This window comes from Aquificaceae bacterium (assembly GCA_037481935.1).
Lineage (GTDB): Bacteria > Aquificota > Aquificia > Aquificales > Aquificaceae > Pampinifervens.
Genome location: JBBFKQ010000001.1, coordinates 132,146 through 185,965, shown reverse-complemented (window position 1 = coordinate 185,965; position 53,820 = coordinate 132,146). Strand labels below are relative to the sequence as shown.

The following is a 53,820-nucleotide window of genomic DNA, read 5'->3' as shown; positions in this document are numbered from 1 at the left end:
TACATGGGAAGTAAAATTGAGGAAAAAGTCTTTAAGGACAGGGAATTCAGGAGGAAGTTCAGAAGGGAGGTGGTTCTCCTCTTTCAGAACCCCGATGTCATGCTCTTTAATCCCACAGTTTACGATGAGCTTGCCTTTTCTCTTAGACAGCTGGGGATGGAGGAGGGACTTGTCAGAGAGAGGGTCCTTTACTGGGCTGACAGGTTTGAGCTCACACCCCATTTGAAAAGACCACCCTTTGAGCTGAGCACGGGGCAGAAGCAGAAGCTATGCCTTGCCTGTCTTCTTGTGCTTGAGCCAGAGGTTCTTCTTCTTGATGAGCCAACCGCTCACCTTGACCCAAAGACCACTGGCTGGTTTGTGGACCTGCTGTGGGAGCTTCCCTGCACCACTGTAACCTCCACTCACAACCTCAGCCTTGCCGGCGAGCTGGGTAGCAGGCTTGTGGTGCTCGGTGAAGACCACGGAATTGTATACGACGGGGGCGTAGAAGAATTCCTCAGGGACAGGGAAAGGCTTTTAAGGGCTGGGCTTTTGCACAGACACAGGGGTAAAGGCGACTGGCATCTTCACAGCTTCTGATAAAATCTTCTGAAGATGGAAAAGACAACCCGCTTCTGCGTATCTCTTCCTGAGGGGCTTCTTGAGGAGCTGGACAGAAGAGTCATAAGGAAGGGCTACGCTTCAAGGTCTGAGCTGGTCAGAGACCTCATAAGAGACCTTTTGTCTCAGGAAAAATGGGAAGAGAACGAAGAGGTCATAGGTGTTCTCAGCCTTGTCTACGACCATCACGACAGGGAGCTGACCCACAGACTTCTGGAGCTTCAGCACGAGCATCATGTAAATGTGCTGTGCTCCACCCATGTTCACATAGACCACTACAACTGCCTTGAGGTTATCATCCTCAGAGGAAGGGCGGGAGAGCTTGAGCTTCTGGCTACAAAAATAGGAGGTCTAAGAGGTGTAAAGCTCTCAAAGCTTAGCAGAATTGCCCTGCCTGAGCTGTAGGCTCTGAAGGCAGTCCCACACCCTTTCCTCTATCTCATCCCTGACTTTTCTGAAAAACTCCAGCTTTTCCTCTTCAGAGCCTCTGTATGCGGCAGGGTCAGGAAGGTCCCAGTGAATCATCTGGGCTCCAGGAACGACTGGACAGGTCTGTCTTGCACTGTTGCAGAGGGTTATAACAAGGTCCAGCTCCTGATAGGGTATGGCTTCAAGCCCCTTGGGTCTTTGGGAGGATATGTCTATGCCCTTCTCCTTCATTACCTGAACAGCAAAGGGGTTTATTTCCTCTGCCGGGTCTGAACCTGCGGAGTATACCTGAAAGTTCATTCCAAGAGTTTCTACCAGCCTTCTGGCAAAGCCCTCCGCCATCTGGCTCCTTGCGGAATTGCCCGTGCATACGAAGGCTATCCTCATGTTTTCCATTCTATACCTCAGGTGTTAAGATTTTATTAAGATGCGGGGATACAGAGGAAAATACTACGCAATCCTGAAAAGGATAAAGGAAAGATTAATCAGATGCTTTGGGGAAAACCTCCTTTCCCTTGTAGTGTTCGGCTCTGTGGCAAGGGGAACCTTCTCTCCAGAATCCGATATAGACATCCTTGTTATAGTTGAGGACTACGAAAGCAGTAGAAGGGAGTATGTGAGGTTTTTTGAATGTGTGGATGAGGCAGTGGAGATAAATCCTGTAATCATAAAAAGGACTCAGCTAAGAGAATCTCTGTGGTTTCTCTGGGATTGTGAATTTATAGTTCTGTATGACAGGGAAGGATTTTTTGAAAAATTTGCAGAAGGATTGAGGAAGGTTATGGAAAGCAGGGTTATAAGGAGAAAGGGGAAAATGCCATACTATGAGGTTTTGTGATGGTAAATCCTGAGCTTGCGGAAGATTATATCAGACGAGCAGAAATAAGACTGAAAACCCTGGACCTTTTTATGAAAGAAAAAGATTATGCGGACGTTATAAGGGAGGCTCAGGAAATAGTTGAGCTTGTTCAGAAAGCCATGCTAATCAGGTCTGGTATAACACCCCCAAAGTGGCATGATGTAATAGACATTATTCTTGAAAACAGCCACAGGTTTCCAGAAGACCTCATAAAGACCCTTAGGGAGTTAAGAGCACTTACAAAATGGCTGAGAAGTCAGAGGGAAATCGCCTTCTATGGACAACCAGACTTTATACCAACGGAAGATTACACGGAGGAAGACGCCAGGGAAGCCTACCAGTTGGCTTCTAGATATATACAGCTATACCATAAACTGTTATGATTTAATTTTTAGAACAATGAAAAGGCAGAGCCTGAAGGAGCAGAAAAGGCTTGAGATAATAAGGACTGCCTGCAGGCTGTTTTCTGAAAAGGGATATTACAACACCACCATGCCAGACATAGCCCAGGCGGTGGGTATGAGCGTTGGAAACCTGTATAACTACTTTGAATCAAAGGAAGAGCTTGCAAAGGAAATTATGATGACGGTATCCGACTGGGTGGGGGAAAGACTCAGGAGGGTAAACGAGGCGGAGGTAAGCTTTCGGGAAAAGCTGGAGCTTCTTGTGAGAAGTTTTTTTGAAATAGCCCTTGAGGAGCCCGAGCTCATAAACTACTTTCTCAGGGTCTTCCTTGTAAACAGGGAGGTTTTCAGCGGGGGATGTGAGGGCTTTGCCTGTGTGGCAAGCGTCATTACGGAGATAATGGTCTTTCTGAGCGATGGCGTGGAGAGGGGGGAACTCAGAAACCAGAGCTTCTATCCTGCCTTTACCACCATAATGGGACCCCTCGGGGGCATGGTCTTCCTACATACGGAGGGACTTCTTAACAGACCGCTTATGGACTATGTGGATGAGGTTTCAGAAAACCTGTGGAGGGCTCTGAAAGCTTAGTCTTCTGTGCACCGCAAGGTAGGGAGGCGTTCTGAAGGGCAGAAACCTTCTGACAAAGTAATACCGTGCTATGTGGTAGCTTGTGTCAAAACCGTAGAAGTTGAGCCTCATCCTTTCCAGCTCCTCTTCCCTGTATGTCTTGAGTGGCTTTTTGCTCCAATCTGAAAGTCTCTTTTCTCTTTTCTCCTTTAGAAACCTGTCAAAGTCTTTAGAGTTCACAAAGCTCTTTAAAAAGCCCTTCAGCCCCTGGGTAAAGTCCTCAGGCGTCCTTCCGAACACGCCATCAATGAGACCTATCCCCATAGCCCTTTCAGAGCTTATGGGCATGCGGTTTTCCATTATCTCCCTTCCCCTTTCCCAGCCAACTCTCTTTGGAAGCGTATAGGTCCAGAACTCAGAGCCGTAAAGATTACCTATGTTCTTGTAGTGAGGGTTGAGCACAACTCCCTTTCTTGCAAACACAAGGTCGCAGGTGAGAGCAAGAAACACACCACCCGCTCCAGCATTGCCCCTTATGCCCGCCACTGTCAACCTGTCAAGCGTTGTGAGTATCTCCTCGCACAGGTCATCCATGGCGTTTATGTTCCTCCAGGATTCCTCTGCAGGGCTCTCTGAGGCTTCTATGGTGTTGAGGTTCATGCCGTTGGAGAAAAAGTCCTCACCACCCAGAAGCACAACAGCCTTTACGGGCCTTATTTTTGCGTATCTTACCACCTCCAGAAGCCTGTTGCACTGTTCTGTAGACATGGCACCGTTGTAAAAATTGAATTCAACGCAAGCTATACCCTCTTCCTCTCTATAGGTTATTTCCCTGTATGTGGGAAAATCCACCTCCTCCCAAGGTCTTATCTCCTCCTCCCTCAGTCTCTCAAGGGTGTTCTCTGGAAGAACCCTTGTCGCCGGCAGTTTTATACTCTGCCTTTCCCTTCTTCTCAGATAGCCAACCCATACTGCCCCATCCAGAGTCCCTATACATACTGCCTCATCCCTCCTTGCTATAAGCTCGCCAGGCTTTCCTTTGAGATAGCCTTCAGGATGTGCGTCAAAGAGGTAGTATTCCTCTCCCTCTATAAGGGCTTTGGCACCGGGCTGACCATCTCCCGAGTAAACCTTTTTAAGAACTTCCGCCGTGCTATCCCTATTCCAGTCCACCATCCTGAGGCTTCTCTCAGGGGCAGGTCTGAAATGCCCACCTCCCTGTGGTTTCCTTCTTACCATTCCACTCTCAAGGCTTTCCACCACCTCCCACAGACATTCTACGGCACCCTCCGTTACTTCCCTCCTATACAGGCTTGACTTCCTTGCCATCCTCATGGGAAAGCTTCTGAAAGCCCACAGGTCTCCCGCATCGTATTCCTCAACCGCCGAAAGCATACATACGCCCCATTCTTTCTCTCCCGTTAGGATTGCCCAGTCAAGGGCACTGGGTCCCCTGTCTCCCGGGGGTCCGGGGTGAACTATTAGAGTGGTGTAATTCTGCCAGATTTCTTCCGGTATTTTCCTCTTCAGAAAGGGGGCAATTATAAGGTCTGGCCTAAAGAGCTCAACCGCTTCTATCATGAGCTCTGGATGCACATCAAGCTCCACAGATACCTCATGTCCTGCCTCGGAAAGCTCGCAGTAGAACCGCTGAGAAAGGGAGTTAAAGCGATGACACAGAAGTAATACCCTCATACTATTCCTCTATATCTATAGTAGGCGTTGCATGCACCTTCTGAGGATACCATACAGGAGCCGAGAGGGTTTGAGGGAGTGCATACACTTCCAAAGAGCTTGCAATCTGTAGGCTCTGCTACGCCTCTTATAACCTTTCCGCATATACAGGCGGGATGTTCCCTGGGCTCTGGAAGCTCAACCTCAAACCTTTTTTCCGCATCAAAATCCTCGTATCGGGAGTTTATCCTCAGGGCGCTGTAGGGAACCTTTCCAAGACCTCTCCACTCAAACTCCTTTCTCAATTCAAAAACCTCAGCCACGAGCAACTGAGCCTTCAGGTTTCCTTCCCTGCTTACCGCTCTGGTATACTGGTTTTCCACCTGAGCCCTTCTTTCCCCCATCTGCCTTACCAGCATGTAAACCGCCTGCATAAGGTCAAGGGGCTCAAAGCCCGATATGACCACAGGCTTTAAAAATTCCTCTGCAAAGTATTCGTAGGGCTTTGTTCCAATTATGACGCTTACATGACCTGGTCCCACAAAGCCGTCTAATTCCACCTTCCCGTATTCTCTCACCTCAGGTGCATTCAGAATGTGCTGTATTGCAGCCGGTGTTATCACGTGGTTTGAGACCACGGAAAGGTTCCTCAGTCCCAGCTCCTTAGCCTTTTTTATGAGCACTGCGGTCTGGGGGGTGGTGGTTTCAAAGCCTATGGCAAAGAAGACGACCTCCTTCTGGGGATTTTCTTGTGCTATCCTGAGAGCATCAAGACAGGAATAGACCATCCTCACATCTTTCCCCTCCGCCCTCAGGTCAAGGAGGCTTTTTCTCTTGGAGCCCGGGACCCTGAGCACATCTCCATAAGTGCAGAGTATGAGGTTCTCTCTGCGTGCCAACTCAAGGGCGAGGTCCACCCTCTGCATGGGCAGAACGCACACAGGACAGCCCGGACCGTGGATGAACTTTACGTAGCCTTCCAGAAGCTGGTCTATACCATGCTTTACTATGGTATGCGTGTGCCCCCCGCAAAACTCCATGATTCTTACAGTCTTTCCAAGCCTTTCCACCGCACTCTTTATGCTCTTTTCAAGCTTCCTTACCGCCTCAGCTTCCCTGAAGTTCGCCAAGAGCTTCATCTTCCTCCTCCAGCAACTGCTCAAAGAGCTTCAGGCTCTCAAGGGCGTATTCCTCATCCAGCTTCTGTATGGCAAAGCCCACATGCACAAGAACCCAGTCGCCCACGGAAACCCCTTCCTGGAGAAGGTCAAGGGATACCACCCTTCTTGCTCCAAAGGTTTCAACCACCGCGGTGTTGTCTTCTTTCAGCTCCACCACCTTTGAGGGGATAGAAAGGCACATGTTCGCCTCCTGAATGCTCGTTCATCCTTAATATAGCCATACTCACCCTGCAGGCAACTTTTTATTACATTTTTATCAAAAGTAATAAAGATTAGAAGCGCTTATAGACCCTATAAGTATTTTTTCCTTGACTGTTTATGTGATACAGGTTATATTTTTGAATGAATATTCAGTTAGGAGGTGTAGCATGGAAACCTTCTGGGAAACCTTTAAAAGGCACGGCGTAAACAGAAGGGACTTTTTCAAATTTGCCACCACCATAACGGGACTTATGGGATTATCGCCTTCCATGATTCCGGAAGTAGTCAGAGCTTTGGAGACAAAGCCGAGAGTCCCCGTCATATGGATACATGGGCTTGAGTGCACCTGTTGCTCTGAGTCCTTTATTAGGTCCGCCACCCCTCTGGCTTCTGATGTGGTTCTGAGCATGATATCCCTTGAATACGATGACACACTTTCGGCAGCCGCAGGAGAAGACCTTGAGAGACACAGGAAGGAGATAATCAAGAAATACTGGGGCAACTACATACTGGCCGTGGAGGGCAACCCACCCCTGGGTGAAGACGGCATGTACTGTATCGTGAACGGTGAGCCTTTCCTGAAGCATCTGAAGGAGTCCGCAGAGGGTGCAAAGGCCGTGATAGCCTGGGGCTCCTGTGCCAGCTGGGGCTGTGTGCAGGCGGCAAAGCCCAACCCAACCACCGCAGTCCCCATACACAAGGTTATAACAGGCAAGCCAATAATAAAGGTGCCCGGCTGTCCACCTATCGCAGAGGTGATGACAGGGGTCATCATGCACCTTGTGCTCTTTGACTCTATTCCGCCCCTTGACTCTCAGGGAAGACCCAAACAGTTTTACGGCAACAGGATTCACGATACCTGCTATAGAAGAGCCTTCTTCAACGCAGGGCAGTTTGTGGAAAGGTTTGACGACGAAGGGGCGAAAAAGGGCTGGTGTCTTTACAAGGTGGGATGCAGGGGACCTACCACCTACAACTCCTGCGGAAACATACGCTGGTATAATGGGCTTTCCTATCCCATACAGGCAGGACACGGTTGCATAGGTTGTTCTGAGGATAACTTCTGGGACAACGGACCCTTCTACCATAGGCTCACCACCATACCAGTCCCCAGCGTAGAAGCCAACGCCGACAAGGTGGGTATGGCCGTTGCGGCGGCTGCGGCGGCCGGTGCAGTTGTCCACGGAGTCATATCAAAACTAAGGTCAAAACCTAACAGAGGAGGTGAATAACCATGGCAAGGGTAGTTGTAGACCCAGTAACAAGGATTGAAGGACACCTGAGGATTGAGCTTATCGTGGATGAAAAATCTGGCAAAGTTGTTGATGCAGTTTCCTCCGGCACCATGTGGAGGGGCATTGAGCTCATCCTCAGAGGAAGAGACCCGAGAGACGCGTGGGCTTTTGCCCAGAGAATATGCGGTGTATGCACTTCCATACATGCTCACGCATCAGTAAGGGCCGTGGAAGATGCCCTTGAAATAAAGATACCGAAGAACGCCAACTACATAAGAAACATCATGTATGGAACACTTCAGGTGCATGACCATGTGGTGCACTTTTATCATCTCCATGCCCTTGACTGGGTCTCACCCATAGAGGCTCTCAAGGCAGACCCCGTGCAGACTGCGGTCTTGCAGAACCAGCTTCTTGAAAAGTATGGAGCCGTGGCGGAGCTCATGCCTGACCCTATTGGAAGGAGGGCATACCCGAGGAAGTTTCCAAAGGCAACGCCCGGCTACTTCAGAGCCTTTCAGGAGAAGATAAAGAAGGTAGTGGAGAGCGGACAGCTTGGCATATTCGCCGCCCACTGGTGGGACCACCCCGACTACAAACTCCTTCCTCCAGAGGTTCATCTGATGGCGGTTGCTCACTATCTGAACATGCTGGATGTGCAGAGGGAGATATTTATCCCTCAGGTGGTCTTCGGTGGAAAGAACCCACACCCACATTACATAGTGGGAGGTATGAGCTGCTCCATATCTCTGAACGATATGAATGCACCCGTGAACACTGAAAGGCTTGCGGTTGTGGAGGATGCTATTTACACGCAGGCAGAGGCCGTAAACCTCTTCTATCTCGTGGACCTTCTGGCAATAGGACATATATACGTTCAGAAGGGGCAGACCTATGGGGGTGGTCTTGCCAAGAGGAGGGTTATAGGCTACGGTGAGTTTCCCGATGAGCCCTACGGCGGAATAAAGAACGGAGACTATCACAGGCAGGTTATCTACCACTGCAACGGCGTGGTGGAAGACTTTGCTGAAGGTGTGGAAAGGGCCAAGTTCTATCCACTTGCAGGTAAGGACTTTGCAGACCCAGAGGTCATTCAGGAATACGTGGCACACTCCTGGTATAAGTATCCTGACGAAAAGAAGGGGCTTCACCCGTGGGATGGTATAACGGAGCCCAACTACACGGGACCCAAGGAAGGCACAAAGACCCACTGGAAGTATCTTGACGAGAAGGGCAAATACTCCTGGATAAAGTCTCCAAGGTGGAGAGGAAAGCCTTGCGAGGTGGGACCTCTCGCCCGGTATATAGTGGTCTACACGGGCGTAAAACAGGGGCATATAAAGCCCAGCTGGATGGATGAAATGATAGTCAAACAGATAGACTTTGTCTCAAAGGTGCTTGACTTGCCTCCCCATGTGTGGCTACCCACTACGGTGGGAAGAACCGCGGCGAGGGGTCTTGAGGCTCAGGTAGGTGTGGCCGCAAACCTTTACTTTATGAAAAAGCTCTACGACAACATAAAGGCCGGGGATACCTCCGTGGCAAACACCGAAAAGTGGGACCCCTCCACATGGCCCAGAGAGGCAAAGGGTATAGGTCTTACCGACGCTCCAAGGGGTGCCCTTGGACACTGGGTTGTCATAAAGGACGGAAAGATAGCCAACTACCAGTGCGTTGTGCCCACCACATGGAACGGTGGAGCAAGGGACCCCATGGGAGGTCAGGGTGCCTTTGAAGAGTGTATGAAGGACACACCCCTGCAGGTGGTCAACAAGCCCCTTGAAGTCCTCAGAGGAATCCATTCCTTTGACCCCTGTCTTGCCTGCTCCACGCACCTGTATGACGCAGAAGGAAGGGAGATAGTGGAGATAAGGGTTCAGGGCTCACAGCCAGTGTGTTTTTAGGAGGTAAGCCATGAAAGAGGAAACGGTAAAGAGGATTTACATCTTCAGCCCCTCGCTGAGGATATGGCACTGGGTAAACTTCCTGTCAATAACCGTCCTCTTCCTCACAGGTCTCTACATAGGAAATCCCTTCTTCATAGGCTCTGTGGGACATGAAGCAACCTACGCCTACGCTCACAACCTGACCATGGACCTTGTGAGATTTGTCCACTTTTCCGCAGGCTATGTGCTTCTCTTTTCCTTCCTTTTCCGCCTTTTTATAGCCTTTTTCTATAAGGGAGACAGGCTCTTTATACCAAGAGTCTGGAGGTCTGATTTCTGGAAAGGTGTTGTAGAGATGCTCCTTCATTACCTCTTTATAAAGCCATGGCACAGAACCTATGTGAGAAATCCCCTTGCAAGGCTTGCCTATTTTCTCCTCTACATAGCCATAGCCTTTATGATAATCACAGGCTTTGCCATGTATGGGCTATCTGACCCCGATGGCTTCTGGGGGAGGCTCTTTGGATGGGTTGTTCCCCTCCTTGGCGGTGAGTTTATGGTTCACATGTGGCACCACTGGGTGGCATGGCTTATAGTTTTCTTTGTGATAGTTCATGTTTACATGGTGGTCAGGTTTGATGTGATAGAGAAGGAGGGCGAAGTGTCGTCAATGTTCAACGGCATGAAAAACTTCAAGGAGACACCTGTGGATGTGGAGGATGTGACATGAAAACTCTCGTGCTTGGCGTTGGCAACATACTGCTTTCCGACGAAGGGCTCGGTGTGAGGGTTGTGGAAGAGCTCAGAAAAAACTACAGGTTTTTCCCAGAGGTGGAGCTTATGGATGGTGGGACACTTGGCATGGACCTTCTTTACTTTATGGAAGGCTTTGAAAGGCTTTTGCTGGTGGATGCTGTCCTTGGGGGCTGTGCCCCCGGCACTCTTTACAGGTTTGAGGGTGAGGAGGTAAAGGCTTATTTCAGAAAAAAGGTCTCTGCCCACGAGCTTGGCGTTCAGGAAGTGCTCGCTCTTGCCCAGATGCTGGGAAGAGCACCAAGGGAGATTGTCCTCCTTGGCATGGAGCCTGAGAGCCTGGACATATCCCTTGAGCTCTCAGAAACTGTAAAGTCAAGGCTCGATGAGCTTGTTTCTGGAGTGCTTAAAGAGCTGGAGAAGTGGGGTGTAAGCTATGAGAGAGTTGAACCTGCAGGAGTTTGAGGAACTAATAAGAGCCGGAAAAACCTTCGTGCTCTACATAAGGTCTGAAGCTAAAAAGAACACCATCAGAGAAATATTTGACACGGATGTGGTGGTGCCGGAGCTCCAGAAGGTCTTCTCCGAGAAGGACTTTTATTCCATAAACGCCGATGAAAACATAGAAATTCTAAGGAAATATAGACTACCCTCTCTTGTGCTCTTTTCTGGTGGCAAAGAGGTGCGGGTCCTTGAGGGCATAAAGTCGTGGAACGAATATATGGAGGCTCTATCATGCTTATGAACGCCCCTGCCATACTCAACGAGCTGCTTCAAGCACTCAAAGACCTTTACGAAAAGGGTGAAGAGCACATCATATACATAAACAAGCTGCCCCTGTCGGAAGAGGACAGGGAGGTTCTGCTTGATGTGCTTGGCGAAGGTCAGGTAAAGATAAGTCTGTCCTCAAATACACAGCCCGTAGAGTGGAGGGAGACGGGCATAAGCGGTGTGTGGATAGGGGTCTTCTACGACAGGGACAACAAGCCCATACTGGAGACCATAGAGGTGTGCTACTTTCCGTCCCTTGCGAAGGCTCAGAGGGAGGATGTGGAGGAATCAATACAGGTGCTCAGGGGGCGGGTTGAGAGTTTTATCAAGCCAACTTCAAGTTAATCAAACCCCCATAAACCGCCTGACCGAGGCTCAGTCCCCCGTCGTTGGGTGGCACTTTCTGATGAGTGTAAACCTTAAAGCCTTCCTTCCCCAAAAGCTCCTTTATCCTGCTTACCAGCGGGTCGTTCTGCATCACACCCCCAGAGAGGCAGACCTTATCCCTTTGAGCCCTGCGGGCAACTTCAAGACAGATTCTGGCAAGGGTGTTTATGAACCTTGAAGGAGCCTTTTCCTTCTCCCTGTCTTCAAGAAGTGCCGTGATTGTGGGTCTCCAATCAACGGAGTTTTCCAGAATTTCAAAGGGGTAAAAGTCTTCCACTTCAGGTCTGAAGAGGTCTTCTAACATCATACTTGCCTGCCCCTCGTAGGATACTTTATGCCTCAGTCCAAGAAGGGACGCAACCCCGTCAAAGAGCCTTCCTGCGGAGCTCGTCAGGGGTGAGTTCACGCCGGACCTCCATGCAGTGTAAAGGTTTTTCAGCTCTCTTTCTTCAAAAGCTTTCAGCGTGGGCAGGTCAAACTCAAAGGCTTTCTCTCCAAAGAGCTCAAAAAGGATTGAAAGGGCAACCCTTCTTGGCTCTTTTATAGCCTTTTCTCCACCGATTAGCCTGAAGGGTCTGAAGTGAAAGAGTCTCCTGTAGGAGCTGTAATTGCAGTGCAGAAACTCACCACCCCAGAGGGTTCCATCCTCTCCGTATCCTGTGCCATCCCATGCTATGCCAAGCACTTCTCCTTCCAGAGCGTTCTCCGCCATACAGGAAAGAATGTGGGCAAAGTGATGCTGTAGCTTCAGAAGGGGTATGCCCCTGCCCCTGGCAAAATCCTCCGCCCATCTTGTGGTCTCATACCTCGGGTGGAGGTCGCACACAACCACCTCTGGCTCAAAGTCGTAGAGCCCCATCATATCATAGACCATCTCCTCAAAGGACATAAGGGTCTCAAGGTTTTCCACGTCTCCCACGTGCTGACTCAGAATTACCCTGTCTGCAAAGCCCAGAGCAAAGGTGTTTTTCAGCATTCCACCTACTGCGAGGACTCTTCTTTTGAGCTCAGCGGGCAGTGTTATGGGCATGGGTGCATAGCCACGTGAACGCCTTATGGGTGTGGGCAGTCCACCTATGACCTTTACCACCGAATCGTCACACCTTCTCCTTATGTCCCTGTTGTGAAGAAGCAGAAAGTCCGCAAGGCTGGACAGCCTCTCAAGGGCTTCCTGGTTCTCCTTGACTATGGGTTCGTCCGAAAGGTTGCCCGAGGTGGCAACTACCGGAAAGTCAAGCCCTCTGAGTATCAGGTAATGAAGGGGCGTGTATGGTAGAAAGGCTCCAACCCTCCTGAGACCCGGTGCCACGGAGGGGGCAAGCCCACCTCTGCAGTTTATGAGCACTATGGGCCTCTCTGGAAGCATAAGAAGGGCAAGCTCAAGCTCAGAAGGCTCTGCATACTGGAGAACCTGCTCCAGGTCTCTGAACATTACCGCAAAGGGCTTTTCCCTTCTTCTTTTTCTCTCCCTCAGAAGGCTCACCGTTTCTTCTTTTGTAGCATCGCACATAAGATGAAAGCCCCCTATACCCTTGACCGCAAGTATTCTACCCTCCCTAAGGAGTTCAAGGCTCAGCCTGAGTGCCTCTTCCCTCTCCGCCAGGAGCTCGCCCTCTGAAGAGTAAAGGCTCAGCCACGGACCACAAAGGGGGCATGCGTTTGGCTGGGCGTGAAAGCGTCTGTCTGAGGGGTCGTGGTATTCTCTGCTACACTGAGGACACATCTGGAAGACCTTCATGGTGGTGTTGGGCCTATCGTAGGGAAGCTTTTCTACTATGGTGAACCTCGGTCCGCAGTTGGTGCAGTTTATGAAGGGATAGAGGTATCTTCTGTCTGAGGGATCAAAGAGCTCCCTGAGGCAGTCTTCGCAGGTTGCCATGTCGGGAAGAAGGAAGACCTCTTTCTGACCCTCCTCTGAACTCTCCCTTATTTCAAAGTCCCTGTATCCCACGGGTTCTGTGAACTGAAGGTCCACCGAGTGTATGCGTGCAAGGGGAGGCTTTTCCCTGCTGAGTCTGAGCAGAAACTCTTCAAGCTTTTCCTTTGGACCCTCCAGTTCTGCGCTCACGCCTCTTGAATCGTTTATCACAAAACCACAAAGCCCAAGCTCCTTAGCCAATCTGTAGACAAAGGGTCTGAAGCCCACACCCTGCACTGCACCTTTTATCCTCACGGAGAGCCTCCGGGTCATGGGTTTGAATCTACCTCCAGCTCAAGGCTCTTGAGCAGTAGCTCCCTTCCACCCCTTATTTCCGTGTTCAGTCCTCCACAGCGGGGGCACAGGGCATTGAGCTCGTCCTTTTCAAACTCCCCTTCGCAGTCCCTACAGTAGATTTTCAGCTTTTCAACCTCTATAAGGAGCTCTGCGTCCTCTGCGGGTGTCCCCTGCCTGAAGGTCTCAAAGGCAATCTGCAGAAGATGGGGCTCCACTCCCGAGAGCACGCCGGCAACTATCTCAACCTTCACAACCCTCTTTGCGGAGTGCATTCTCACCTGCTCATGAATAAGCTCCAGAAGGCTCTGCACTATAGAAAACTCGTGCATCAGCAAATCCTTGGCAGGAGCTCGCCGGCGGGTGGCTCAAGAAACCTCCTGGTTCCGTAGGAAGTCCTGAGAAAAACTGAAGGTCTGCCCTCGGGTCTTACCGCATAGCCTATAAGACTTGCCTCCCTACCCTTCGGGTGTTCTCTGAGAACCTCAAGAGCCCTTTCCGCATCCTCACCCCTTACTGCCACCACAATCCTTCCCTCGCATGCAAGGTGGTAGGGCTCAAGTCCAAGAAATTCGCATATACCCAGAACCTCCTGTCTTACGGGGATGCTGTCCTCCTGCACCAGAAAGGATACGCCCGAAGCATTAGCCCACTCGTGAAGCACTGCGGATAGCCCGCCCCTCGTGGGGTCTCTCATGGCATGAACTTCGACACCACTTCTGAGAAGGTGCTCCACAAGGTCCCACAGGGGCTGGCAGTCGCTTCCGAAGTTTTCTCCAAAGTCAAAGCCTTCCCTCTGTGCCAGCACGCAGGCACCGTGGTCTCCTATGGGTCCGGAAAGGATTATGGCGTCGCCTTCTTTCACACTCCTGCAGGAGAGTCCATCGTATACCACCCTGCCTATGCCCGAGGTGGTTATAAAAAGTCCGTCAGCCTGACCAGAGGGGACCACCTTTGTATCCCCTGCGACTATGAGCACACCCGCCTCCTTTGCAGTCTGTGCCATGCTCTCCACTATCCTCTGGAGGTCTTCGTAGGGAAAGCCCTCCTCTATGATAAAGCTGGCAGAGAGGTAGAGGGGCTTTGCACCCATCACCGCAAGGTCGTTTACAGTGCCCGCCACCGCCAGCTTTCCTATGTCCCCGCCCCTGAAGAATAGGGGCTTTACGGTAAAGGCATCCGTGGTAAAGGCAACCTTTGAACTGAGCTGGAGAAGGGCTGAATCCTCAAGGGCTGAGAGCACTGGGTTTTCAAAGTATCTGAGAAAGAGCTCCCTTATGAGCCTCCAGCTCTCTTCTCCACCACCACCTTCAGAAAGCCTTATTCTCTTCATAGCTCTACCTCAATGTGTTGTGCATACGGAGCACAGGTCAAAGCTCCTGAGCACCATCTGAGCATGAAGTGGACTTTTCAGACCAAGGATTGCCCTCTCCGCAACCCCCAGAAAGTTCTCACATCTTGGACCGAGGTTCCACTGGGAGGGTGTGATGATGGAGTATTCCTGCACCGTGCCCTCCTTTACGCTTACACTGTGTATGAGGGTGCCCCTCGCAGCCTCTACCACGCCGTATCCCCTACCACTGAACTTTGAAGGAAATCTTCCAAGGCTCGTGGACCTCTCATGCAGAACCTCCTTCAGCCTCTGCGTCCACTCCTCTATGGCTTCTGTTAAGCTCCATACCTCCAGAACTCTCGCCATCACACGCACCGCAAAGGAATCTCTGAGCTCCCTGTGCATGCTCTTTGTGATGGGGTTTCCGGCTATGAGCTGTCTTGAAAGGGGTCCAGTTTCAAAGGGCATGCCCCTGTATCTTACGGGCTTTGCCCCGCTGTAGGAACTGCTCTCAAGCTCCTGAAGCTGTTCAACTCTTAGCTTTCCATGCACAACCCTTTTCATGAAATAACCACAGGGAAAGTAAAGAGAGCCACCGCTTATGAACCTGTCGTAAGACCTGCCAGCCTCCAGAAGCCCCTCCCTGTGGGAGAGTTCAAGGAAAAGCCCCGCATCGCCCCCGAGCCTTCTCCAGCTCCCTTCCCTCAGACAGCTGATAAACTCACCCTCTTCCATGCCCACCGTATATTTCAGAAAGAAGTCCCTGAGCTCGGAGAGTATCTGCCTGAGGGTGGTAACTTCTTTCGCCGAGGGCTCTGAGGTTATGCCCCCCGGCACTGCATAGGAAGAGTGGGGCCACTGACCTGAAAAGAGGGCTATGCCCTTTGCTATCTTTGAAGCCACCTTTATGGCATCCTGCCACCTCCTGCCCCTGAAGGGCTCATAGAACTCCCTCACGCTTTTCTCTAAAAGGACAAAATCGGGCATCAGGAAAAGGTAGAACCACTTTATGTGGTTCTGCAGAATCTCAAGGCTCTGGGTTATTCTCCTCACCAACTGACCTTTCTGTGCTGGCTCTACGCCGAGAGCCTTTTCTATAGCCGTGACAGAAGCCATAAGATGGGCGTGCCCGCATATGCCACACACCCTTGGCGTTATCACCAGGGCATCCATGTAATGCCTGCCCATAAGCACCTTCTCTACGCCTCTTATGGAGGTGATGCAGACCCTCGCATCCTCCACAACACCATCCTTCCAGAGGAGCTCAAGCCTTGCCTCCCCCTCAACCCTTGGAAGCTCTAAGTTTTCAAGCCTCACCTTTTAGCCTCTCCGGTGTGAACATCTTGGCAACGCCCGAGAGCATTATGTATCCCCTTTTGGAAACTCCTATGGGAAGCTCTGCGGGTATACCCGCATACTGCTTTGTCTCCCAGAGTCCTGTGCGTGGGAAGTCGTATTCGGTGCAACCAAAGCAGGAAGTCCCAGCCCTCGTCTTTGAGTTCACCCCGTTCCAGAGTATGGTGTTGCAGGAGCTGTAGCTGAGCGGACCTCTACAGCCAAAGTGGTAAAAGAGGCATCCCCTTTTTGAGCCAAGCTCCTGAGCCTCCACCTTCCACTCAAAGTATTCGTTTCTGGTGCATCCCCAGTGGGTAAGGGAGGAGTAAAACTCTTCAGGTCTACCCCACTGGTCAAGCCTCGGCTTTATGCCTTCTGAAAGCATGAGCAGTGTGCCGGCAATCCACTCGGGGTGAGCAGGACAGCCAGAAAGGTTTATCACGGGCAGACCCCCTTTTGACCTGAAACCCTCACCCAGAAGCCCTCCCTTTTCCTTAAACCTGTAGCCAAGACCGCACACATTGGCGTTCGCAAGGGCGGGGATGTTTCCGTAGACAGCACAGTTGCCCACCGCCACCACATAGCCTGCAAGTCTGCAGAGCTCCAGAGTTTCCCTGTCATCCCTTCTTACCGCACCTTCCACCAGAAGTATGTCAAACTCCTCACCTCTTCTGAGCAATTCCTCAACCGCCTCTTCCTGAGGCTTTTGGGAAAGGCTGGGATGGTAGATTAGCTCAACTCTCTTCAGAAGTGTATTCAGGCTCTCGTAGTTCAGAAAGGAGTGGGTGTTTCCACAGCAGGTGAGCCTCTGAAGCCAGAAGACCTTCATACCATACTTCTCCTGAAGGCTCTCACCTTGAAGCGAAGATATTCAAGCCACTCATCCATGCCTTCTCCCGTCCTTACAGAAAGCCTTATCACATCTATGGAGGGGTTTACCTTTCTTGCAGACCTTGTTGCCCTTTCCATGCTGAAGTCCGTGTAGGGCAGGAGGTCTGTCTTTGTTATTACCATGAGCTGGGCATTTCTGAACATGACGGGATACTTCTCTGGCTTGTCATCACCCTCCACCACAGAGAGGAGAACCACGTTCATATGTGCTCCCACATCGTAGCTTGCGGGACACACGAGGTTTCCCACATTTTCTATAAAGACTATGTCAAGCTCCTCAAGGGGTAGCTGATGCAGTCCCTCATGAACCATAAAGGCATCCAGATGGCAGGCAGAGCCCGTGGTAATCTGCACCGCAGGTGCACCCTTTGCCTTTATCCTCTGGGCATCCCTGTCCGTTTCCAGGTCCCCCTCTATGACCCCAATCCTGAAATCTTGAAGAAGCTCTATAGTCCTTTCAAGTAGTGATGTTTTGCCAGCACCCGGCGAGGACATGAGGTTTATGGCAAAGACGCCGTGCTCATGGAAGTGTTCCCTGTTTTCCTCTGCCTGAAGGTCATTTTTCTCCAGAACCTTCCTGAAGAGGCTAACCTCTTCCCTCTGGTTATGTTCGTGGCCGTGGTTTACGGAGCATCCGCACTCCTGACACATGATGACCTCCTGAATGTTTATTCATTAAATATAGCCCTCCGATGAGCTTAGTCAATCAGGGTTAAAATAGTCTGATGAAGCTGGTAGAAACTCTCCCATTTCCCTTATGGGAGGGGATACTGAGACTTGTCATTGCCTTCCTTCTTGGCTCTCTTATTGGATACGAGAGGGAAAGGAGAAGGCAGCCGGCAGGCTTCAGGACTCACTCTGTGCTTGCCCTCGGCTCTTCTCTCATGAGCCTTCTCTCCATATACATAACCCAAGAGTATGGACAGGGTGCGGACCCTTCAAGGATAGCCTCACAGGTTATTACAGGCGTAGGTTTTCTCGGGGCAGGTGCTATCATAAGGATAGGCGTGTCCATAAAGGGCCTTACGACAGCTGCGAGCCTCTGGACCACTGCAGGGATAGGTCTTTCGGTTGGTGCTGGCATGTACATTCTTTCTCTCTTCTCAACAGCACTTCTTCTCTTTACCCTTTCCTTGATGAGCAGGATAGAAAAGGAATTCATGGGCGTGCCCGCTGGTCAGACGATAAGCCTCACCCTTGAGGGCATAGAAGAACCTCTGGACTATCTCAAAGAAACTTTTGGTAATGTGAGGATTCGGAGCGTTGAGAGAGAAAGTAATCTCTTAAAGGTGAGCTTTGAAACTGACATGAGCAGAAATGAACTGAACAAGAGCTTAGAAAAGCTTACAAAGGATGAAAGAGTAAAAAGGTTTGAAGTTTCGTAACGCCTTTAAATCTTGTCCCTCTGCACGAGCTCCTTTACGCTCTCTACAGCCTTCTCTATCTCCACATCCCACCGCTCGCCCGTGTGTCTGCTCTGGAGCTCCACTTTTCCTTCCTTTACCTTTTTGCCCACCACAAGCCTGTAGGGGAAACCGCACAGGTCTGCATCTGCAAACTTAAAGCCAGGGCTTTCGTCCCTGTCGTCGTATATTGTCTCTATGCCGTGCTCCTCTGCCAGCATGTAGAGCCTTTCTGCCACTTCCTTCTGCTGGGGGTCTGAGGGGTTTACGCATATGATGTCCAGCTCAAAGGGTGCCACTGTGGTGGGCCATTTTATGCCCTTTTCATCATTATACTGCTCCACGAGGGCCGATATACACCTTGATATACCTATGCCATAGCAGCCCATGATGATGGGCTTTTCCTGACCCTGAGGGTCCGTGTAGTATGCCCTCATGGGCTCAGAGTATCTTGTTCCAAGGAGAAATATGTGCCCCAGCTCAAGCCCTCTACTTACCTTAAGGGCTGAGCCACACTTGGGACATGGGTCTGCCTCCTCTACCTGACACACATCCACAAACTCCCCATACTGAAAGTCCCTCCCGGGGTTTGCGTTCACATAGTGATAATCGGGCTTGTTGAAGGCTATCACCACATTCTTCAGACCGTAGGTGGAGTTGTCCCAATATACTTTTACCTGAGGTGGAAGGTTAAAGGGTCCTATAAAGCCCTTTCTGGTTTTGAGAAGCTCCCAGACCTCGTGGTCTTCCGCAAGCCTGAAGTTCTCCGTGCCCAGCACTGCCTCCACCTTGTTTTCATCCACATTCCTGTCCCCCCTTATGAGAAACATTACAGGCTCTGAGCCATTGACCATATAGAGCACTGCCTTTATTATTTTCTTTGCGGGAATTCCAAGGAAAGAAGAGAGCTTTTCTATGCTGTCCGTGCCCGGCGTCTCCGTCTCCCTGAGGGGAAGCTCCTCTTCTATCTCCTCCTGAGGCTTTGGAAGCTTGACTATTTCTGCGTTTGCTCCGTAGCCACAGCTCTCACAATAGGCTACCCTCGCCTCTCCGTAGGGTGTAAGAGCCACAAACTCGTGAGAGCTCTTACCGCCAATGGTTCCCACGCTAGCCTCCACCAGCAAAGTTTTGAGCCTGAGCTTTTTAAATATCCTGTCGTAGGCAAACTTCATGCTCTCGTAGGACATCATGGCAGAAAACTCATCAGGGTCAAAGGAGTAGGCGTCCTTCATGATAAACTCCCTTCCCCTTATGAGACCAAAGCGTGGTCTTTTTTCGTCCCTGAACTTGACCTGTATCTGGTAGAGCACCACCGGAAGCTGTCTGTAAGAGTTTACAAAGGACCTCACAAGGTCCGTTATCTCCTCCTCATGGGTTGGTCCAAGGCAGTATTCCCTGCCGTTCCTGTCTTTGAGAGTAAAGAGCTCCCTGCCGTATAGCTCCCACCTGCCAGTCTCTCTCCAGAGCTCTGAAGGGTTAAGGACCGTCAGAAGCACCTCCTGAGCTCCGCTCCTGTCCATTTCCTTGCGGACAAGGTCTTCTATCTTCCTGAGGACTCTCACGCCCGGAGGTGTAAACTCGTATATGCCAGCAGAGACCTGTTTTATAAAGCCAGCTTTGAGAAGAAGTCGGTGAGAGGGGGCTTCTGCATCCGCAGGCTCTTCCTTTGATGTATACCAGAAGTATTTGCTCCAGCGCATGGGGCTTAAAATTATACTTCATGAACCTGAGGGAAGGGTGGGTAATTCTGGCCTTTGTGGTCATACTGGGTGCCATAATCTTACCCGTTCCAGCCCTTCTCCTTGACCTTCTTCTTGCCCTTAGCATAACCTTTTCCATGACGGTGCTGGTGCTTACCACATTTATAAAGGAACCCCTTGAGCTTTCAGCCTTCCCCAGTATACTGCTCCTCGGGACGCTTTTGAGGCTGTCTCTCAACATAGCGGCGGCAAGGAGAATACTCCTCTACGGTCATGAAGGCACATCAGCTGCCGGGCATATCATAGAAGGCTTTGGGACCTTTGTTGTGGGTGGTGATGTGGTGGTGGGGCTTATCGTTTTCCTCATATTTATAGTCATAAACTTCATCGTCATAACAAGGGGTGCGGAGAGGGTCTCTGAGGTGGCTGCGCGCTTTACTCTTGACGCCATGCCAGGAAAGCAGATGAGCATTGACGCAGACCTCAACGCAGGGCTAATCACCGAAGAAGAAGCCAGAAGGAGAAGGGCTCAACTTGAGCAGGAGGCGAGCTTTTTTGGTTCCATGGATGGTGCCAGTAAGTTCATAAGGGGAGATGCCATAGCGGCACTCATCATACTCTTCCTGAGCCTTGTGGGGGGTCTCCTTGTGGGGCTTGTCTTCAAAGGGATGGGCTTTTCCGATGCCATAAAGACTTATTCACTGCTTACTGTGGGTGAGGGGCTTGCCAGCCAGATACCTGCCCTCATGCTCTCCACCTCTGCAGGAATAGTGGTTACCAAGTCCTCTTCAAAGGAAGAGCTGGGGAAAGCACTTTTCAAAGAGTTTTCAAAAGAGCCGAGGGTGTTTCTCTTTTCCTCCGCACTTCTTGTGTTTATAGGTCTCATACCAGGCTTTCCAAAGCTACCCTTTTTCTTCATGGCAGGCTTGCTGGGAGGGCTCTATTACGCCCTGAGCAGAGCCCTCAAACAGGAGGAACTGAGAAAACTTGAGGAGATGCTTAAAGAGCAGAAAAAACCTCCAGCGGAGAAAAGGGAAGAAGAGATACCCACCCAGCCGGAAACCATAGCCCTTGAGATAGGCTATGGACTAATACCCTACGTGGATGAATCTCAGGGTGGAGATGTGCCCGACAGGATAAAAACCGTAAGAAGACAGCTTGCCAGTGAGTATGGGGTGGTCATACCTCTCGTTCACATAAGGGACAACCTTAAGCTAAGACCTCACCAGTATCGCATACTCATAAGGGGTATAGAGGTGGACTCCTTTGAGATAGTCCCCGGGCACTGGCTTGCCATAGACCTAGGAAATGCAAGAGAGCCACTTCAGGGCATAGAGACAAAGGACCCCTCCTTCAAGCTGAAAGCCTACTGGATAAGGGAAGAGCTAAAAGACAGAGCTCAGAAGCTGGGCTATATGGTGGTGGATATATCTACCGTCATGATAACTCACATAAGCGAGACCATAAAGAGGAACCTTCACGAAATACTGGGGAGGGCTGAGGTGCTTGAGCTTGTGGAGAACCTTTCAAGGAAATACCCAAAGGCAGTTCAGGGTCTTGTGCCGGATGTGGTGCCAGTCTCAGTGCTACACAGAGTGCTCCAGAACCTTCTCAGGGAGGGCATTCCCATAAACGACCTCCTTACTATACTGGAGACCTTTGCAGATTACATAGAACAGACAAGAGACCCGGACCTTCTAACCGAGTATGTCCGTCAGAGACTTGCCAAAAGAATTACAAGGCTATACTCCACCAACGGAACCCTGTATGCTATGATAATATCGCCAAAGATTGAGGCGAAGCTAACCGCCTTTGTGCAGGAGGGAAGGGAGGACGAGTTTCTTGACCTTCTCATAAACACAGTATATCCAAAGCTCTCAGGAGAAATCTCAAAGTTCACCCAGTATCAGGCTCTGCCCCTTCTCATAACCTCAAGCTCCATAAGGAGGCATGTAAGAAAGGTTCTTGAAAATTACATGCCAAACCTCACCGTGCTGTCTTATAATGAACTTGACAGACAGCTGAACCTCAAGGTCATAGGTGTTATAGATGAAGATTAAAAAACTGGTGGTGGATTCTCTTCAGGAGGCGGTGGAGGAAGTTAGGGCTCTGTATGGCTCAGAGGCGGTAATACTCTCCACAAGGGTGATAAAGCAGAAACTCCTCCCCTTTCTACCTTTTCCCCGAAGGTCAAAGCTTGAGATAACTGTTGGTATACCAGACAGAGAAGACTTTTCTGTAGAGCTAAAGAAGGAGGAGACCCTATATCAGGAGATAAACAGACTCAAAGAGAACCTCAGAGAAGTTATGGAGCTTGTCAAAAGGCAGAAAACGGAGAAGGAGGAAGTAAAAAGGGACGACCTTGAGGGAGAGTATTCCATCAGGGCGCTATATCTGATGAACAAACTCATAAACAGGGGTGTTTCAAGGGATATAGCAGAGAAGATAGTGGAATCCGCCTGCGGGTATGATTTTGAACTCAAAAGGCTTGACCTGAAGGGTGAAAACATGGAATCTCTTGTGGAGGCTTTTAGCAAGAACATAAGGCTTGTGGAGAACTTCCCCGAAGAGGGCTTCAGCGTTGTGGTCCTTCTTGGTCCCACAGGTGTTGGCAAGACAACCACCATAGCGAAACTGGCGCACATGCTCAGGCAAAGGGGTAAGGGTGTGGGGCTTATAACCATAGACAGCTACAGGGTGGGCGCTGTCCAGCAACTCCAGACCTACGCCAACATAATGGAACTCCCCTTCAGGGTTGCGGATACGCCCTACAGGCTCAGGGAGTGTATAGGAGAGCTCTCTTCCCTTGATGTGGTCCTTGTAGATACAGGCGGAAGAAGCCAATATAATGAAATAAAGATAAGGGAGCTTGTGCCCTTTTTTGCAAAACTGCCAGCTCTGAAGGCATACATAACTCTGAGTGCAAACACGGAAGAGAGAGTTCAGTATGAGATAATAGAGAGCTTCAGCGTGGTGGAACCGTCAGGTCTCATATTTACCAAGCTGGATGAAACTGGCTACTTTGGCACTGCCATAAACGTTGCCTACAGAACTCAGATGCCTATACTCTGTTTTACGACCGGTCAGAGGGTTCCTGAGGACATGGTGATGGCTAGTTACGACTACATGGCTAAGATATTCTTAGAGGTGCACTGATGGAGGCTCAGGCTCTTCATCTCATGAGCGTGGAAGGAAAGGAAAAGAAAACGGGATACATAGCGGTGGCAAGCGGAAAGGGAGGAGTGGGCAAGACCCTCATAACCATAAACATGGGAAGAATAATAGGGAGGAACAGCAAAAAGGTCCTCATAGTGGATGGAGACCTTGGACTTAGCAACGTGCACATAATGCTGGGGATAACGCCAGCAAAGAACCTATACCATTTCTTTATGGGCGAAGCCCCTCTTGAAGAGGTTGTTGTTCCCATAGAGGAAAACCTTGCCTTCATATCCAGCGGTAGCGGAGTGAGAGAACTGGTAAACCTGCCGCCTGCACAGCTCAGAAACCTCATTTTCAAACTTCAGGAATATGCGGAGAGAAACTACGACTGGGTAATATTTGACACGCCTCCGGGCATACACTCAGACACAACAGCCCTGGTCTCCTCCTCCCACATACCTGTAATAGTGACCACACCCGAACCTACAGCAATAGCAGATGCCTATGGGCTCATAAAGGTTTTAAATCAGGAGGAGAGGGTAAAAGAGTTTTATGTGCTTATAAACAAGGTAAGCAGCTATGAAGAGAGCCTCAAGGTTTACGAAAGCATAAGAGTGGTGTGTGAAAAGTTTACCTCTGCGGAGACAAAATATCTGGGTGGTATAAGATACAATCCGAAGATAATAAGGAACATAGTAAATCAGAACCCATTTAACGAGGACCTCACAAGGGACCTCACAAGGGCTCTTTCAGGACTTCCTCTGGATATAAAGCCCTATGCTCCCAGCTTCTGGGAGAGATTGATATCAAAGCTCAGGAGATAGAAATGACGCTTGGAATAATAGGATATGGAAACATGGGGGAAAGCTTTGCAAGGTCTTTGAGAGAACATGCGGAGGTTCTTGTATACGACATAAGCGAAGAGAAAAGGTCAGAGGCACTCTCTGAGGGTTTTGGCGTGGCATCAGACCTTGACTTTCTTCTCAGAGGTTCTCAGTGGCTCCTGCTGGCTGTAAAGCCAAAGGATGTGGAGAGTGTTATGAAAAGGCTCAGCGGTAGGCTTGAGGGGAAGATGCTCATAAGCGTGGTGGCTGGTCTGAGCCTTGAGAGGCTAAAGGAGCTGAGCGGGGCGGAAAAGCTCATAAGGCTCATGCCCAACATAAACGCTCTTGTGGGTAAGGCAACCATAGCCTTTGCTTGTGCTGAGATAAGCGAAGAGGAAAAGGAAGAGTTTATAAGGCTCTTTTCTCACTGCGGAAATCTCTACGAACTTGAGGAAAGTTTGTTTGATGCTTTCACGGCCCTTGCAGGCTCAGGTCCGGCCTTTGTCTTCAGCTTCGTGCATGCCCTTGCCCTTGCGGGCGTGATGGAGGGCTTTTCTTACGAGAAGGCAAAGTCCATGGCCATAGACATGGTGCTTGGCTCCTGTGAACTTCTCAAAAGGCTTGGTGGCAACCCGGAGGAGTGGCTTACAAAGGTCGCCTCTCCCGGCGGGACCACCATAGAGGGCATAAAGGTGCTTGAAGAAAGGGGTTTTAAGGGCATAATAATGGAATGCATACGCAGAACCTCAGAAAAGGCAAAGAGGCTCTGATATTTTCACTCCAGACTCCCACCGCAAGGGTTGTCCTCAAGTGGTGGGAGGAGGACACTGATGTAGTCACGCTCAGACAGGTTCACTCTTCAAAGGTTTTTCTGGTTGAGGATTTTGTGCAGGGGCTTGAGGGGGATGCCCTCATAACACAGAGGAGGGGACTTAAGATAGGTGTGAGGACTGCGGACTGCGTGCCGGTTGCCCTTTTAGGGAAAAAGGCGGTGGCGGTTGTTCACGCAGGCTGGAGAGGGCTGAGGGATGGTATAATTGAGAAGGTCCTTGAAAGGTTGAGACCGCTTGAGCCACCTGAGAACTACCTTGCCTTTATAGGTCCCTCTGCGAGGGCGTGCTGCTACGAGGTGGGTGAGGAGTTTAAAGGATACTTTTTAAGTCTTCAAATCAGAAACGGCGGGCACTACATGGATACGCAGTCAGAAGCCATCCTGAGGCTGAAAAGAGGGGGTATAAGAAAGTTTTTTCAGCACGGTGTATGCACCATATGCCACGATAGCCTGCCATCTTACAGAAGGGACAAGACCCGAGATAGAATACTCACCTTTGTAGAACTACTTGTGTAAGCTCAGAAAAAGCATAGAATATTCTATGCTATGGCTGTTGAAGAAAAGCACAAAGAATACATAATAAGGAATTTTTACGACATACTGCAGGCACTCAGAGAAAACCCCGACTGGGCTCATCAGCTCACCTCCCTTATTCTCACCTACGAGCTTCTGAGGCTACCTCAAAAGTTTGACAGGTTTGTGGAGGAGGGTTTCAGACCTCTTGCCAGAAGGGTTGAAAGGCTGGAAGAAGGTCAGAAGAGGCTTGAGCGTGATGTCGCTATACTTAAAAATAAGGTGAGCAAACTGGAGGTGGATGTGGTAAGCCTTGAGGGAGATAACTTAGAAAGGAAGGTAAGAGAAAGGGCACCGGCATACTTTGGAAGGTATTTCAGGAGGGTCAGAGCTGTGCCTGTGGAAGAGTGGTCTGAGAGGCTGGAGGATGCGGTAGATGGTGGGCTGATAACCGAAGAAGAAAGAAAGGACGCGATTAGCCTTTATGTTCTCATAAGGGCAAAGATAGAAGATGGTAGAGACGTCATGCTTGCGGTGGAAGTCTCTTACACCCTTGAGGACAAGGATGCAGAAAGAGCCCTCAAAAGAGCTAAGGTCATCTCAAAAGTCTACAATATGGAAACCATCCCTGTGGTGGGTGTAAACATTCCAGAGGTGCTTCAGGAAAGGCATCCCAGGGTGCTTGTGGTTCAGGCAGGATATGATAACTAAGAAGACGGTTGAGGATGTATTTTCCTCTGTAAGCAGAAAATACGACTTTTTTCTGAACCTGATTACATTCAAAAGGATTGACCAGTGGCAGAGAGAGCTTCTTAGTATGCTTTCCCCTGAGGGACACAGGCTTGATGTGGGCACGGGCACGGGTGAGGTGCTCCTCAAGTCTCAGAACAGAGGGCTCAGGGTGGGCATGGACCTTTCATTGGAAATGCTAAAGGTTGCAAAAACAAAGTGCAGAGCATGCAGGTTCGTGGTGGGTGATGCGGAGAACATGCCCTACAGAAATGAAGTCTTTGGCTCTATGACCCTGTCTCTTGTCTACAGACATCTGCTCAGCAGAAAAGCCTTCCTGCAGGAGGCAAAGAGGGTGCTGAAGGAGGGGGGACAGCTTGCACTTCTTGACATAAACAGGTTCTCTCTCACTCCGCTTCTTATCCTTGTGATGAAATATCCTCTAAAGCCACTCGGGCTTGTGCTCTTTGGAAGGGAAAAGTGGGACTTTTTTATACACTCTCTTGAAAACTCTCTGAGAGTTGAGGAGGTGGAAAAAGAGCTTGAGGAGGGAGGCTTTGAGGTGGTTGAAGTCCAGAGAAGGCTTTTCGGGCTTGTTTACCTTCTCCTTGCCAGAAAGAGGTGAGCTTCTTCAGATAGCTCTTTTCCTTGTAGTTCTTTTCGTAGCCCTCTGGAGGGTTCAGGAGGATCGGAGATACCTGTGGTTTGAGGAGGAGGGACATCTTCTAATAAAGGCTGTGAGCGTGCCAGTGGCACTCCCGGAGAGGCTCAGGCTGAAGGTGAAGGTGCTTGAGGGAGAGCTCCACGACCTAAGGGGAAGGGAGGCGTATTTGACCCTCTACGGTAGCCTAGACATCCCCTCAAAGACCTTTCTGCTCTACGCTAGAGTCAGGGCAGAGGGCGACTACATACACATATCTGGAAGCTACAGAGACATAGAGGAAGTGTATTTTCTCCAGCCGGCGGTAAGAGACAGGTTTATAAAGAAGGCGGAAAGGGAAATAGAAGACCCACAGGTGAGGGCTCTGGTGCTCACCTACCTTTTTGGTGAGGCAAGGGACACACTGCCTCAGGACCTTCAGTATTACTTTCTAAAGACCGGCCTTGTTCATCTCCTTGTCATATCTGGCTTTCATGTGGGAATGGTCTTTCTGACCCTGAAATACCTCTTGCCCTATCCCTACGGCATGCTACTCGGCATAGCCGGAGTGAGCCTGTATGTGCTTTTTCTTGTCCCTGCAGAGCCTCCCGTTCTCAGGGCATGGCTTATGCTCCTTCTCTGGGTGCTGGTCAGAATCTACGAAGGAAGACCCAACTCTCTGGGTATACTTCTTTTTTCCGGCTCTCTTCTGCTCCTGTTTGAGCCCGAGTTTTCCCATTCCTTTTCCTTCTGGCTCTCCTTTTTTGCCACTCTATACATAGTTCTCGGTCTCAGGCTCCTGCCAGCAGAAGGCTCGCAGACTTACCGGCATTTAGTCCTGCCCTTTGCGGTTTCTTTCTTTGCCTTTATGGGAGTTTCTCCCCTTCTGCTGTCCTTTACCCATACAAGCCTTGGAAGCGTGCTCTTTAGCCCAGTGGTGGGATACCTCTTCCTGCCCTTCACCGCCTACGGAGTCCTTGAGCTTCTTACCTTTTTCAGCCTTCCTACCTTCCCCCTTGAGCTCATAGGAAAGCTAATCCTTAAGGTAGTTAGCCTACTCTCTGCTTTTGACTTTCAGTTTGGACTTGAGCTGTCTGTGAAAAGCGCTTTCCTGCTTGCCACTGCAGGCGCCTCTGTCCTCTACATGCTTTCCACGAAGTTTCAGACTTCAGATACTCAGGCACCTTTTCCATAATAGAGAGTTTCTCTTCACTTTCAGATGTGCGGAACCCCTCAGGTTTTTTATTCTGTCCCATACAGGCGTATAAAAACAAAAAAGCCCCGCACAGGGCGGGGCTGAGAAAGGTCAGAGGCTTTTTAGAACTGAACCTGGAAGGCGAGAGTTACATTGGTGTAGTCTTTCTGACCTGCTGGTCTGTCAACGCTGTCCACTGCAAGCTGTATGAGAGCATCCTGACCTTTGAGGAAGTAGTTAACGGCTCCACCGAATCTCTTGAACTTTGTCTTTGCACCAGTAGTTGGCTTATCCTCTGAGTAGTCATACTTGAGAGCAAGTCCAGGTTTTCCTATACCCACAACCTGGTCATATATACCACCCACTTGGAGATAAAAGCCCTTCCTGTCATCTTTTGCAGTGTTTATATCCTTTACATCAAAATAGGCAGCTTCCCAGTTGGCTATGAGAGTTCCAAACTTTTGTTCGTGCTTTGCATCAACTGTCCATGCCTTTGTTGTAAAGGACAGGGCACCAGCTCCTGTATTACATGCTCCAGCACTTGTATTTCCACACTTCTGAGTTGCGTAGCCAACACCAAAGGATAGCACGTTTTGTCTACCAAGATATGTATCCCTTAGACCATAGCCCTTCTCACCCTTGAACCCAAGCATAGTAGGTGTGAATTGAAGCCTTATAGAGTACATGAGATTATCCTTGCCAGGATTGCCTGTGCTATTGTTGTAAGGACCATCAAATATACCTACATAGTATTTAACCATTGCATCAGCTATATCACCCCATACGGTAAGACCTGCGTTCCTGTATCTGGTTGGACCCTGCAGAGGAGCATCAACTGCAAGACCGCCGTAAAAGTAGCCTGTAGGTATAAGAAATGTATAGCTGTCTGTAAGAGCTGCCCTTGAGAAGGGTGTTCTGTAAAGACCTGCCTGGACATTGAGTTCATCCATAAACTTGAGACCTATAGCAGCGTCAGTAGCTCTTGCACTTGCAGCTGCAAAATCCATATTGGAGAAAAAGTACATGTGCTTGCCTACCCTTCCATTTGCATAGAACCTTACGTTGTTTAAGCTGAAGTCAAGAGCGCTCTTATTTCCGCTGGTCCTCTCACCCAGATACTGTCCCCAGATTTGAGCCTTAAAGCCCATATTTCCGCTTACGTCTTCGGCTACCTTAAAGGCAACTGCTTCTGCCTTTTGAGGCAGAATTATTCCCGCACCCATAAGGGCTGCTACCGCAAGTAGGCTCTTCCTCATGTTGGTACCCTCCTTTAAAGGTTTTGATGGCTATATGATAGCAGATAAGAAAGCCTTTGTCAAGCCCTTTTTAACTTTTGCACTTTTGCAAAGGGCTTTTAAATAGCGGTCTGAAATTTTGCAATATTTCAAAGCTCCCTCCTGAGGTCTCTTGTCATGGCTTCTTCGTAGGTATATGGGCACCTGGAAGGAAGCTGGGAAATAAGGCTTTCTTTACTTATATCCTTTAGCCACAGCTTTAGCTCATCCACCGCATCCTGCCATGCAAGCTCCAGATAATCCGGTAACTTATTCCTGAGGCTCGGATATCTTCTAAACAGCTTGGATATTTCAGTTCTGGCTCTGTCTATGCTCCTTATCCAGCTGAGCCCACCCTTTTCTTTGCCAGCTTTTGTCCATTGTCTGAAGTGGTCCCACTCATACATATGCTCCAGAATAACAGCCAGATGGCTTATACAACTATCTAAATGCTTTTGAGCCATATCCTCTATTTCCTCCAGCAGGTTCTCCCAGTCCACAAGGTCGTAGAGCCCCTCTTTCAACAGCTCATGGTTTATCTCCGCCCAAAGGGGATAGTCTCTTTCGTAAAGTTCCTTTAGCTTTTCTTTGCTTATTGTCCTCATGAGTATAAATATAGACCCATCTGGTTTATAGTTTTTCTTATGAAAACGGTGGATGTAAGTGGTAAGCCCGAGACCCTCAGGACTGCCAGTGCTTATGGAAGAATAAGACTAAAACCGGAGACGGTTAAGGCTATAAAAGAGGGTAGAGTGCCAAAGGGGGATGTGCTCTCTGCTTGCAGGCTTGCCGGCATAATGGGTGCCAAGAAAACTCCGGAGCTTCTCCCCTTCTGTCATCCTCTGAGCTTTGAGCATGTGGAGGTGGACGTAAGGGTTGAAGAAGACTGTCTGGAAGTCTTTTCCTATGTGAAGGGCGTGGGCAGGACGGGATATGAGATGGAGGCTCTTACCGCCGTGAGCGTTGCTCTTCTGACCGTATACGACATGTGTAAGGGCATGGACGACAGCATGACCATTGAGGAGATAAGGCTAATCTCAAAGGAGGGTGGAAAGTCCCAGTGGGGCAGGAATCTTGAGGGTATAAGGGTCAGGGTTCTTTCTGAATGTGGTATGAAGGAGCTTATTGAGGGCAAGCTATCAGCACTGGGTGCAGAAATCTCGGAAGAAGACTTTCAGCTTACCATAAGCACCCTGCCCCTTGAGTTTTCTGAAGTCTGGGGTGTATCTGCCGTCTTAAACCAGAAGCTCTTTTCCCTTTTCCCCCACAGGCTCAGGAGGGGTGTGAGGGTGGGGCTTTTTGAGGGAAAGCCCTGCGTGGAGATTCAGGAAGAGATGGATATAGTCCAGTCCTTCTTTGAAAACTTTGGAAGTCTAATCGGGAACTGGGTGGATGGAGAAGCTCTATAACTGGCTTTTGCTCAAGGCTATAAGGGGGCTCGGGGAGGTGTCCATAAAAAGGCTCTGGCTCAGGGCTGGTAGTGTGGAGAGGATACTCTCCATGAGCCTTGAAGAGGCAAGCTCTCTTATAGGCGAAGAGAGGGCAAAAGCTCTTATTGAGAAGAGGCTTTCCTTCAGACCTGAAGAGGTGATAAAACTGGTGGAAAGGGAGGCTATAGGATGGCTTACCCTTGAGGATGAGGAGTATCCTGTGCTTCTCAGAGAGATTGAAGACCCGCCTCCCGTCCTCTTCTGGAGGGGCACACAGAATAAAAAGCCCCTTATCGCTGTGGTTGGAACAAGAAAGCCAGACCTTCAGAGCATTAACTTTACAAGACATATGGTGCGTCAGATAGCACAGAAGGGTTATGCGGTAGCCTCTGGCGGAGCATACGGCATAGACATGACCGCCCATGTTGAAAGCCAGAAATACTCAGGCTTTACTGTATGTATACTGGGAATGGGTATACTCAGAATGCCCTCCTACCTACACAGACTGCAGGAAGGTGTCCTCTTCCTCTCCGAGTTTCTCCCAGAGGTAGTCCCTGAGGATTATACCTTCCCGAGGAGAAACAGGCTCATAAGCGGTATCTCCGCATCGGTAGTGGTGGTAGAGGCTAGCGAAAGGAGCGGAGCCCTTATAACCGCAGAGTATGCCCTCAGGCAGAAAAAGCCCCTCTGGGCATACATAGGCAATGCATCCAGCCAGAGATGGCTCGGCTGTGTGAAGCTCGTAAACGAAGGGAAGGCAAAGATACTATACAGCGCCGAGGCTCTCTTTGATAACCTGCCCACATCAGACCTGAAGAAAGACCCCCTCCTTGAACTGCTGACGACTCCAAAGACCTTTGACGACCTCATTGAAGCCACGGGCATGGAGGCTTCCGAGCTCACCCTCAGGCTCCTCCAGCTTGAGATGGAGGGCAGAGTTAGCCGTAGCGGTTCTTACTACATTGCCTTGTAAATGGAGACGAGGGGAGTTGAACCCCCGACCTCCTGCTTGCGATGCAGGCGCTCTCCCACTGAGCTACGTCCCCTCAGAGCTAAAATTATAACACCTGAAGGTTTGTGGGTCTGAGAGACCTCAGATACTTAAGAAGGGAGCTGAAGTTTCTGCTGTCGACCTTTATGAGAAGCTCCGTCACCTTCTGGAGTTTTTTTCTGCTCACTTCCACTGGAAGATGGCTCAGGTCTGGCTCTCTGCTGAGCTGAAGTTTTATGAGCCTGCTGAAGGGCGGAAGGTTTTCTTCTTTTCTTCTGTGGAGCTCCTCTTTGCAAAAGCCCTCCCAGTCCCTTGCCCTGAGATACTCTAAAAGTGGGTTGTATTCCATGACCGTCTGCACCACAAGCCTTTTCCTGCTTATACAGAGAGCCTTCCAGACATAGGAAAAATACTGCTCCGTGGAGTCATACCATGGGACGGAGAGTATGTTGTCCGCATGCAGTATAAACACGTTGTCGTAAATTTTGCCCAGCTCTGGAAGGGTGTTGAAGTGCATGTGCCCTGATTTCCCAATCCATCTGTCTACCTCCTCCATGGCCTTTTCTATTCCAAAGCCTAGCTCAGAGAGATTCCCACCACATTCGGGACAGAGGGCAACGCTTCTGTATCCGCAGGAGTTGCAGAAAACCACATTACCATCCTTGCTCAGAGTTAAAAAGCTTCCGCACTGCGGGCACTCCAGCACGTAACCACACACCCTGCAATAGGCGTAGGCATAGCCCACCTTATTTACAAGGATAAGACTCTCTTCACCAGCACAATCTTTCAGAAGCCTTACAGTGTCTGTAGCCAGAACCTCCTCAGGCTTTCTCTTTACCACGAGCACTTCCGCAGTGGGAGTGAAAACCTCCCTCTCCCAGCCCTCTCTAAGACACAGGCTTACAGGTGGAAGAGGGCTTGCAATGCAGAAACCTGCGCCATAGTAGCGAGCAAGTTCAAAGAGAAGGTGTCTCAGATTAGTCCCGTCCTGTAGCTTTGAAGCCCTATCTCCAAGAAGAACAAGGAGCTTCAGATTCCTTATTGGGGAGAGAAGAGCAAGCCTGCTTCCAAGCACCACAAGACCATCCTCTTCGCCAACTCTGAACCAGTTTCTTACAAATTCCCTCTCCTTCTGCAGTGAGCTAAGCAGAACAAGCCTGTCTCCCAAGACTGGATACAGCTCCTCGTAGAGACATTTCAGCATCTCAAGATGGTCGCAGAAAAGGAGAACAGAGCTCTTTTTTTCTGCAATAGCCTGAAGCTCCTCAAAAAGTCTTTCACTTATGCCCTGCCAGCTACCCATCAGTAAAGTCTTTCTTCCCAGTGGTTTCAGTATAGTTTTTATCTCCTGTCTGAGTTTTGTGGGTTTAAAGCTTATCTGAGGAAGTTCTTCATCCACTTCCACCACCAGGCCTTTTTTAATTAGAGCCCTGATTTGCCCGGTTTTGAATCCCTTGTCCTTCAAATCCTCCTCGCTTGCATACCCTCTTTCAAGCAAAAAATAGAGTAGCCTGATTGCATCCTCTCCTCTCTTCAGCGCCCTGAGCCTCTGTATGGCTTCCTCAATGGGAAGAGAAAGTCTGTAGATTTTCTCACTGAGCTCTGGAGCCTTCCACTCCCTCATTTTTATCAAAAAACCAAGTTCCATCAAATGCCTTACGGGACCATCCCCGAACCGCTTTCTGAGATTTTCTTCCTTTACCTTCTTCCTTTTACCCACCCATGCAAGGATTTCAAGACTTTTTCTATCAAGGAACCTGTGAGGCTTTTCGGAGAGAACCACATACTCTTCTTCCCTCCAGTCAAGGGCTGATGGTAGAAGTTTATGCAGAAGGAGCCATGGGTTAAGACCATAATGACCTGCAGTTTCTACCACTGCCTTTATGTGCTTTTCTGTGGTCATCGGAACACTGTCGGGAAACTCAAGGGGCACTTCCTGCCCTTCCCTGGCTAAGCCCACAATGATGGCAGTCTTCCCCTGAAGGAGAACCCTGTAGCCTATGGGGCTACCTTCATAGGGAAAGTTGGCTTTTACTCTAAGTATCCTTCCGCCTGGCAGGGCAAGTTTTAAATTCATTCACCCCAGTATTCTGCTTTTGAGGTGGCGGTCTCCCAGAGGACCACCTTCACCACCTTCACGTCACCCAGAAGACCAACCTCTGAGAGCTTTTCCACAAGGTAGTCGTAGAAAAATTTAGCAAGAGCCTCTGCAGTGGGGCAGAAGTTGACGGGGAATATCTTCATCGCTCCGTATTTCTCAGCTACAGTCCTCAGCTCTTCATACATGGGGTCGTTCCTGTCTATGATGAAGCTGTGGTCTACTGTATCTATAAGGTCTTTGAGGGCGTTCTTTACGTGGTAGAAGTCCATAACCATGTCCTGCTCCGAAAGCCTGTCTGAGCCAAGGGTTACTTCAAGCACATAGCTGTGTCCGTGCAGGTTTACGCACTTGTTCACCGGCACCTCTTTGCCAAGGGTGAGCTCTGCACCTCTTCCACAGGTGAGGTTCTGCTTCCATACCCTGTGGCCTGCTTCAAACCTGAAGGTTTTTGATATCTGCCATTTCATTACCAGACCACCACCCTTTCAGATTTTACTATTAGCTCCGCTATTTCTTCATAGCTTTTTGTAAGGTTTTCAGGGATTTTTATGCCCCTCGCCTGCGCATCCTCTCTGCACGCATACCAGCCCTTCTTTGTAGGAAACCTCAAAACGCCGTCCTGTATTAATATGACCACATCTTCCTCCCCCACAAGGTCAGAGCTGAAGTCTCCAAGCTTTCTTACAAGCCACAGGGTCTTTACCATACCAGCACCGCCTCCGAGTCTGCGATTATGTCCCTTAGCTCTTCTATGCTTTTTACCTCAACCTTGCAGATAAGGTCCTCTGGCTTTAGCCCTCTCTCCTCAAGAGAGGCGTCCTCTGCGTATAGTTTCACCCTCACGTAGCCCATGTTTTCCAGAAGCCTGTCAAAACCCTGAATGCCCAACTCTTCCGGATACCACCTGCTCAGGGCGAACACACCGTCCTTTATCATTATAAGGTTTACATCACAGCTTATACCCAGAGCCATGGCTATTCTAAAAGCTTCATGACACTTCCAAGAAAAGGGGTCTCCCTTTATCACTAAGGCTACTTTCATTTCAGTTAAAGTTTATCACCTTATCGTATTCACCTATGAACCTGGAAAGGTTGTAGGTTGAACTGCTTTCAAAAAAATCAAGAGCCTTCTCTATACCCCTCTGGTGTGCAGAATGGGCACAGTATAGAAGCCGGACTCCCATTTCTTTGAGTTCTTTGGTTTCAGGTCTTATAGTGTAATAGGCACCGTTGCCAGAAAAGAATATGGCAACCTCACCCCTCTTTGTCAGCTCTTTTGTGAGATTTATGATAGTGTTGTAGTCCTTTGCGAAGGGATTGCTGGTAACGATAAGGAGGAATTTCATCGTGTCTTTTTTATGAATATCTCCCAGGTGTTCTCTGAAATCTGGTTTACTCCCAGCACTTCCTGACCTTCCTCTTTCATGCTTTTGGGGACGCTCTCCGCCGAGGGCTTGTAGTCCACTATTACTCTGAGCACCTGACCCGCTTCCATCTGCTCAAGAACCAGCTTGCTTTTCACAAAGGTAAAGGGACAGACATCTCCCCTTATATCCAGTTCCCTGTCATGCCTGATGGACTCAGTCTTCATGGAATTTTTAATTATAAAACTTTCTGCCTATTTTGCAAGAACCCTTTCCACTTCTGCGATGGATGTTATGCCTTTTCTGACCTTTATCAGACCGGCTTCATAAAGGGTTCTCATACCCTTCTTGCGTGCAAGGTCTCTTATATCTTCTGCAGTGGCTCCCTTTACGATGAGCTTTCTCATCTCTTCGTCTACCTCTAAAATCTCATGCACTGCGGTCCTCCCCCTGTAACCAGAGCCATTGCAGTAATCACAGCCCTTTGGATTAGACCTGTATATGGTTATGTTTTCGTCAATACTCTTTATAACCCCAAGTCTGAGAAGTGCCTCCCTTGGCGTGTCGTCAACGAGCCTGCACCTTGGACACAGTTTTCTTACAAGCCTCTGGGCAGTTATAAGGATAAGTGAAGAGCCTACAAGGAAGGGCTCTATGCCCATATCTACGAGCCTTGTCACTGCGGAGGGGGCATCGTTTGTATGAAGGGTTGAGAAAACAAGATGTCCAGTAAGAGCAGCCCTTATACCGATTTCTGCAGTTTCCATATCCCTTATCTCACCTATTAGTATTATGTCCGGGTCCTGTCTGAGAAAGGCCCTCAGCACGCCGGCAAAACTGACACCTATCTTCTCATTCACCTGAACCTGGTTTAGACCCGGTATGGAAACCTCCACAGGGTCCTCCACTGTCATTATGTTCACATCAGGGCTATTGCGCTCCATAAGTGCTGCATAAAGTGTTGTTGTCTTACCAGAGCCTGTAGGTCCTGTTACCAGTATCATTCCCCATGGGGTCCATATGGCTTTTCTGAACTTTTCAAGGTCATCTGGTTCAAAGCCAAGCTCATCAAGTTTTACGCTCAGGTACCTTTCTGCTTCCTGAATTCTCATGACGACCTTCTCTCCATAAACTGTGGGCACGGTGGAAAATCTCAGGTCTATCTTTTTACCCTTAAATCTCGTTCTTATCCTTCCGTCCTGAGGCCTTCTCTTTTCTGCTATATCAAGGTTTGACATAATCTTGAACCTTGCCACCACTGAGTCTTTTATCCTTATAGGGAACTCATGGTATATTCTCAGAACACCGTCAACCCTGTATCTTACCACGAGCTTTTTCTCCTGGGGTTCTATGTGTATGTCTGAAGCTCCCAGGTTCACAGCCTCCGCTATCAGAAAGTTCGCCAGCCTGACTATGGGCCCCTCACCCGCCTCTGCAGCCAGTGCCTCAGGAGAGAGCTCCATTTCCTCCTCCTCTATCTCTACTTCCTCCCCCATGTCAAAGCTTTCCACAATCCTGTCCACAGCAGGATAAAGCTTGTTCAGGAGGTCTTCTATGGACTTTTTTGTGGAAACAAAGGGCACTATGGTGTTTATTTTTGTCTTGAACCTGAGCTCGTTTATGGCGGTTTGATTAAAGGGATTTATCGTCAGAACGTAAAGCTTCCCATCCTCATACTTTATGGGTGCTATGGCATGCTTTCTCAGTAAGCTCTCCGGCAGTTTTTCCTTTAATCCTTCGGGAAACTCTGCGCCTTCAATGCTTCCCCTCCAGAGTCTCTGGGGCATGTATTTCTGATAAAAATCTATAAGCCGGACATCATCAATGAAACCAAGTCTCAAGAGTGTGCTTATTATATCCTCATCCTTCCCCTTCTCTTTCTGAGCCTCTATCGCCTTATCTCTACTTATGTATCCAAGTTTTACCAGGAGTTCAAGGAGTTTTGCCTCATCCATAGCTCTCCTCCTCGGAAGGGAAAAGCACCTCTTCCACTTCCTTCCTGAACCTTATGAGAGCTTCTCTGAAGAGCTGTGCACCCTCCAGATACCTCTTTACAAACTTTGGCTTTATTTCCTCCACCAAGCCCACAAGGTCATGGAAAACGAGGACCTGCCCATCACAGTAAGGTCCTGCACCTATACCGATGGTTATAGCTCTTGATTTCTCTGTTATCTCCTTCGTAAGTCCCTTGGGTATGCTTTCAAGCACCACCATAAAGGCTCCGGCTTCTTCAAGCGCTCTAAAATCTCTTTTAACTCTCTGTGCCTCCTCCTCTGCTTTACCCACAACCCTGTAGCCGCCAAGGGCATGCACACTCTGAGGGGTAAAGCCAACGTGCCCCACCACGGGTATGCCCATGTGGACAAGCCTGTAAACCAGCTCTGCTACCTCTTCACCCCCCTCAATTTTCACGGCGTTTGCACCAGTTTCTTTTATAACTCTTCCGCAGTTTTTTATAGCTTCTTCAAGGCTTACCTGATAGCTCATAAAGGGCATGTCCGCTATTACAAAAGCCTTCTTTGTTCCCCTCCTCACTGCTTTTGTGTGATATATGATATCTTCAAGGGTCACAGGCAGTGTGGTTTCATGTCCCTGAAAAACCATACCCAGAGAATCGCCAACCAGTATGCAGTCTATACCAGCCTGTTCGCAGAGTCTTGCAGAAATGTAGTCGTAGGTGGATACCATAACTATCTTTTTACCATCCTGTTTTTTCTTAAAAAGGCTCCTTACCGTTATACCTTCCATTTTTAGCCTTCTTTCTTTTCCGCTGTCGCTTCTTCCACCTCTCTCACCAGCTGGAGCAACCTCTTTATGGTTTCCTTCATACCATTCATATCGGATAATTCCCTCATATCTTTAACAAGCTTGAGAAGGCTTTCAAGGAGCTCCTCCCTGTAGGGGCCCTCACCCACTCTAATCTGGTATGCTGAAGCGGTGACAGGGTTAACTATTGTGTTAACTATCCTTCTTGCTTCAAGCCTGTCCTGAGCCTGAGAAAGCTCCTCCAGCTCCTTCTGAACCCTTTTAAGCAGGTTTATACCTATCTCAAACTCCTTGGTCATAAAACTCCTCCGAGGGTAAGTGTTTTATAAATTTTAGCACATTAACCTTTCATATAATCCAACAGTATCCTCTTGTGGTCAAAGACCAACAGGTCAAAGGGCAGTTCCTCAAGCTTGTAAACTCTCACTTTCTTTGCATCGTCCCCAGCTTTCGGCTCACCTTCTGCATCGCATACAAAAACCAGAGAGACCACATGAAATCTCGGGTCCCTCTCGGGGTCAGAATATACGCCAAGAAGCTTCTTTATGCTTGCCTCAAGTCCTGTCTCCTCTTTTACCTCCCTCAGAACAGCCTCTTCAACTCTTTCTCCCACCTCCACAAAGCCTCCAGGAAGGGCGAGACCATGAGGCGGGTAGAGCCTTTCTATCAGAACAATACCCATGAACTTCTCACCTTCCCAGAGCCTCAGGATTGCATCCACCGCAAGGTATGGGGTTTTTATTCCTTTCATGCAGAGAATTCTAACCTGAGTTTTCTCATATTGCATACGCCGAAAGATTATGTTAGAATTGATATCTAATATCAATAAAGGAGGTGCGTCATGAGGCTTCTTGTGCTTGGAGGACACGACAGGCTAAAGTCCAGAGTAAAGGAGCTCTCAAAACGGTATGGGGTCAGGATTAAGTTCATCAACCAAGAAACCCAACAGAACATTGACAGTGCTCTGGCGTGTGCGGACTGGGTCATAGTCTTTACTGGCATAGTGGGGCATAACATGGTGAGGCTGGCAAAGGACTACGCAGGAGAGAGGTGCATATTCTGCCATTCACATGGAGTGTGTGCCTTAGAGAAAGAAATCAGAAGGCTTCTGGAACATGAGAAAAATCATCTTGACACTTGATTTTAATACCATTATAATAGTTGATACAAAATCTCAATCTGCATATGAGGTGAGCCATGGGGAACATGGGCTGGTCTGAACTTGGCTGGCTTATAGCCTTTGACCTGGTTTTTCTACTCCTTGTTTTGTCCACATTACTTTAGGAGGTATAGATATGGACAAACAGGCAGTCCTTGAGAAGCTCAACCGCATCCTTGAGCTGGAGCTGGCGGGGGTGGTGCGATACACCCACTACGCCCTGATGGTCTACGGGGTAAACCGCATACCTATAGTCAAATGGCTTCAGAAGCAGGCGGAAGACTCCCTACAGCATGCTAGGGAAGCTGGGGAGCTAATCACTTACCTGGGCGGACATCCCTCTCTGGGTATTGGTCCTCTTCTTGAGACTTACAGGCATGAGATTGAAGAGATTCTCAAAGAGTCTCTTGAACATGAACTGAGAGCTTTTGAGGAGTATAGGTCCCTCTTGGAGCTGGTAAAGGACAAGGACCACAGGCTTGAGGAGTGGGTCAGAGACAAGCTCAAAGAGGAGCTGGAGCATTACGACGAGGTCAACAAAATGCTCAGAAAGCCCGGTCAGATTGAAGCCTATCACTGACATGCAGGCTCTTGCTCATGGGAGGTCTTTTCTGCCTTGCCTCCCGCTTTTTAAAGGAGGTGTCTTATGAGTAAGTATTTGTTTTTTATGCTTTTTTACATACTTGTTTCTTTTTCCCATGAGACAGGACTACCAGAGGGTTTGCCAAGGCTGAAGGTTTTAATGTTTGTTTCAGAGGAAAACCATCACAGGACGGAGACAGCCTTTACCATGGCGAAGTCCTTGCTCAGCTCAGGTCATGAGGTTTTCATAGTGCTTGAGGGTCCATCGGTAAGGCTTGCCCAGAGGGAATACAAAGGTAAGGTCCCTTACGAAAAAACGCTTTCTGAGATTGTCCGGTTGGGTGGAAGGGTCTATGTGTGCCCTTACTGGGGTGGAAAACTGGGGGTAAAAAGCCTTAGAGAGGGTATTGAATGGGCAAACCCTCAGGTAATCTTTCCAGAGCTTGCGGATACAAGGACAAAGGTCATGGTATGGTGAGGAGGTAGGAACATGAAGAGAAAACTTTTACTGCTTGCAGTGCTGAGCACTGCCACCTTTGCCCAGGAGGAAAGACTTGAGGATGTTGTCATATCCGCCACAAGGCAGGAGCTTGAGAAGAAGCAGGCACCCCAGCCAGTAGAGTCCCTCAAAAGAGAGGACTTGCATAGGTTCAGCGTTAGAGAAAACCTCAGAGACCTTTTTCTCTTTGACAGCAGTCTATTTACTCTCAGGTCAAGGGGAAGGAGCTTTTTGAGTATAAGGGGTTTTGACGCAGACAAGGTGTTGGTTTTGATAGATGGTAGAAGGCTTACCGGTGAAGTAGACAGGGACTTTGAAATAGACAGGATTACCCTGGACAGGGTTGAGAGGGTGGAGATAGTAAAGGGTCCGGCGAGTGTTCTCTACGGAACGGATGCCCTGGGTGGTGTGATAAACATAATAACTAGAGAACCGCTAAAACCAGAGTTTAGCTTTTCCACCAAGTATGGCATGTATTCCTCCGGCGGAAATCCGGAGGAGAAAAACCTGTCTTTTTATGCCTATACGGGAAGGTTTGGAAACTTCAACCTTGGAGTTTTTGGAAGGCTTACGCAGGCAGAACCCTACAGGCTTCCTAACAGGACAACCCTTGCAGATGACAGAGACCTCAAGAGCTTTGGTATAAGCGCCTTTTACTACCTTGACAAGAGCGCAAAGAGTAAGCTAAGGTTTGACTACGACTACCTTACGCACAGGGACATAACCACAACCTTTCATACCACGCACTACAGAAGGTCAATAAACGATAACAAAAGGCAGAACCTTTCTCTGGGGCTTGACCTCAACCGACGGGACTGGAGGCTCTTTTTGAGGGGTTATGCCTCTATCTATGACAAGGATTTTGAGCAGAGGAGGGAAGATAACAACAGGCTTCTGCAGTTTGACATAGCGGACAGAAGAACCTATGTGATAGAGGGTTATCTTTCAAAGGACCTTTTTGAAAGGCACAGGTTTACGGTGGGTGGTGAGGGCAGGAGAGAGAGCTTTGAAACCACCAGGATAAGGTCGGGCTCCTTTAAGGGAACGGTAACAAGGGAAGGCATAACTCAGGCAAAGTATAAGGTAGATATAGACTACTATGCCCTCTATGTGCAGGATGAATGGTTTATATCCGACAGGCTTTTCCTAGTAGCTGGACTTAGATACGACGACAGCGACAAGTTTGAGAGTGACCTATCACCAAGGGTTGGACTGACCTACAGCCTTCTTCCAGACCTGAGGCTAAAAGCCAACTATGCCCACGGCTTTAAGTCTCCCACACCCAGAGACCTTTTTATATACTTTAGCCAGCCGGGTTATGTGGTTGTAGGAAACCCTAACCTCAAGAGCGAGAAAACCGATGGTGTAGACCTTGGGCTGGAAAAGGACTTTGGCAGACAGGCAACATTAAAGGTAAACCTCTTCTACACAAGGGCCAAGGACCTCATAGAAACTTGCCTTGTAAACACACCCGGTTGCCCTCCATTAACCCTGAACGTGCCATCTCCGCCGCCTAACGCTCAGGTCTTTACTTACAGGAACGTAGGAAAGGCTGAATTCAAGGGAGTGGAGCTTTCGGGCTTTTTTGCTCCTTTAAACTGGCTCGGCGGAAGGTTGTCCTATACCTACCTGGAGGCAAGAGATGAAGAAGAGGACAAGAGGCTTCTTCAGAGACCAAGACACAGGCTTGTAGGAGAGGTAAGCGTCAGGCCATTAGAAAAAACACGCATATCCCTCGCCGTTGAGCATACCTCTGACCTGCTCTGGACGCCCACTCAGGAGAAGGACTTTACCCTGCTGCACCTGTCTGCAAGCCAGAAGCTCTGGAAGGGTCTTGAGCTTTATGGTGGTGTGGATAACCTGGGGAATAAAAAGGACAGAGACCTCCCCATACTGGGAAGTTTCTACTATGCGGGCCTGAGGGGTACATTCTGATGTGGCTGGAGTATGTGTTTATGGGTATTATGGGGCTTATGAGCCTTGTGGGGCTGTATGTGTTTTTTGAGAGGCTCTTTTTCTACAAAAGGATAAACCTGTCAGACTTTTCTACAAGGGCAAGGCTGGAAAAAGAGCTTACAAGGGGTCTTTATGTGCTTGCGTCGGTAGCATCCAACGCTCCTTATGTGGGGCTTATGGGCACGGTGCTGGGCATCATGCAAACCTTCTACATAATGGGAAAGGAGGGTATGGGAGACACGCTCAAGATAATGACGGGGCTTGCTCTGGCTCTGAAAGCCACTGCGCTGGGGCTTCTGGTGGCAGTGCCGGCAACGGTTTTATACAACTACCTTGTAAGAAGGGCAAGGGAACTGCTTTACGAGTGGGAGGAAAAGCATGCAAGAAAGGGAGATTGACTACATGAATGTGATTCCTCTGGTGGATGTGATGCTGGTGCTTTTGACCATTGCCCTCATAGGTGCCAGCTTTGTGGCGGTGGGGTCTTTGCCTGTGAACCTGCCCTCTGCAGAGCATCAAAAGCGGTCAGTGGAGAGCCCCGTTGAGCTCTATGTGGACAGGCACGGAAACTTATACTGGAAGGGGGAAAGGATAAGTAAAGAAACTCTCCTGAACAGGCTCTCAAACTACGACAGGAACACGCACATAGTGGTGGGGGCGGACAGGGATGCTTCCGTGCAGTCTCTTGTGAGCCTTCTTGACCTTCTAAAGGGCATGAACTTTCAGAGGGTTTCCCTGCAGGTGAGAAGGACATGAGGTTGGATACAAGGGCTCTGCAACTTTCCCTTTTCTTTAACAGCCTTGCTTTTGTCCTCATCTTCTTCATGCTGAGGTTTGACGCGTCACAGATAACTCAGGTAGAGCTGGAGCTTTATTACACTCCACCCAATATTAAACATCCTGAATATGACAACCTGGGCGAGGAGGTAAGAAACATAACCCATAGAGGGCAAAGTCAGAAGGCGAAGGGAGATACAGGCGGACACACACCGGCTAAAGCCGATAGTTTTCAACAGCAGGTAGAAGAAAAACTTCAAAAAACACCCACATCCGAGGAACTCCTCAGCAAGGCTGAAGCAAAGGAGCAGTCAACACCTGCAGAAGCCCATGAGAAGACCCCACAGAAATCCGCCAGCTCTGAAGAAGGCCATAAGAGCACTAGACAGGAGACGCAGGTGGGTGCAGTTGCCCATGGTAAGGTGGGGAGCGGTGGAGCTGAGGTAGGAGCCGAGCCATCGGGTTCAGGGAGGGTGGGAGAGGGAGACTACAACCTGCTCTATCACAGGCAGAACTTTGGAGTGGTGAGGTCTGTTGTGAAAAGCCATCTTGAGTATCCACCTCTGGCAAGGCTAAGGGGATGGGAGGGGAGGGTGGTGGTGCTTATATGCCTTGAAGGCAGGAATCTATGCGGGCTTGAGTTAAGGGAGAGCTCTGGCTACCGAGTTCTGGACGAGGCGGTAATTAGAGCAGTCCAGAAGGCACACAGAAACTTTCCGGTTGCAGAAAGAAAAGTTAACCTGCTTTTGCCCGTGCAGTTTTCTCTCAAGGAGGATAACTGATGGAGAAGGTTTTCTATCAGGTTGTAATGCTTTTTCAATACCCTGTTTACGCATCGATAGGGCTCATGTTTCTGTATTCGCTCTTTGACCTTGGGCTCTTTACTGCAAGGGCCATAAAGAGAGCAATGGGGAAAAATCATCCAACACAACTCCCCCCAGAGGAGCTCTACCTGAGAGGACTGAAGGCTATGGAGCCTTCAAGGCTTGTCTCAAGGATTGCCCCTCTTCTGGGGCTTGTGGGAACACTTATACCTCTTGGACCGGCCCTTCTTGCCCTTGCGGAGGGCAACACGCAGGAGCTTGGCAGGAAGCTCTCTTTTGCCTTTGGGGCAGTGAGCCTCTCTCTTATATCTGCCAGCATAACCTACTACACCTCCACAGTGCGAAGACGCTGGCTTTTAGAGGACATAAAGAGACTGGAGGAGAAGAGATGAACCTCAAAGATATCCTTCTTCAGGAACTGGAGAGGCTTGAGGAAGAAACAGACCCCATGCTCTCGGTGGTAAACATGATAGACGCCTTTCTGGCGGTCGTTATCGCCCTTCTTCTGGTGCTGGTAAACAGTCCCTTCAACCCCTTCACAAAGGAAGATTATGTGCTTGTGAAAAACCCCGGCAGGGAAAACATGGAGCTGGTCATAAAGAAAGGGCAGAAGCTGGAGAGGTATGTAAAGAGCCAGCAGATAGGAGAAGGAAGGGGTGTAAGAGTGGGTGCCACTTACCGCCTGCCCGATGGAACGCTGGTTTACGTGCCGGAGGAGTAGCCATGAGGCTCCTTTTTCTACTACTGGTTCTACTGAGCTTTGGCTTTGCCCAGAAGTTAGTGCTCGTGGTGAGCTTTCCAAACCCTCCCAGAAAACTCCACCTTCTCCTGCAGAGTGCACAGGAGGTGGGTCTTGAAGTGCAGGGCGTATACCTGAGGGCGGAAGACCTCAAAAGCCTGCAATTGCCAGAGGCAGACATCTACCTTGTGGATACGCCTCCTGAGGAGATAAGAAAAGCCCTTCAGGAAAAGCTAACTGGCAAAAGGTTGGTGTTTCTGAGCCCTCCAACCGCAGGAGACCCGCAGGTTCTGAGCAAGCTCCTGCCCTACTACAGTTCAGGTGGCAGGGAAAACTTTAAAAACATGTTCAAAGCTTTTGCAGGTCTGCCTGCAGGGCCACCCAGAGAGCTTCCTGCGGTGGGTTTTTACCATCCTGCAAGGGGCGTGATGGAAAATCTGCCTCAGGACTTTGAAAAACCACTGCTCGTGCTTTTTCACCGCTCAGACCTGGTGGCGGAGAACACCGCCATTGTAGACAGCATCATAGTTCAGTCAGAAAGAGAGGGCCTGCCTGCGGTGGGCTTCTACTATCCAGAGACTGAGGGGCTCAGAAGGCATCTTCACAAACTCATCTTAGAGGGAAGACCACTCCCTTCCGTGGTTGTTAACCTCAGGCTCATGTATTTTGCATACGAAGAAGAAAAGAAAGCCTTTGAAGAACTGGCTCTTCCAGTGCTTCAGGGTATCACCTACAGGGGCAGAAAAGAAGACTGGAAAAAGAACCCCCAGGGCATTTCAGTAACCTCAATACCCTTCCACTTCACACTGCCAGAGTATATGGGGGCTATCGACCCCACAGTGGTGGGTGCAGACCAACCCCTCAAAGAGCCATTGCTCCATATGGTGGAAAATCTGGTAAAGAGAGCTAAAGCCTGGAGAGACCTCCAGAGCCTTGAAAACTCCCAGAAAAAAATAGCTATAGTCTACTACAACTACCCGCCCGGAGAGAGGAACATCCTTGCCTCCAACCTGAACGTCATAAAAAGCCTTGAACTACTTCTGAAAACCGCAAAGGACAGGGGCTACAGGGTTGAAACCTATTCAGAGAGAGACCTGCAGTCAAAGCTCACCCAAATGATAGGGCTTTACTATTCAAAGCCCGTGAGTACAGACCTTCTTGATTGTCTGAGCCTTGAGGAATACTTGAACTGGTATGAGAGCCTTCCAGAAAAGGTCAGGAAGGACATAGAGAGCTACTGGGGAAGACCGGAGAGGGACCCATACCTTAAGAAGGGATGTTTCACCATTCCTGTGCTTAAATCGGGCAACTTTTTGCTCCTGCCCCTTGCACCCAGAGGCATGGATTACCTAAGGAGTAAAGAGATATACCACAGCACAAAGATTCCACCCTCTCACTACTATCTTGCCTTCTACCTTTACCTGCAGAAAAACAGCCATGCAATATTGCACTTTGGCACCCACGGCACTCAGGAGTGGACGCCCGGCAAGGAGAGAGGCCTTGACCTGTGGGATTACCCCTACCTCACCCTTGGCACAAAGCCCGTCATATACCCTTACATCGTAGACAACGTGGGAGAAGCCCTCAACGCCCGAAGGAGGGGCAGAGCCCTTATCATCTCTTATCAGACCCCAGCCTTTGCACCCTCTGGCACCTACGGAGAGCTGGAAGAACTTCACCAGCTACTTCACAAGGAAGCCCAGTCAGAGGGAAGACTGAAAGAGACCATAAGGCGGGAGATAGCTCAAAAAGCCATGAGGGCAAACATAGCCAGAGACCTGGGCTATAAAAACACCACCCAGATACTGAAAGATTTTGAGAGCTTCTCTGAAAAACTCCACAACCACATACACGAAATAGCCACTCAGAATGTGCCTCTGGGGCTTCACACCTTTGGCAAGACAAAGGACGCAGAACTCCTTGCCCTCACCATACTGCAGATGCTGGGCAGGGAATGGATAAAAATGTGGGAAAAGGAACCCTATGAGGAGTTTATGGCTCAACCCGTAGACAAGATAAAGAGCTCCAAAGCCTTTGCAAAGGTGCTTCAATGCATGGAAGGCTCTCCAGACGCATACTGTGAGACAGTTATAGACCTCTACAGAAGGCTTGACGCAGGCGTGGAGCTTGTATCTCTCTTTTCAGCCCTTGAGGGCAGATACATACCTGCCTCTTTTGGTGGAGACCCCATAAAAAACCCCGACAGCCTGCCTACGGGTAGAAACCTCTACGGCTTTGACCCACAGCGTGTGCCAACACCTCAGGCATGGAAAACTGCGGTGGAAATCACAGACCAGTGGCTCATAGACTACCACCAAAGGCACGGAAGATATCCTCAGAAGGTTGCCTTTACTCTGTGGTCTGTGGAAACCATGAGACACCTTGGTGTGGTGGAAGCTCAGGTTCTTTACCTCCTTGGTGTAAGACCAAGGTGGGATGATGGTGGAAGGGTGGTAGGGCTTGAGATAATACCTAAGAAAGAACTCGGGCGTCCGCGCATAGACGTGGTGGTATCTGCCACGGGGCTATACAGGGACCACTTTCCAAACCTAATGAACCTGATAAATCAGGCAGTAAGGCTTGTGGCAGAGCTTGAGGAAGAGGAGAACTTCGTAAGGCAGAACACACAAAAACTGATGGCGATGCTTCTTAAAAAGGGCTACCCTCATGAGCAGGCTCAGAGGCTCGCCACTATAAGGAGCTTTTCCAACGAGAGCGGAGCTTACGGCTCTGGGCTGGATGATGCGGTCTTCCAGACAAAGGATAAGAAAAAACTTTCGGGGCTTTTCCTGCACAGGATGGGCTTTGCCTACGACGAGGGACTTCACTCGCAGAAGGTGCATGGGCTTTTTGAGGAAAACCTCAAGGATACGGATGCGGTGCTTCTCTCAAGAAGCTCCAACCTATATGGCATGCTCACCACCGACGACCCCTTCCAGTATCTTGGGGGTCTTGCTCTGACAGTGGAGGTGCTCTCAGGTAGAAAGCCAGAGGTGCTTATAGCCAACCTTAGAAGCACCGCAAAGGTGCAGACCGCAGAGGAGTTCCTCCTTCAGGAAGTAAGAGCCCGATACCTCAACCCAGAATACGTAAAAGCCCTTATGAAAGAAGGCTACTCGGGCGTCAACGAGCTTTTAAACACCCTTAACAACCTCTACGGCTGGCAGGTGGTGGCACCTCAGGTGGTAAGAGACCCCATCTGGAAAGAATTCAGAGAGGTCTATCTCCAGGACAAATACAACTTGGGCACAAAAAAGTGGCTCAGAGAAAACTCCTCAGCCTCTAAGCAAATAGAGGAAAGGCTATCCCAGGGCATCACTATGGCAGGCTACGGCACTGGCAGACCGGTCGTGCCTTCTTCCCGTGCGGGAGCCGGTAGCTACGAGCCATCTGTAAGGGGCGCACTGCTGCAGAGGGTCAGCACTATCCATGATGTGGGACAGATCCATACTCTCTCTGGTTTCTGGCTTCTGAGCGTGATTCTTTTGATACCATATCTGGCAGGCTTGTTTGAAGGTTTGAGAAAAAGAAGCTATGCATAGAAGTATGCTAACTCAAGCTGACAACCATCATATTGACAGTGGGTTTCACTTTCTGTATACTATCTTGCGATAAAATTTCAATTTCTATGTAAGGAGGTCAGGCATGAAGCGAGTTCTTTTAGCCACTGCCCTACTATCAACCACAGTCTTTGCCCAGCCGGCGGAGGACAGGATACGTCAGCTTGAGGAGCAGATAAGAATGCTCCAGCAGGAAGTTCAGAAGCTCAAAGAAGAACAGAAGAAGGCAGAAGAGACAAAGAAGGAAACTGAAGCCCTCAAGGAGGAGATAAGACAGCTCAGGCTTGATATTGCCATGCCAAAACTTGAGATTAAGTCCTACTCTGGTCTTGGTCCTGCGGCGTCCAAGGTGCACTTCAACCCAAGGGGTGTCTCCATAGGTGGCTATGGTGAGCTCGTTTTCAGACATAACGATGTGAACGCAAGGGGTGGAGCCAAGTCCATAGCCAACATGCAGAGGATAATCCTCTACCTTGGTTATGCCTTTGATGAGAAGCTGAAGTTTAATTCTGAACTTGAGCTGGAGCATGCATCAACCTCGGCAGGACATGGCACTGGTGGAGGATACTTCAAGGCAGAGCTTGCATATCTGGACTATCAGTTCAGACCTGAGTTCGGGGTCAGGGGAGGACTTCTTCTCATGCCCGTGGGTATAGTGAACGAAGTGCATGAGTCTCCTACATTCCCCTCCGCAGAAAGGCCTTTCTTTGAGAGAAGAATAATGATGTCTACCTGGGAAGAGATGGGTCTTGGAGCTTACGGAGCCGTTGGTCCAGTAGACTACAGGTTTTATGTGATAAACGGACTTATGCTGAAAGGTGGTGGCGACTACGATGTAACCGAGCCCCTAAAAACCGTCAGACAGAGGGGGGCAAGGGCGGTTGCGGACAGGCTTGGATTTACTGGAAGAGTTGACATAAACCTTCCCCTCAACCTAAGAGTGGGAGGTTCCTTTGTCTATGCAGATGTTCAGTCTAAGGGTGGCTCAGACTCTCAGCTGGGTCTGAGAAGAGGTTCAAAGGTTGGCTCGCTGACCATGTTTTCACCTCACCTCTGGTGGCAACATGCGGGATGGGACATAAGGTTCGTGGGGGCCTTAGTAAAGACTGATGATGCCCTGAAGATGTCCAGAGATCTCTTTGGAAACAACATACAAAACCCCAACACCGGTGCCAACAGAAACAACATAATGCCAGAGGAGCAGAAGGGCTTTTATGTGCAGGTCGCCTACGACCTTTTCAGGCTATTTGGGCCAGAGAATCAGGAGCTCTACGTCTTTGGCATATACGAGGACTTTGACACCCACAGCAAAGTGCCCTCTGGTTTCCTCAAGCCCAGCGGTCATAAGCTGAAGGTCTACAACCTCGGACTCTCCTACAAGCCCCACCCACTTGTTGCCATAAAGGCAGACTATGCAAGGCTCAACTACAGCTCTCCAAGAAAGGATGAGAACGAATACAGGCTCACCCTCGGCTTTATGTTCTGATGGCTCTTCCTTGTGTTGTGCCCTCCCTGCGGGGAGGGGCTTTTAGTGTAAAAACAAGGTCTTTAAAGTTATGGCTTATGGAATAGAATTTATGAGAAAGTTCAGGAGGCTGAGATGGCTTTGGTGAGTTCTGTGCTTTTTTTTATCCATGTGCTCTTATTCTTAAACCTTTTATGGGCAAAGGAGTTCAGGAGACCGGAGCAGGCACTGTCTCAGATATACCCCGGCTCCCAGATAGAGGTCAGAAACATAACTCTCACCAGAGAGCAGGTGGAGGAGGTTCAGAAGATATCGGGCGCAAAGATGGAGTCAAGGCTTGCCTCCTGGTATATAGTCAGAAAAGGCGGGCAGATAATAGCCTACGGCTATGTAGACATGCACAGGGTCAGAACCCACCCCGAAGTGGTGCTCTACACGATTACTCCCGACGGCAAGCTTGATGTGGTGGAAGTGCTCGCCTTTTATGAGCCTCTTGAATACATGCCAGAAGACAACTGGCTCAGGCTCTTTGCAGGCAAACAGCTCTCAAAAGACCCCGTAAGGCTTAGAAGGGACATACCCAACATAACTGGGGCAACCCTGACCGCCAGAGCCATAACGGACAACGCCAGAAAGGTGCTTGCCCTCTGGCAGGTGCTTTTTGGAGTGCAGAGGTGAGATTTTTTGTATCCGCAGACATAAGAAGGAATAAACCTCTATACTATGCGGTTATCTTTTTTCTCCTTTTTACAACTCTTTTCTGGCTGGCTTCCTGGCTTCACTTTTACTCCAAATATGGCTTTTCTTACAACAGCCTGGTGAAATACTTCTTCATGGACCCTGAGTTTCCTGAAAGGGTTTCTCTAGCTCAGATTTCTGAAGACTTCCATGTGGGTGTGTTTCTTCATGGCTTTATAATACTGACGCTTTCTTCTGTCTTTTCCCTTTTTAATTCAAACAGCGCTTTTAAAAGACTTCTGGTGTTGCTGGTCAGTATTTCTGCTCTTTCTTACCTTTCTGTAGACTTCTTAATATTACTACTGAATGCTTTCTGGGTTGTATGGTTAAAGCTTTTCTTTTTTGTGCTCTATCAAATTCTACTAGCAATAATGCTGATATACACAGGATGGAAGCTATCTTTTGGTAACATGAAACCTCCAAAGGTCTCTATGTTAAAAGTCCTTAGCCTGCTTTTTTCCTTTTTTTCCATTTTTTTTATTCTTTCTAACTTTGTGAACTTTCACGCAAAGATGGGTTTTGGAGTTCAGGGAATAAGAGATTACTTCTTGGGCAATCCGGAGCTTTTTCTAAAGCCCAAAAGCTTTGAGGGTGTTTTCAAGGTTTTCTACCCCCATATTCTGGCTATGGCCCTTTACTCTCTTGCTCTGATTCATCTGCTACCTTTTGCGGGTGTTGACAGGAAAAAAAGTATTACGCTTGGCCTTTTTGTTTTTCTTTTCTCCTTTCTGGATAATTTTTCAAGTCTGCTACTCCTGTATGGGGGTTCGCCTTTTGCTTATCTGAAGTTCATGAGCTTCTGGTCTTTTCAGCTATGTGCCCTTTTTGCTTCAATTGTTCTCCTTGTGGCTTCTGTTAAAAGGGAGGGATACACAGGGCTTCATCTCTGAAAGTTACCCTTACCCATGTCAATCTTTATGAGTTTTACAAGCTCTTCCAGTTCAATGTCTTCAGCGGAATCGACGCCGTATTTTCTGCTCAGATGTTCAAGAAACCTCTCCACGCTCACCCACCTTTTCAGCACCATGCCCTGAGTGACCAGTCTAAGAAAAGGCTCTTTGTCCTTTACCAGTCCAAGGTCATACAGAAACTTCTGGAAAAAGCGTGCGTAAAGAAGGTGAAGGACCGCATGCTCTATACCACCAATGTAGAGGTCTACAGGCATCCAGAACTCGGCCTTCTCCGGTGCGAAGGGCTTTTCTGAATTTACTGGGTCGCAGAACCTGAGGAAATACCAGCTTGAGTCAAAGAAGGTGTCCATGGTGTCCGTTTCTCTCCTTGCAGGTCTTCCGCACTTCGGGCAGATGGTATTGACAAACTCTGGCACCTTCTCAAGAGGGTTCCCATGTCCTGTTATCTCCACCCTTTCTGGCAGAAGCACCGGAAGCTGGTCTTCTGGCACAGGCACAGTTCCACAGTTTTCGCAGTAGACTATGGGTATGGGAGTGCCCCAGTATCTCTGACGAGATATGTTCCAGTCTCTGAGCCTGTAGGTAATCCTGAATTCTCCAAGACCCCTCTCTTTTAGCCACTGGGTGATGGCTTTCTTTGCGTCCAGAGAGTCCATGCCCGTAAACTGTCCTGAGTTTATGAGCACTCCCGGTTCTTCGTAGGCTCTGCCTTCCGGGAGGTCTCCTTCCCTGGGCTTTATCACGTGCCTGATTGGTAGTCCGTATTTGACCGCAAACTCGTAGTCCCTCTGGTCGTGGGCTGGCACACACATTATGGCGCCAGTGCCGTATTCGTATAGCACGTAGTTGGCGGTCCAGACGGGTATTTTCTCCCCTGTGGCCGGGTTTGTTGCATACACGCCCAGTGGCACACCTTCCTTTTCTTCTTCAATTCCCCTCTCCCTGGTGGACTTCTGCTTCATCCTTTCCACAAAGGCTCTCACCCTCTGGTAGTCTTCAGACTTCTTTGCCAGCTCAAGGGTCAGAGGATGTTCGGGAGCCAGCACTACAAAGGTTGCACCAAAAACCGTATCTGGTCTTGTGGTAAAGACCTCTATGGGGATGTCTTCCACGAAAAACTTGAGCACTGCTCCTTCAGACCTTCCTATCCAGTTCCTCTGCTGGGCTATCACCCGTTCGGGCCACCTACCCTCAAGCTCTTTTAGGTCCTCTAAAAGCCTCTCCGCATAGGCGGTAATCTTCAGATACCAGGAGGGCACCTCTCTTCTCACTATGGGAGTGCCACACCTCCAGCACCTTCCATCAACTACCTGCTCGTTAGCAAGCACCGTCTCATCGTTGGGACACCAGTTTACCTCTGCAGACTTTCTGTAGGCGAGCCCATGCTCGTAAAACTTCAAAAAGAGCCACTGGTTCCAGCGATAATATTCAGGACTGCAGGTGGCGATTTCCCTGCTCCAGTCGTAGGAAAAGCCAAGGCTTTTGAGCTGCTTTTTCATGTAGGCTATGTTCTGGTATGTCCAGTTTGCAGGATGAAAGCCATGCTTTATGGCGGCGTTCTCTGCAGGTAGTCCAAAGGCATCCCAGCCCATGGGATGGAGGACAGAATATCCCCTGAACCTCAGAAAGCGTGCAATAGCATCCCCAATGGTGTAATTTCTCACATGCCCCATGTGAATCCTGCCTGATGGATAGGGAAACATCTCAAGCACGTAGGATTTGTTTCCTTCCTCTTTTGATGCAAAGGTCTTCATGTCTTCCCATATCTTCTGCCATTTGGCTTCTATCTCTTGCGGTCTGTAGTCCATAGTTCATATTATAATTTTTCAAAACTCAAAGGAGCGTGTCATGGAAGAACAACTTTACGCAGTCCCCTTCAGTCTTGTAGGCTTCTTCTTCACCAGCAAGCCCGTGGAGGAGAGCATAAGGGGAGACCTGAGTCCCGAAGAACTGGAAAAGCTACAGGAAATCATAAGCAGATTTCTCTTCACCGAAGGCATTCAGGTTGCCCTCTACCCTTCTGTAGTTCCTCCAGACCAGGCAGAGGATGCAGTTGAGGAGCTTGAAGATATGATATTTGGTGAAGAGGAGGAAGAATGACAAGGGCCGTTATCTGTGGTGCCCTCGGCAGGATGGGAAAGAGTATTCTAAAGTTGTCCCTTGAATATACGGACTTTCAGGTGGTTGCGGGGGTGGAACATCCAGACTGCGTGAGGTCACAGGACCTGGGTGAAGCATCCGGAATAGAAGAACTGAAAGGTCTTCCTCTTACTTCAAGGCTTGAAGATGTGCTTGCCCTGTGTGATGTGGTTATAGAATTTTCGGGGAACACTACAGCGGCCATATCCCATGCAAAGCTCTCAGCCCTTGCAGGAAAGGGGGTGGTTATCGGGACAACGGGCTTTAAGGAGCAGGAGCTTGAAGAACTCAAACCCTATTCAGAGCGTGGCCCCATACTACTCTCTCCCAACATGAGCCTTGGTGTAAACCTGCTTTTCAGACTTGTGGAGTTAGCCGGCACTGTTCTTAAAAACAGGGGCTTTGATGTGGAGGTGCTTGAAATTCATCATCGCTACAAAAAGGATGCGCCCAGCGGGACTGCCCTCAAGCTTGAAGAGATACTTGCTCAGGCGATGAACCTGAGCAGGAAGGTGCACGGAAGAGATGGAATAACACCAAGGGAGGCTGGAGAAGTTGGGGTTATGGCTCTGAGGGGTGGAGATGTAGTGGGTGAACATACTGTCTACTTCCTGGGCTATGGTGAAAGGATTGAGCTCACTCACAGAGCGACATCAAGGGACATATTCGCAAGGGGTGCCATTGAGGCAGGAAGATGGATAAAGGGCAAGCCTCCAGGCTGGTATTCCATGTCTGATGTTCTGGGGCTATGAGCTTTTATGAGACCATAGACCGCATAACGGCGGATGCAGGCATAAGGGTAAGAGCCCATAGCCTCGAAGAGCTTCTG

Annotated in this window: 62 protein-coding genes and 1 tRNA gene (2 of these 63 only partly in view); 38 read left to right on the top strand and 25 right to left on the bottom strand. The window is 49.3% G+C overall.

The genetic code is table 11. The features are described 5' to 3' along the window. Positions 1-582 carry the 3' portion of an ABC transporter ATP-binding protein gene (locus WHS43_01060; GenBank protein MEJ5338230.1) on the top strand. It extends 177 nt beyond the left edge of the window, so only the last 582 of its 759 coding nucleotides appear in the window; its start codon lies off the left edge, out of view; its stop codon occupies positions 580-582. 15 nt (positions 583-597) lie between these two features. Continuing rightward, the gene (gene nikR / locus WHS43_01055; protein MEJ5338229.1) at positions 598-1,008 is read left to right on the top strand and encodes a nickel-responsive transcriptional regulator NikR; all 411 of its coding nucleotides are present in this window, start codon (positions 598-600) and stop codon (positions 1,006-1,008) included. Here the strand turns inward: nikR and WHS43_01050 are convergent. After that, a complete protein-coding gene (locus WHS43_01050) occupies positions 973-1,428 on the bottom strand; it encodes an arsenate reductase ArsC (GenBank protein ID MEJ5338228.1) in 456 nt (151 codons plus the stop codon). The genes nikR and WHS43_01050 overlap by 36 nt on opposite strands. Positions 1,429-1,459: 31 nt before the next feature. Between WHS43_01050 and WHS43_01045 the strand changes: the two genes are divergently transcribed. From WHS43_01045 to WHS43_01035, 3 genes are read left to right on the top strand one after another with little or no spacing between them, the layout of a single operon-like run. Next, positions 1,460-1,870, top strand: a complete 411-nt coding sequence (locus WHS43_01045; GenBank protein ID MEJ5338227.1) for a nucleotidyltransferase domain-containing protein — start codon at positions 1,460-1,462, stop codon at positions 1,868-1,870. Then, complete coding sequence (locus tag WHS43_01040; GenBank protein ID MEJ5338226.1) at positions 1,870-2,274, top strand: HEPN domain-containing protein; 405 nt, start codon at positions 1,870-1,872, stop codon at positions 2,272-2,274. The genes WHS43_01045 and WHS43_01040 overlap by 1 nt, the downstream gene beginning before the upstream one ends. A gap of 16 nt (positions 2,275-2,290) precedes the next feature. After that, the gene (locus WHS43_01035; protein MEJ5338225.1) at positions 2,291-2,884 is read left to right on the top strand and encodes a TetR/AcrR family transcriptional regulator; all 594 of its coding nucleotides are present in this window, start codon (positions 2,291-2,293) and stop codon (positions 2,882-2,884) included. On the opposite strand, the gene WHS43_01030 is transcribed toward WHS43_01035, so the two are convergent. Genes WHS43_01030 through WHS43_01020 form a run of 3 tightly spaced genes read right to left on the bottom strand, consistent with a single transcriptional unit; the run spans position 2,852 to position 5,899 of the window. Then, positions 2,852-4,558, bottom strand: coding sequence for a hydrogenase maturation protein (locus tag WHS43_01030; protein MEJ5338224.1), 1,707 nt, complete (start codon positions 4,556-4,558; stop codon positions 2,852-2,854). The two genes, WHS43_01035 and WHS43_01030, sit on opposite strands and share 33 nt — an antisense overlap. Next, on the bottom strand, positions 4,555-5,676 hold the full coding sequence (hypD, locus tag WHS43_01025; GenBank protein ID MEJ5338223.1) for a hydrogenase formation protein HypD: 1,122 nt from the start codon (positions 5,674-5,676) through the stop codon (positions 4,555-4,557). Before hypD ends, WHS43_01030 begins: the two co-directional genes overlap by 4 nt. Further along, positions 5,645-5,899, bottom strand: a complete 255-nt coding sequence (locus WHS43_01020) for a HypC/HybG/HupF family hydrogenase formation chaperone (GenBank protein MEJ5338222.1) — start codon at positions 5,897-5,899, stop codon at positions 5,645-5,647. Before WHS43_01020 ends, hypD begins: the two co-directional genes overlap by 32 nt. A 187-nt stretch (positions 5,900-6,086) precedes the next feature. On the opposite strand from WHS43_01020, the gene WHS43_01015 reads away from it, so the two are divergent. From WHS43_01015 to WHS43_00990, 6 genes are read left to right on the top strand one after another with little or no spacing between them, the layout of a single operon-like run. Further along, a complete protein-coding gene (locus WHS43_01015) occupies positions 6,087-7,151 on the top strand; it encodes a hydrogenase small subunit (protein MEJ5338221.1) in 1,065 nt (354 codons plus the stop codon). Positions 7,152-7,153: 2 nt separating this feature from the next. Continuing rightward, positions 7,154-9,058 carry a nickel-dependent hydrogenase large subunit gene (locus WHS43_01010; protein ID MEJ5338220.1) on the top strand — a complete coding sequence of 635 codons (1,905 nt, stop codon included), beginning with the start codon at positions 7,154-7,156 and terminating at the stop codon, positions 9,056-9,058. A gap of 10 nt (positions 9,059-9,068) precedes the next feature. Next, entirely contained in the window at positions 9,069-9,770 is a 702-nt protein-coding gene (cybH, locus tag WHS43_01005; protein MEJ5338219.1) for a Ni/Fe-hydrogenase, b-type cytochrome subunit, read from the top strand. Next, positions 9,767-10,258 (top strand): HyaD/HybD family hydrogenase maturation endopeptidase, encoded by a 492-nt coding sequence (locus WHS43_01000; protein ID MEJ5338218.1) that lies wholly within the window; start codon positions 9,767-9,769, stop codon positions 10,256-10,258. The genes cybH and WHS43_01000 overlap by 4 nt, the downstream gene beginning before the upstream one ends. Beyond that, positions 10,230-10,538, top strand: a complete 309-nt coding sequence (locus WHS43_00995) for a thioredoxin (GenBank protein MEJ5338217.1) — start codon at positions 10,230-10,232, stop codon at positions 10,536-10,538. The genes WHS43_01000 and WHS43_00995 overlap by 29 nt, the downstream gene beginning before the upstream one ends. Beyond that, entirely contained in the window at positions 10,529-10,909 is a 381-nt protein-coding gene (locus WHS43_00990) for a hydrogenase expression/formation protein (protein ID MEJ5338216.1), read from the top strand. The genes WHS43_00995 and WHS43_00990 overlap by 10 nt, the downstream gene beginning before the upstream one ends. Here WHS43_00990 and hypF read toward each other — a convergent pair. The 6 genes from hypF to hypB are packed head-to-tail and all read right to left on the bottom strand — an operon-like array spanning position 10,890 to position 17,373. After that, positions 10,890-13,142 (bottom strand): carbamoyltransferase HypF, encoded by a 2,253-nt coding sequence (hypF, locus tag WHS43_00985; protein ID MEJ5338215.1) that lies wholly within the window; start codon positions 13,140-13,142, stop codon positions 10,890-10,892. The two genes, WHS43_00990 and hypF, sit on opposite strands and share 20 nt — an antisense overlap. Further along, entirely contained in the window at positions 13,139-13,495 is a 357-nt protein-coding gene (gene hypA / locus WHS43_00980) for a hydrogenase maturation nickel metallochaperone HypA (protein MEJ5338214.1), read from the bottom strand. The genes hypF and hypA overlap by 4 nt, the downstream gene beginning before the upstream one ends. Continuing rightward, positions 13,495-14,496 (bottom strand): hydrogenase expression/formation protein HypE, encoded by a 1,002-nt coding sequence (gene hypE / locus WHS43_00975; protein ID MEJ5338213.1) that lies wholly within the window; start codon positions 14,494-14,496, stop codon positions 13,495-13,497. The genes hypA and hypE overlap by 1 nt, the downstream gene beginning before the upstream one ends. Before the next feature lie 9 nt (positions 14,497-14,505). Further along, a complete protein-coding gene (locus tag WHS43_00970) occupies positions 14,506-15,813 on the bottom strand; it encodes a nickel-dependent hydrogenase large subunit (protein MEJ5338212.1) in 1,308 nt (435 codons plus the stop codon). Then, complete coding sequence (locus WHS43_00965; GenBank protein ID MEJ5338211.1) at positions 15,803-16,660, bottom strand: Ni/Fe hydrogenase; 858 nt, start codon at positions 16,658-16,660, stop codon at positions 15,803-15,805. The genes WHS43_00970 and WHS43_00965 overlap by 11 nt, the downstream gene beginning before the upstream one ends. Beyond that, entirely contained in the window at positions 16,657-17,373 is a 717-nt protein-coding gene (gene hypB, locus WHS43_00960; GenBank protein ID MEJ5338210.1) for a hydrogenase nickel incorporation protein HypB, read from the bottom strand. Before hypB ends, WHS43_00965 begins: the two co-directional genes overlap by 4 nt. A 74-nt stretch (positions 17,374-17,447) precedes the next feature. Between hypB and WHS43_00955 the strand changes: the two genes are divergently transcribed. After that, entirely contained in the window at positions 17,448-18,107 is a 660-nt protein-coding gene (locus tag WHS43_00955; GenBank protein MEJ5338209.1) for an MgtC/SapB family protein, read from the top strand. Between the two features lie 5 nt (positions 18,108-18,112). Here WHS43_00955 and WHS43_00950 read toward each other — a convergent pair whose 3' ends face one another. Continuing rightward, positions 18,113-19,825 carry a proline--tRNA ligase gene (locus tag WHS43_00950; GenBank protein MEJ5338208.1) on the bottom strand — a complete coding sequence of 571 codons (1,713 nt, stop codon included), beginning with the start codon at positions 19,823-19,825 and terminating at the stop codon, positions 18,113-18,115. 20 nt (positions 19,826-19,845) lie between these two features. On the opposite strand from WHS43_00950, the gene flhA reads away from it, so the two are divergent. The 8 genes from flhA to WHS43_00910 are packed head-to-tail and all read left to right on the top strand — an operon-like array spanning position 19,846 to position 27,717. Further along, on the top strand, positions 19,846-21,885 hold the full coding sequence (gene flhA / locus WHS43_00945; GenBank protein ID MEJ5338207.1) for a flagellar biosynthesis protein FlhA: 2,040 nt from the start codon (positions 19,846-19,848) through the stop codon (positions 21,883-21,885). Further along, positions 21,875-22,981, top strand: coding sequence for a flagellar biosynthesis protein FlhF (locus WHS43_00940; protein MEJ5338206.1), 1,107 nt, complete (start codon positions 21,875-21,877; stop codon positions 22,979-22,981). Before flhA ends, WHS43_00940 begins: the two co-directional genes overlap by 11 nt. Next, on the top strand, positions 22,981-23,808 hold the full coding sequence (locus WHS43_00935) for a MinD/ParA family protein (GenBank protein MEJ5338205.1): 828 nt from the start codon (positions 22,981-22,983) through the stop codon (positions 23,806-23,808). Before WHS43_00940 ends, WHS43_00935 begins: the two co-directional genes overlap by 1 nt. A gap of 2 nt (positions 23,809-23,810) precedes the next feature. After that, entirely contained in the window at positions 23,811-24,578 is a 768-nt protein-coding gene (proC, locus tag WHS43_00930) for a pyrroline-5-carboxylate reductase (protein ID MEJ5338204.1), read from the top strand. Continuing rightward, entirely contained in the window at positions 24,539-25,156 is a 618-nt protein-coding gene (locus WHS43_00925) for a polyphenol oxidase family protein (protein MEJ5338203.1), read from the top strand. Before proC ends, WHS43_00925 begins: the two co-directional genes overlap by 40 nt. Positions 25,157-25,186: 30 nt before the next feature. After that, entirely contained in the window at positions 25,187-25,864 is a 678-nt protein-coding gene (locus WHS43_00920) for a hypothetical protein (GenBank protein ID MEJ5338202.1), read from the top strand. Then, positions 25,854-26,507 carry a class I SAM-dependent methyltransferase gene (locus WHS43_00915; protein MEJ5338201.1) on the top strand — a complete coding sequence of 218 codons (654 nt, stop codon included), beginning with the start codon at positions 25,854-25,856 and terminating at the stop codon, positions 26,505-26,507. Before WHS43_00920 ends, WHS43_00915 begins: the two co-directional genes overlap by 11 nt. Continuing rightward, entirely contained in the window at positions 26,449-27,717 is a 1,269-nt protein-coding gene (locus WHS43_00910) for a ComEC/Rec2 family competence protein (protein MEJ5338200.1), read from the top strand. Before WHS43_00915 ends, WHS43_00910 begins: the two co-directional genes overlap by 59 nt. A 122-nt stretch (positions 27,718-27,839) precedes the next feature. Here WHS43_00910 and WHS43_00905 read toward each other — a convergent pair whose 3' ends face one another. Together WHS43_00905 and WHS43_00900 are read right to left on the bottom strand one after the other, a co-directional pair. Further along, a complete protein-coding gene (locus WHS43_00905) occupies positions 27,840-28,973 on the bottom strand; it encodes a hypothetical protein (protein ID MEJ5338199.1) in 1,134 nt (377 codons plus the stop codon). A 128-nt stretch (positions 28,974-29,101) separates the two neighbouring features. Further along, positions 29,102-29,596, bottom strand: coding sequence for a DUF29 domain-containing protein (locus WHS43_00900; GenBank protein MEJ5338198.1), 495 nt, complete (start codon positions 29,594-29,596; stop codon positions 29,102-29,104). A 39-nt stretch (positions 29,597-29,635) separates the two neighbouring features. On the opposite strand from WHS43_00900, the gene moaC reads away from it, so the two are divergent. Continuing rightward, positions 29,636-30,400 carry a cyclic pyranopterin monophosphate synthase MoaC gene (gene moaC / locus WHS43_00895; protein ID MEJ5338197.1) on the top strand — a complete coding sequence of 255 codons (765 nt, stop codon included), beginning with the start codon at positions 29,636-29,638 and terminating at the stop codon, positions 30,398-30,400. Next, complete coding sequence (gene dprA / locus WHS43_00890; protein MEJ5338196.1) at positions 30,384-31,394, top strand: DNA-processing protein DprA; 1,011 nt, start codon at positions 30,384-30,386, stop codon at positions 31,392-31,394. Before moaC ends, dprA begins: the two co-directional genes overlap by 17 nt. Before the next feature lies 1 nt (position 31,395). On the opposite strand, the gene WHS43_00885 is transcribed toward dprA, so the two are convergent. From WHS43_00885 to WHS43_00835, 11 genes are all read right to left on the bottom strand, one after another. After that, positions 31,396-31,467 (bottom strand) — tRNA-Ala (locus WHS43_00885). A 12-nt stretch (positions 31,468-31,479) separates the two neighbouring features. Continuing rightward, entirely contained in the window at positions 31,480-33,489 is a 2,010-nt protein-coding gene (locus WHS43_00880) for a primosomal protein N' (GenBank protein ID MEJ5338195.1), read from the bottom strand. After that, positions 33,486-33,980: a 6-carboxytetrahydropterin synthase gene (locus WHS43_00875; GenBank protein MEJ5338194.1), complete on the bottom strand. Its 495-nt coding sequence runs from the start codon at positions 33,978-33,980 to the stop codon at positions 33,486-33,488. Before WHS43_00875 ends, WHS43_00880 begins: the two co-directional genes overlap by 4 nt. Further along, the gene (locus tag WHS43_00870) at positions 33,980-34,219 is read right to left on the bottom strand and encodes a sulfurtransferase TusB (GenBank protein MEJ5338193.1); all 240 of its coding nucleotides are present in this window, start codon (positions 34,217-34,219) and stop codon (positions 33,980-33,982) included. Before WHS43_00870 ends, WHS43_00875 begins: the two co-directional genes overlap by 1 nt. Continuing rightward, positions 34,213-34,554, bottom strand: coding sequence for a DsrE family protein (locus WHS43_00865; protein MEJ5338192.1), 342 nt, complete (start codon positions 34,552-34,554; stop codon positions 34,213-34,215). The genes WHS43_00870 and WHS43_00865 overlap by 7 nt, the downstream gene beginning before the upstream one ends. Before the next feature lies 1 nt (position 34,555). Then, on the bottom strand, positions 34,556-34,858 hold the full coding sequence (locus WHS43_00860) for a DsrE family protein (GenBank protein MEJ5338191.1): 303 nt from the start codon (positions 34,856-34,858) through the stop codon (positions 34,556-34,558). Next, positions 34,855-35,103: a sulfurtransferase TusA family protein gene (locus WHS43_00855; GenBank protein MEJ5338190.1), complete on the bottom strand. Its 249-nt coding sequence runs from the start codon at positions 35,101-35,103 to the stop codon at positions 34,855-34,857. The genes WHS43_00860 and WHS43_00855 overlap by 4 nt, the downstream gene beginning before the upstream one ends. Positions 35,104-35,130: 27 nt before the next feature. Further along, positions 35,131-36,831, bottom strand: a complete 1,701-nt coding sequence (locus WHS43_00850) for a GspE/PulE family protein (GenBank protein ID MEJ5338189.1) — start codon at positions 36,829-36,831, stop codon at positions 35,131-35,133. Then, positions 36,824-37,624 carry a 3-methyl-2-oxobutanoate hydroxymethyltransferase gene (panB, locus tag WHS43_00845; protein ID MEJ5338188.1) on the bottom strand — a complete coding sequence of 267 codons (801 nt, stop codon included), beginning with the start codon at positions 37,622-37,624 and terminating at the stop codon, positions 36,824-36,826. Before panB ends, WHS43_00850 begins: the two co-directional genes overlap by 8 nt. 2 nt (positions 37,625-37,626) lie before the next feature. After that, positions 37,627-37,941 carry a hypothetical protein gene (locus WHS43_00840; GenBank protein MEJ5338187.1) on the bottom strand — a complete coding sequence of 105 codons (315 nt, stop codon included), beginning with the start codon at positions 37,939-37,941 and terminating at the stop codon, positions 37,627-37,629. A gap of 41 nt (positions 37,942-37,982) precedes the next feature. After that, complete coding sequence (locus WHS43_00835; GenBank protein MEJ5338186.1) at positions 37,983-38,393, bottom strand: NUDIX hydrolase; 411 nt, start codon at positions 38,391-38,393, stop codon at positions 37,983-37,985. Between the two features lie 90 nt (positions 38,394-38,483). Between WHS43_00835 and WHS43_00830 the strand changes: the two genes are divergently transcribed. The 13 genes from WHS43_00830 to WHS43_00770 all read left to right on the top strand — a co-directional run bounded on the left by WHS43_00830 (position 38,484) and on the right by WHS43_00770 (position 50,831). Continuing rightward, positions 38,484-38,783 (top strand): DUF2325 domain-containing protein, encoded by a 300-nt coding sequence (locus WHS43_00830; GenBank protein ID MEJ5338185.1) that lies wholly within the window; start codon positions 38,484-38,486, stop codon positions 38,781-38,783. Positions 38,784-38,937: 154 nt separating this feature from the next. Beyond that, positions 38,938-39,381 (top strand): ferritin-like domain-containing protein, encoded by a 444-nt coding sequence (locus WHS43_00825; protein MEJ5338184.1) that lies wholly within the window; start codon positions 38,938-38,940, stop codon positions 39,379-39,381. Between the two features lie 66 nt (positions 39,382-39,447). Continuing rightward, positions 39,448-39,861: a DsrE family protein gene (locus tag WHS43_00820; protein MEJ5338183.1), complete on the top strand. Its 414-nt coding sequence runs from the start codon at positions 39,448-39,450 to the stop codon at positions 39,859-39,861. A 12-nt stretch (positions 39,862-39,873) separates the two neighbouring features. Beyond that, positions 39,874-41,817, top strand: a complete 1,944-nt coding sequence (locus WHS43_00815; GenBank protein MEJ5338182.1) for a TonB-dependent receptor — start codon at positions 39,874-39,876, stop codon at positions 41,815-41,817. Continuing rightward, positions 41,817-42,236 carry a TonB-system energizer ExbB gene (gene exbB / locus WHS43_00810; protein ID MEJ5338181.1) on the top strand — a complete coding sequence of 140 codons (420 nt, stop codon included), beginning with the start codon at positions 41,817-41,819 and terminating at the stop codon, positions 42,234-42,236. The genes WHS43_00815 and exbB overlap by 1 nt, the downstream gene beginning before the upstream one ends. After that, complete coding sequence (locus WHS43_00805; protein MEJ5338180.1) at positions 42,217-42,594, top strand: biopolymer transporter ExbD; 378 nt, start codon at positions 42,217-42,219, stop codon at positions 42,592-42,594. The genes exbB and WHS43_00805 overlap by 20 nt, the downstream gene beginning before the upstream one ends. Continuing rightward, positions 42,591-43,397 carry a TonB family protein gene (locus WHS43_00800; protein MEJ5338179.1) on the top strand — a complete coding sequence of 269 codons (807 nt, stop codon included), beginning with the start codon at positions 42,591-42,593 and terminating at the stop codon, positions 43,395-43,397. The genes WHS43_00805 and WHS43_00800 overlap by 4 nt, the downstream gene beginning before the upstream one ends. Continuing rightward, positions 43,397-43,831: a MotA/TolQ/ExbB proton channel family protein gene (locus WHS43_00795; protein ID MEJ5338178.1), complete on the top strand. Its 435-nt coding sequence runs from the start codon at positions 43,397-43,399 to the stop codon at positions 43,829-43,831. Before WHS43_00800 ends, WHS43_00795 begins: the two co-directional genes overlap by 1 nt. Continuing rightward, a complete protein-coding gene (locus WHS43_00790; protein MEJ5338177.1) occupies positions 43,828-44,160 on the top strand; it encodes a DUF2149 domain-containing protein in 333 nt (110 codons plus the stop codon). Before WHS43_00795 ends, WHS43_00790 begins: the two co-directional genes overlap by 4 nt. 2 nt (positions 44,161-44,162) lie before the next feature. Beyond that, positions 44,163-47,720: a cobaltochelatase subunit CobN gene (locus WHS43_00785; protein ID MEJ5338176.1), complete on the top strand. Its 3,558-nt coding sequence runs from the start codon at positions 44,163-44,165 to the stop codon at positions 47,718-47,720. 103 nt (positions 47,721-47,823) lie between these two features. After that, the gene (locus tag WHS43_00780) at positions 47,824-49,224 is read left to right on the top strand and encodes a DUF3373 domain-containing protein (protein MEJ5338175.1); all 1,401 of its coding nucleotides are present in this window, start codon (positions 47,824-47,826) and stop codon (positions 49,222-49,224) included. A 114-nt stretch (positions 49,225-49,338) separates the two neighbouring features. Beyond that, on the top strand, positions 49,339-49,881 hold the full coding sequence (locus tag WHS43_00775; GenBank protein MEJ5338174.1) for an FMN-binding protein: 543 nt from the start codon (positions 49,339-49,341) through the stop codon (positions 49,879-49,881). After that, positions 49,878-50,831, top strand: coding sequence for a hypothetical protein (locus tag WHS43_00770; protein ID MEJ5338173.1), 954 nt, complete (start codon positions 49,878-49,880; stop codon positions 50,829-50,831). Before WHS43_00775 ends, WHS43_00770 begins: the two co-directional genes overlap by 4 nt. Here the strand turns inward: WHS43_00770 and leuS are convergent. Further along, positions 50,822-52,660, bottom strand: coding sequence for a leucine--tRNA ligase (gene leuS / locus WHS43_00765; protein ID MEJ5338172.1), 1,839 nt, complete (start codon positions 52,658-52,660; stop codon positions 50,822-50,824). The two genes, WHS43_00770 and leuS, sit on opposite strands and share 10 nt — an antisense overlap. Before the next feature lie 40 nt (positions 52,661-52,700). On the opposite strand from leuS, the gene WHS43_00760 reads away from it, so the two are divergent. The 3 genes in view from WHS43_00760 to WHS43_00750 are tightly spaced (each overlapping or abutting the next) and all read left to right on the top strand, a layout consistent with a single transcriptional unit that may run on beyond the window. Beyond that, on the top strand, positions 52,701-52,952 hold the full coding sequence (locus WHS43_00760; protein ID MEJ5338171.1) for a hypothetical protein: 252 nt from the start codon (positions 52,701-52,703) through the stop codon (positions 52,950-52,952). Next, positions 52,949-53,743, top strand: a complete 795-nt coding sequence (dapB, locus tag WHS43_00755) for a 4-hydroxy-tetrahydrodipicolinate reductase (GenBank protein MEJ5338170.1) — start codon at positions 52,949-52,951, stop codon at positions 53,741-53,743. Before WHS43_00760 ends, dapB begins: the two co-directional genes overlap by 4 nt. Then, positions 53,740-53,820, top strand: the beginning of a protein-coding gene (locus WHS43_00750) for an archease (protein MEJ5338169.1). It continues 336 nt past the right edge of the window; the window shows 81 of its 417 coding nt (coding positions 1-81); the start codon lies at positions 53,740-53,742; its stop codon lies off the right edge, out of view. The genes dapB and WHS43_00750 overlap by 4 nt, the downstream gene beginning before the upstream one ends.

Bases quoted from the DNA above. Each gene is read 5' to 3' on its own strand.
- WHS43_01030 (MEJ5338224.1), bottom strand. From the start codon at position 4,558: ATGAGGGTATTACTTCTGTGTCATCGCTTTAACTCCCTTTCTCAGCGG.
- WHS43_00915 (MEJ5338201.1), top strand. From the start codon at position 25,854: ATGATAACTAAGAAGACGGTTGAGGATGTATTTTCCTCTGTAAGCAGA.
- WHS43_00855 (MEJ5338190.1), bottom strand. From the start codon at position 35,103: ATGAAGACTGAGTCCATCAGGCATGACAGGGAACTGGATATAAGGGGA.
- WHS43_00995 (MEJ5338217.1), top strand. From the start codon at position 10,230: ATGAGAGAGTTGAACCTGCAGGAGTTTGAGGAACTAATAAGAGCCGGA.
- WHS43_00990 (MEJ5338216.1), top strand. From the start codon at position 10,529: ATGCTTATGAACGCCCCTGCCATACTCAACGAGCTGCTTCAAGCACTC.
- WHS43_00865 (MEJ5338192.1), bottom strand. From the start codon at position 34,554: ATGAAAGTAGCCTTAGTGATAAAGGGAGACCCCTTTTCTTGGAAGTGT.
- WHS43_00840 (MEJ5338187.1), bottom strand. From the start codon at position 37,941: ATGACCAAGGAGTTTGAGATAGGTATAAACCTGCTTAAAAGGGTTCAG.
- WHS43_00760 (MEJ5338171.1), top strand. From the start codon at position 52,701: ATGGAAGAACAACTTTACGCAGTCCCCTTCAGTCTTGTAGGCTTCTTC.
- WHS43_00790 (MEJ5338177.1), top strand. From the start codon at position 43,828: ATGAACCTCAAAGATATCCTTCTTCAGGAACTGGAGAGGCTTGAGGAA.
- WHS43_01050 (MEJ5338228.1), bottom strand. From the start codon at position 1,428: ATGGAAAACATGAGGATAGCCTTCGTATGCACGGGCAATTCCGCAAGG.
- WHS43_00820 (MEJ5338183.1), top strand. From the start codon at position 39,448: ATGAGTAAGTATTTGTTTTTTATGCTTTTTTACATACTTGTTTCTTTT.
- WHS43_00925 (MEJ5338203.1), top strand. From the start codon at position 24,539: ATGCATACGCAGAACCTCAGAAAAGGCAAAGAGGCTCTGATATTTTCA.
- exbB (MEJ5338181.1), top strand. From the start codon at position 41,817: ATGTGGCTGGAGTATGTGTTTATGGGTATTATGGGGCTTATGAGCCTT.
- WHS43_01010 (MEJ5338220.1), top strand. From the start codon at position 7,154: ATGGCAAGGGTAGTTGTAGACCCAGTAACAAGGATTGAAGGACACCTG.
- WHS43_00780 (MEJ5338175.1), top strand. From the start codon at position 47,824: ATGAAGCGAGTTCTTTTAGCCACTGCCCTACTATCAACCACAGTCTTT.
- WHS43_00870 (MEJ5338193.1), bottom strand. From the start codon at position 34,219: ATGGTAAAGACCCTGTGGCTTGTAAGAAAGCTTGGAGACTTCAGCTCT.
- WHS43_01000 (MEJ5338218.1), top strand. From the start codon at position 9,767: ATGAAAACTCTCGTGCTTGGCGTTGGCAACATACTGCTTTCCGACGAA.
- hypF (MEJ5338215.1), bottom strand. From the start codon at position 13,142: ATGACCCGGAGGCTCTCCGTGAGGATAAAAGGTGCAGTGCAGGGTGTG.
- WHS43_01045 (MEJ5338227.1), top strand. From the start codon at position 1,460: ATGCGGGGATACAGAGGAAAATACTACGCAATCCTGAAAAGGATAAAG.
- WHS43_00950 (MEJ5338208.1), bottom strand. From the start codon at position 19,825: ATGCGCTGGAGCAAATACTTCTGGTATACATCAAAGGAAGAGCCTGCG.
- WHS43_00965 (MEJ5338211.1), bottom strand. From the start codon at position 16,660: ATGAAGGTCTTCTGGCTTCAGAGGCTCACCTGCTGTGGAAACACCCAC.
- dprA (MEJ5338196.1), top strand. From the start codon at position 30,384: ATGGAGAAGCTCTATAACTGGCTTTTGCTCAAGGCTATAAGGGGGCTC.
- leuS (MEJ5338172.1), bottom strand. From the start codon at position 52,660: ATGGACTACAGACCGCAAGAGATAGAAGCCAAATGGCAGAAGATATGG.
- WHS43_00800 (MEJ5338179.1), top strand. From the start codon at position 42,591: ATGAGGTTGGATACAAGGGCTCTGCAACTTTCCCTTTTCTTTAACAGC.
- WHS43_00860 (MEJ5338191.1), bottom strand. From the start codon at position 34,858: ATGAAATTCCTCCTTATCGTTACCAGCAATCCCTTCGCAAAGGACTAC.
- WHS43_00785 (MEJ5338176.1), top strand. From the start codon at position 44,163: ATGAGGCTCCTTTTTCTACTACTGGTTCTACTGAGCTTTGGCTTTGCC.
- hypA (MEJ5338214.1), bottom strand. From the start codon at position 13,495: ATGCACGAGTTTTCTATAGTGCAGAGCCTTCTGGAGCTTATTCATGAG.
- WHS43_00825 (MEJ5338184.1), top strand. From the start codon at position 38,938: ATGGACAAACAGGCAGTCCTTGAGAAGCTCAACCGCATCCTTGAGCTG.
- WHS43_00880 (MEJ5338195.1), bottom strand. From the start codon at position 33,489: ATGAATTTAAAACTTGCCCTGCCAGGCGGAAGGATACTTAGAGTAAAA.
- WHS43_00775 (MEJ5338174.1), top strand. From the start codon at position 49,339: ATGGCTTTGGTGAGTTCTGTGCTTTTTTTTATCCATGTGCTCTTATTC.
- WHS43_00905 (MEJ5338199.1), bottom strand. From the start codon at position 28,973: ATGAGGAAGAGCCTACTTGCGGTAGCAGCCCTTATGGGTGCGGGAATA.
- WHS43_01015 (MEJ5338221.1), top strand. From the start codon at position 6,087: ATGGAAACCTTCTGGGAAACCTTTAAAAGGCACGGCGTAAACAGAAGG.
- moaC (MEJ5338197.1), top strand. From the start codon at position 29,636: ATGAAAACGGTGGATGTAAGTGGTAAGCCCGAGACCCTCAGGACTGCC.
- WHS43_00830 (MEJ5338185.1), top strand. From the start codon at position 38,484: ATGAGGCTTCTTGTGCTTGGAGGACACGACAGGCTAAAGTCCAGAGTA.
- panB (MEJ5338188.1), bottom strand. From the start codon at position 37,624: ATGGAAGGTATAACGGTAAGGAGCCTTTTTAAGAAAAAACAGGATGGT.
- WHS43_00815 (MEJ5338182.1), top strand. From the start codon at position 39,874: ATGAAGAGAAAACTTTTACTGCTTGCAGTGCTGAGCACTGCCACCTTT.
- WHS43_01040 (MEJ5338226.1), top strand. From the start codon at position 1,870: ATGGTAAATCCTGAGCTTGCGGAAGATTATATCAGACGAGCAGAAATA.
- WHS43_00935 (MEJ5338205.1), top strand. From the start codon at position 22,981: ATGGAGGCTCAGGCTCTTCATCTCATGAGCGTGGAAGGAAAGGAAAAG.
- nikR (MEJ5338229.1), top strand. From the start codon at position 598: ATGGAAAAGACAACCCGCTTCTGCGTATCTCTTCCTGAGGGGCTTCTT.
- WHS43_00835 (MEJ5338186.1), bottom strand. From the start codon at position 38,393: ATGAAAGGAATAAAAACCCCATACCTTGCGGTGGATGCAATCCTGAGG.
- WHS43_00875 (MEJ5338194.1), bottom strand. From the start codon at position 33,980: ATGAAATGGCAGATATCAAAAACCTTCAGGTTTGAAGCAGGCCACAGG.
- WHS43_00900 (MEJ5338198.1), bottom strand. From the start codon at position 29,596: ATGAGGACAATAAGCAAAGAAAAGCTAAAGGAACTTTACGAAAGAGAC.
- WHS43_00795 (MEJ5338178.1), top strand. From the start codon at position 43,397: ATGGAGAAGGTTTTCTATCAGGTTGTAATGCTTTTTCAATACCCTGTT.
- WHS43_00940 (MEJ5338206.1), top strand. From the start codon at position 21,875: ATGAAGATTAAAAAACTGGTGGTGGATTCTCTTCAGGAGGCGGTGGAG.
- hypD (MEJ5338223.1), bottom strand. From the start codon at position 5,676: ATGAAGCTCTTGGCGAACTTCAGGGAAGCTGAGGCGGTAAGGAAGCTT.
- WHS43_01035 (MEJ5338225.1), top strand. From the start codon at position 2,291: ATGAAAAGGCAGAGCCTGAAGGAGCAGAAAAGGCTTGAGATAATAAGG.
- WHS43_00850 (MEJ5338189.1), bottom strand. From the start codon at position 36,831: ATGGATGAGGCAAAACTCCTTGAACTCCTGGTAAAACTTGGATACATA.
- flhA (MEJ5338207.1), top strand. From the start codon at position 19,846: ATGAACCTGAGGGAAGGGTGGGTAATTCTGGCCTTTGTGGTCATACTG.
- cybH (MEJ5338219.1), top strand. From the start codon at position 9,069: ATGAAAGAGGAAACGGTAAAGAGGATTTACATCTTCAGCCCCTCGCTG.
- hypE (MEJ5338213.1), bottom strand. From the start codon at position 14,496: ATGAAGAGAATAAGGCTTTCTGAAGGTGGTGGTGGAGAAGAGAGCTGG.
- hypB (MEJ5338210.1), bottom strand. From the start codon at position 17,373: ATGTGTCAGGAGTGCGGATGCTCCGTAAACCACGGCCACGAACATAAC.
- WHS43_01020 (MEJ5338222.1), bottom strand. From the start codon at position 5,899: ATGTGCCTTTCTATCCCCTCAAAGGTGGTGGAGCTGAAAGAAGACAAC.
- proC (MEJ5338204.1), top strand. From the start codon at position 23,811: ATGACGCTTGGAATAATAGGATATGGAAACATGGGGGAAAGCTTTGCA.
- WHS43_00955 (MEJ5338209.1), top strand. From the start codon at position 17,448: ATGAAGCTGGTAGAAACTCTCCCATTTCCCTTATGGGAGGGGATACTG.
- WHS43_00920 (MEJ5338202.1), top strand. From the start codon at position 25,187: ATGGCTGTTGAAGAAAAGCACAAAGAATACATAATAAGGAATTTTTAC.
- dapB (MEJ5338170.1), top strand. From the start codon at position 52,949: ATGACAAGGGCCGTTATCTGTGGTGCCCTCGGCAGGATGGGAAAGAGT.
- WHS43_00805 (MEJ5338180.1), top strand. From the start codon at position 42,217: ATGCAAGAAAGGGAGATTGACTACATGAATGTGATTCCTCTGGTGGAT.